Origin of the sequence: Candidatus Poriferisodalis sp. (assembly GCF_965203655.1) — a bacterium.
In the GTDB taxonomy this organism is placed as follows: Bacteria; Actinomycetota; Acidimicrobiia; order Acidimicrobiales; family Poriferisodalaceae; genus Poriferisodalis.
Map to the genome: position 1 here is coordinate 974,966 of NZ_CBDBDD010000009.1, position 57,437 is coordinate 1,032,402.

Here is a 57,437-nt window from a genome sequence, read left to right on the forward strand (position 1 = left end):
CGGAGCGGTTGAGGGTGTTCGGCGACGACTACGAGACGCGTGACGGCACGGCCATCCGCGATTTTGTTCACGTCACTGATCTCGCCGAGGGTCATGTGGCGGCGATCGACGCCGATCTCGGCGAGCAAGCCAGCCGCATCTTCAACTTGGGCACCGGGGTGGGCACGACCGTATTCGAGCTCATCGACGCAGCAGTCAAGGCGACGGGGCGCCAGATTCCCTATGAGATCTCCGGTCGCCGGCCGGGCGACATTGCGGCATCGTGGGCCGACTGCAGTCGGGCACATGTCGAGCTGGGATGGCGACCAGGACGCGACCTCGCTCAGATGCTGACCGACCACTGGAACTTCGCCCAGCGTTGGCACCACATGGGTGCCTGACGCTAGGCGAGTGCATCACTCGAGCTGCATCACTCGAATAGGGCGGCCGCGGTGATCAGGGTGTAGTCCTCTCCCGCGGCTAGCGGCTCGGCCATCGCCGATGGGGGAACGAACTTGGGAACCCGGTCATTGCGCACCAAGATCACATCGGTCGGGATCACGTCATCGAGCGTGGTCTTGTCGAGCATCCAGGCGGGTCGATCGAGGTAGTACGCGATCCAGCGGGGAGTCCAGATGCCGGAGGTGAACCACACCAGCTCGGTCTCGGCGACCTCCGGTGCTGCCCGTGCCCGCTCGAGCACTGCCCCGGCATCGGCGGGCCGATCCAAGTAGAAGTCGCGAGTGGAACCGGTGGCGACGAGCGCCAACGTCACCAAGGCAACTGTCGCAGCAGCCAGACCCAGTGGCACTCGCAGCCGCGCTGCCCAGCCGCGCAGGCCACGCCGCACGGCATCAGCAAGGGCCGCGACACCGATCGCCGTGGGTGCCACCCAAGGGAAGTTCCACAGCCGGTGAATCCACGCGCCCTGCTGCAAGGCGAACGTGAGCGACGCCGCGACAGCGAGCGTGACGAGTGCCGGTCCTCGGGTGCGGCGGTCGACGAACGCGGCGATGAGCGCTGGGAAGAACAGCAGGCGAAGCCACCACGACGTCAGCAGCTCGTGGCTGGCAAACGTCCATTGGCGCCGGAGGAATTCGCCGAAGGTGAATTGGGCCTGCTCGGCTGCCGTCGACACGTCGTTGCCGGTGCGGAACGCCACGCGCTCGCTCAGCTCGGAGATGTCGGTTGCGTTCAGCAGCCATCCAGCCGTCAGCAAACCGCCGGCGACTGCGCCGAATGCGACAGCGGTCAAGCCGGGTGACCACCCGAGGCGAATCCAGTCGGGGATGCTTCGCGGCGAGGTGCTTGCAGCGGGGCAGCCGTGAGCTTCGTTGCGCCGCTGCTGCATCGTGCCGATGAACAGCCACGGCAGCAGCAATGCCAGCGAGGCAACGGCGATCCATGAGTGCATCGCCGTCAGCGCCGCGAGCACGCCTGCGCCCACCAGCGCCCAACGCGGCGGGTGTGTCGCCTGTCGCAGCCAGGCGATCGCCGCGGTCAGTGCCAAGATCATCGAGAAGCTGATGCCCATGCGGGCATACACAAAGAAGAAGCCGGTGCTCACCATCGCCAGCACTGCGAGCAGCGTGGGCCCCCACGACATGTTGACCGCACGCAGAACAGCAGCCAGGAAGGCCACCGTCGCGACGCCAAACAGGAAGTCGGTGATCCGCACCGCTGCGGGGCTGTCGCCGAACGCTCCGACCGACGCGATGGTGAGGAACTGCTTCAGCGGCGGGTGGTGCGCGTAGGTGACGGCTTCGAGGGGAGGCTCGGCCCGTGGGGGCACCTCGTACTCGGCTCGGATGAAGGGATCGGTCCGAGCGCCGAAGCGAGACTCCACCGGGCCGAGATCCCAGAAGTTGCGGGCCTGGATGCCCGCCCGGCCGAAGATGCGACCGTCGTCGCTGTTGCCGAGCGGCAGGTCGAGGTCTGGGGCCCACAGGGCGAACACGCCGATGCAGATGAGCGCTACGACGGTCCAGCCCGAGCACAGGCGGGTGAGAGATCCTCGGCGTGTCATGAGGGATCTTTCGGTTCGCGGTGGTCGCTACCACCGTACGAAGAGGCGCAGCGTAGTATCGGCCCGATTGCAGTCGACGGACGGCACCGGCTGCCGGATGCCGCACACCGAGCGCCATGTCCCTACTTGCCATGAACCTCCCGTGACGTCAGCTGCGCCGCAGAGCTGGAACGGCAACGCACCGGCCCGACCGGGCTTCCGGCATCTGTACCTCATCGACGCGGTGACGCTGTTCACCTTGATGGCAGCGATCACGGTGGTCCGGTTCGGCGTCGACTGGCCCACCTACCCGCGCAGCCACTACTTCATCGGATTCGCAGTCGCCACCGTGCTGCACATGACGGTCTATTACTTCGGAGGCTTCTACGAATACGAGCAGCGCCTCGGCCATCGGCCATGGCTGCCGAGGGCAACGCTGCTGACGTTCATGGCGGTGGGTGTCGATGCCACGGTGACGTTGCTCGCCGGCCGCTATCTCATGCCACGAGGCAACTTGGTGGTGCTGGCCGTCGCAGCCAGCATGCTCATCACGTTCAACCGCTGGGCGGCCCGGCGTGTACGGCTGCGGCGCTTCGGACAGCCGCGGATGCTGCTCGTCGGCACGAACGACGACATCGACTCCGCAAAGCAGCACCTCGGAGACAACGAACGCGACGCGGTGATCGCCGGCAGTCTGACGGTCGGCGGGGACCTCAGCTCGAGCATGTGCGCCGAGGTGGACCGAGTCGGGGCTACGGATCTGTTGCTGCTCTCGGGGCAGCCGCTCGACACGATCTATCCCGAACCGCTCGGCGAACTCGAACTGCGGCAGGTCGGCGTCTATCGACGGGTCACCGCGGCTGACACGCTCCTTGGTCTGCAGCGGAGTCGCCAGATCGGCGGCATGCCCTTCGTCGCGCTGCGGGAGCATGCGTTGCCACAGTGCCGCTTGCGATTCAAGCGGCTGCTCGACTTGGCGTACTTGGCGGGGTCAGCGCCGATCGTTGTGCCCCTGTCTGCGGCGGTCGCCGCGTACGTGCGCGCCCGGGCAGGCCGCGGCGTGCTGTATCGCCAGGAGCGTGTGGGCCGCGGGGGAGTCCCGTTCGTGCTCCTGAAGTTCCGCACGATGACTCGCGACGCGGAACGCAACGGGCCCGTGCTGGCGCGAGTGAACGATCCGCGGGTGATTCCCGGCATGAGATGGCTCCGGCGGACCCGGCTCGACGAGTTGCCGCAGCTGTGGAACGTGCTCAGGGGGTCGATGTCCATTGTGGGGCCCCGTCCCGAACGGCCGCAGATCGTGGCACGGCTGGAGCGGGAGATTCCCGGCTACGGCCGGCGCCATGATGTTCCGCCCGGCATCACCGGTCTGGCGCAGACGCAGGGTCACTACCAGACCGATCCCGGCTACAAGCTGGGACACGACCTGCAATACGTCGTGAATTGGTCACCGGTGCTCGACTGGGAGATCATGGCCAAGAGCCTCGTCGTCATGGCTCGCCGCAACGCCCGGTGAACACTGCCAGTACGGCAGAAGGGCCGCATGTGACAGTGGTGATTCCGGCCCGCAACTGCGCGCAGGAATTGCCGGGATGTCTTGATGCCATCGGCGCGCAGGTGTACTCGGGACCGCTTGAGGTGGCGATCGCAGTCGCACCCAGCACCGACGGAACCGAGCAAGCGGCTGCCGAGGCGATCTGCTCGTGGCCTACCCGGGTTGTCGCCAACCCGGCAGGCACGACCTCGGCAGGTCTCAACGCCGCGATCCAGGCTGCTCGGGGTGAGGTCATCGTGCGTGTCGATGCGCAGTCCCGGCTTCCGGACGGCTACGTCGAGCAGGCGGTGGCCACGCTGACCCGCACCGGGGCAGCCAACGTGGGGGGCGTGCAACGGCCGGCGGGACAATCCGGCCTGAGCCGCGTGATTGCTGCGGCGATGTCGTCAGGGTTCGGGGGCGGCCCGGCACACTTCCGGCGCGGTCGCCAGGAGGGTCCGGTCGACACCGTCTATCTCGGGGTCTTCGACGCAGCGGCACTCGCGGCTGCCGGAGGCTTCGACGAGTCGCTCGAGCGCAACCAGGACTACGAGTTGAATTGGCGCCTGCGAGAACAGGGCCGCGTGGTCTGGCTGGATCCCAGCCTCGTGGTCGACTACCTGCCGCGATCGAGTTGGGACGGTCTGGCCCGCCAGTACTTCGACTACGGGGCCTGGAAGCGCGTGGTGATCGGTCGCCATCCGCGTTCGGTGCAACCCCGTCAGCTCGCCGCGCCTGCGTTGGTGTGCGGACTCGTGCTGTCTGCGATCGAGTTGCTTCGCGGTCGCCTGCGAGGAGGGCTGATACCGGCCGCATACCTCGGCTCCTGTGCCGTGGCGGCGCTGCGGCTCCGGCGCAGCCTGCCCGCGTTCGGGGATCGACTCCAGGCAGCGGCGGCCTTCACGGTCATGCATCTGTCGTGGGGGATGGGCTTCCTCGTCGGCAGGCGCCGCGGCCGCTGAACCCGGCCGACGTGCTCGGAGACCGCAAGCGGCCCGGGACCTGTCCCGCGGCACTCAGTACGCTCACTCCTATGGCCGAGGTCGTGATCCGCAACGGAACTGTCGTGGACGGAAGCGGTGACCCGCTCCGCACAGCCGACATCGCCATTGACGGCGGCGTAGTCACTGAAGTCGGCGAAGTGAGCGGCCGAGGTCGGCGCGAGATCGACGCTGAGGGCCATCTCGTGCTGCCGGGCTGGGTGGACATTCACACCCACTACGACGGGCAGGCCACCTGGGATCCCGAGATGACACCGTCATCGTGGCACGGCGTCACCACGGCGATCTTCGGCAATTGCGGCGTCGGCTTCGCTCCCGTGCATCCGGGCACCGAGGACTACCTCATCAACCTGATGGAAGGCGTCGAGGACATTCCGGGCACCGTCCTCGCTGATGGCATCGACTTCTGCTGGACCAGCTATCCCGAGTACCTCGACGCGCTCGATGCGACGCCCAGGGTCATGGACGTCGGCAGCCAGCTGCCCCACGGCGCGCTGCGGTTCTTCGTTATGGGCGAGCGCGGCGCCGATCACGCCGAGGTGCCCACTGCGCCTGAGCTCGACCGCATCACCGATCTCGTCACCGAGGCGCTGGAGGCCGGCGCACTCGGATTCACCACGAGTCGAACCACCAAGCACAAGGCAGCGGACGGCCGCCTCACCCCGTCGCTGTCGGCGGGCGATCCTGAGCTCGCCGCAGTCGCCAGTGCGATGAAGCGCGCCGCTGCCGGGGTGCTGCAGGTGAACTCCGATTTCGGGCCGGGCGAGTTCGAAACGCTGCGGGCCGCAGCCGAGCTGTCGGGCCGGCCGCTGTCGGTGCTGCTGCTGCAGGTGGACAACGCGCCGGAGCTGTGGCGGGAAACCCTGGCCGAGATCCACGCAGCGAACGCCGACGGGGTCTTGGCGAACGGGCAGGTGGGCTGCCGCCCGATCAGCGTGCTGCTCGGGCTCGACGTGTCGGTCAACCCCTTCGGCAACCACCCGGCCTACCGCGACATCGCGCACCTGCCAACGCCGCAGCGGGCGGCCCGCATGCGCAGCGATGAGACGCTGCGGCGGGCGCTGGTGGAGGACCGGCCGGTGGACGGCTTCAGCAAGTGGATGGATTATGCGCTCACCCGCGCCTTCGAGCTCGGCGACGTGCCCGACTACGAGCCCGACCCCCGCGCCTCGGTGGCCGCGCGGGCAGCGGAACTGGGTGTCAGCCCGTGGGAGCTGGCGCTGGACCTGCTGTCGGACGGCGACGGCGACAACCTGCTGCTCTACCCCTTCGAGAACTACACCGGCGGCAGCCTGGACGTGATTCGCGAGATGCTGGCCGATCCGTACACGATCTGCGGCATCGGCGATGCGGGGGCGCACGTCGGCACCATCTGCGACGCGTCGTATCCGACGTACCTGCTGACCCACTGGGCCCGGGACCGCAGCCGGGGCGAGGGCCTGCCGCTGGAGTTCCTTGTGCACAAGCAGACCCGTGGCAACGCGCTCGCGTACGGGCTGGCCGACCGCGGCCTGCTCGCTCCGGGCTATCGAGCTGACATCAACATCGTCGACTTCGACGCGCTGGGCGTGGGCCGGCCCGAACTGGTGTACGACCTGCCGAGCGGCGGCAAGCGCCTGATCCAGCGCTCGACGGGGTACCGGCACACGTTTGTGGCCGGAGCCGAGGTGTCGGCCGATGGCGAGTTCACCGGTGCCCGTCCCGGGCGGCTCGTGCGTGGCACCCAGGCGGACCCCGCGCATCGCTGAGCCAGTGAGCGCCCCGACCGATACCGGTGACGATCCGGCGAGCGAGACGCCTCCCCTCGCCGGCATCACGGTGCTGGATCTGACCATCGCGCGTGCGGGGCCCACTGCTGTGCGCCAGCTCGCTGACTGGGGTGCCGACGTCATCCGGGTGGATGCCCCCATCGATGGTTTCGAGGAAGGCCGGGAGGCCTCGCCGGATCACCTCAACATCCATCGCAACAAGCGATCGCTGGTCATCGATCTGAAGCACCCGTCGGGCCGCGAGCTGCTGCACCGCCTGGTGCAGTCAGCCGATGTGCTGATCGAGAACCTGCGACCGACCGTCAAGTACCGGCTGGGCTTCGACTGGGACACGCTGCACGCCGTGAATCCGGCGCTAGTGATGGGCTCGATCTCGGGCTTCGGCCAGGACGGCCCGTACGCGACACGCGGCGGTGTCGACCAGATCGCCCAGGGCCTCGGCGGGATGATGGCGGTCACCGGGCTGCCCGGTCACGGTCCGGTGCGGGCCGGCGTGGCGATCAGCGATGTGACCGCCGGGCTGCAGCTCGCGATCGGCGTGCTGGTGGCCCTCATCGAGCGAGGCCGCACCGGCGAGGGTCGCTGGGTGCACACCTCGCTGCTCGAATCGATGATCGGCATGCTCGACTTCCAGGCGGCCCGCTGGACCGTGGCAGGGGAGGACCCGCCGCAGGCCGGCAACGACCATCCCACGATGATCCCCATGGGCACCTACGAGGCGGCGGACGGCTACATCAACATCGCGGCGCCCGGCGGGCGGCTGTGGCGGGCGTTCTGTGCCGAGATCGGCCGCGCCGACCTGGTCGACGACGAGCGGTTCTCGTCGACCAAGCTGCGCTCAGCCAACCGCACCGAGCTGAACAAGCTCATCAGCGAGCAGCTCGCCACCGCGGGCTGCGACGAATGGGTGGAGCGGCTCAACGACGTCGGCATCCCGTGCGGGCGCGTCAACACCGTGGCCGAGGCATTTGCCGATCCGCAGGTTCAGCACCTGGGCATGGCCGCGCCGGTGCATCACCCGGTGATGGGTGACATCCGCATCGTGCGCAACGCCACCCAGATCGACGGGGTGCCCGGTGACATCCGGCGGCCCAGCCCCGCCCAGGGCGAGCACACCGACGAGATCCTGGCCCAGTTCGGGCTGCAGCCCGACGAGATCGCCGCCCTGCGCGACGCCGGCGCCGTCCGCTGAGATCAAATCGCCGAGGCATTGGCGACGGTAACCGACCTGTCACGGAACACTTGCTCTGGTCGGACGACGGAGTCCACCTGATCGAGCTCGGGCCTGCGCAGCCGGCCTGAGCATCGCTGACTGGGTGGGCCGCAGAGCGTGGCGACGAGTGCGAAATCTGGCAGGAATAGATCTACGTAAACACACATGAATTAGCCTGCGAAAAACTGCATAAATGGCCCATTGCCAGCTATGCTCGCTGTATCGCCGAGTACATTCCCCGTATCGCGGATCGGCTGCTTGCCGATGATCTGATGCACTGGCCCGCGCTGCTCGTCACCGGGCCGCGGGCTGTCGGCAAGACGACGACGGGGCTTCGCCATGCCGCTGCGGCGTTGCGGTTCGATCGGCCCGGGCAGCGAGGCCTTGCGCTTGAGGATCCTGACGCAGCGATCTCCATCGGGCCGTTCCCGTTGCTGCTTGATGAATGGCAGCACGCCCCTGAGGTGCTGGGTGCAGTCAAGAGAGCAGTAGACGAGGACCGAAGCGGACCCCGTCGCTACATCATCACGGGCTCGGCCCGTAACGACCTCACCGTCGGATCGTGGCCCGGCACGGGCCGCTTCCTCAACATTGAGCTGTGGCCGCTCACGGGCCGCGAGCGATTCGGCGACGCCGCGGAACGAACGCTGTTCGACCGCTGGGACAGCGACCGCCGCTTCGCCTTGCCTCCCGAGCCGCCGGGCATTCTCGACTACCTGCAGATAGCGCTGGCAGGCGGCTTTCCCGACGCCATCGAGGCAACCGATGAGCGTCGGCGTGACCGATGGATGCGGGCTTATGTGGAATCGACGGCCTCACGCGATCTGGGGGAGTTGGAGGCCGGCCCCGGACGGCGGCGCACGCCGGAACGGCTGACCCGCTATCTGCGGGCGCTAGCAGTGCATACGGCCGGCGTCGTGCCGGACGCCGCACTTGCGAGCGCAGCGAAGCTCGACGTGCGCACCGCCGCTGGTTACCACGACGTACTGCGGACGCTGCGTTTGGTGGATGACCTGCCTGCATGGCGGACGAACCGGCTCAAGCGTCTGGTCGCGATGCCGAAGCGTTACCTGACTGACTCAGGTGTCGCCGCCTGGCTGGCACGCATCGACCACAAGACCCTTCAGCACAATGCCGACGCCCGCGGGCGTGTGCTCGATACCTATGTGGCAGCCCAGCTGCGGGCGGAAGCCGAGGCCTCGCAGACCATGGTGCATCTGCATCACCTGCGCACGCAGCGAGGCGATCACGAGGTCGATCTCGTCGCGGAATTCGATGGCCGCGTGGCGGCTTTCGAGGTGAAATCCAGCAGCGCTCCCACTCGGCGCGACGCTCGGCACCTCGAATGGCTGCGCGAGCAGCTCGCTCCTGACGAGTTCGCCGGCGGAGTGGTGTTTCACACGGGACCGCAGCGGTACGGACTCGGCGAGAACATCGAAGCCGTGCCGATATGTGGTCTCTGGGGATGAGCTACCGGCCGCCTTGCCTCGCTGCGCGCAGCTGCGGCGACGCAGGCGCCGCCCGCTAGCGCAACCTGCGAAAAGCAGCAGGATCTATCCCGCGGGAACCAGCAGGAGTTACCCCGCGCTATCCCGCATGAATTGCATCAGACGGCGGGCTGGCAGCCTTGAGCCGCCAGCCCGCCGGCCGTTGATGTCAAGCGTTAGATGCTGGCTGCGGCCTCAAAACCGATGTCGAGATCGGCGATGATGTCGTCGATGGTCTCGATGCCGACGGAGAGCCGAACCAGGTTCGGCTCGACGCCGGTGTCGGACTGCTCTTGCGGCGTGAGCTGGCTGTGCGTCGTGCTGGCCGGGTGGATCGCCAGGCTGCGCACATCGCCGATGTTGGCGACGTGGCTGTGCAGCCGCAGGCTCTCCACGAACTTCTGGCCGGCCTTGGTTCCGCCGTCGATGCCGAAGGCCAGCACCGAGCCGGCCCCCTTGGGCAGGTACTTGCGTGCCCGCTCGTTGTACGGGCTCGACTCCAGCCCTGCGTACAGCACCCAGTCGACCTGCGGATGGCCTTCGAGGTAGTCGGCCACCGCCACGGCGTTGGCCACGTGCCGCTCCATGCGCAGCGACAGCGTCTCGATTCCCTGCAGGAACAAGAAGGCGTTCATGGGCGACACAGCAGCGCCGATGTCACGCAGCAGTTGCACCCTGGCTTTGAGGATGAACGATCCGGCACCCAGAGCAGGCCAGTAGGCCAGCCCGTGATAGCTGGGATCGGGCTCGGTGAACATCGGGTGCCGTCCAGACGCCCCGAAGTCGAACGTGCCGCCGTCGACGATGAGACCGCCGATCGACGTGCCATGCCCGCCGATGAACTTCGTCGCCGAGTGGACCACGATGTCGGCCCCGTGCGCCAGCGGCTGGCACAGGTACGGCGACGGCACCGTGTTGTCCACGACCAGCGGGACGTTCACGCTGTGCGCCGCATCGGCGACCGCCTCGAAGTCGAGGATGTCGTTCTTCGGGTTGCCGATGGTCTCGCCGTAGAAGGCCTTGGTGTTGTCACGCACCGCATCGCGCCACGAATCGATGTCGTCGGGATCGTCCACGAAGGTGACCTCGATGCCCATCTTCGGCAGCGTGTAGTGGAACAGGTTGTAGGTGCCCCCGTAGAGCGACGGGCTGGCCACGATGTGGTCGCCTGCCTCCGCCAGGTTGAGCACCGCCAAGGTCTCGGCCGCTTGGCCCGAGGCCACTGCCAACGCTCCCGGAAGCCCGACCGCTGTGCGCACGCCGCCCTCGAGCGCACTGATGCGCTCTTCGAGCACGTGCTGGGTCGGGTTCATGATCCGGGTGTAGATGTTGCCGATCTCCGCCAGCCCGAACAGGTTCTGAGCATGCTCGGAGCTGTCGAAGGTAAACGACGTGGTCTGGTAAATGGGCACCGCGCGGGCGTTGGTGGCGCTGTCAGGCGCTTGGCCCGCGTGGATCATTCGTGTTTCGAATCCCAGCTCGGCGAGTGGGTCTGTGGGTGTTTCGCTCATGACGAGCTCCATTTCTTACGCCCCATAAGGCGGGCTATGCCTGACCCGGCGGGATTGCCGAGCGCGCAGCACTGTACCGGTAAAACCCGACCTGTCCAGTCGGATTTTCTGTGACAGATCAGTGTCGGATTTTGCGGCTCAGCCGCCGTCTCAGAAACCGGTCTGCTTGTCCACGACACCCTCGAGCGGGCGGCCCTCTCGCAGGGCGACGAGGTTGCGGCAGAAGCGCTCTAGGTTGCGTCGTGCGCGGTGCTGGCTCGCCCCAGCGGTGTGCGGCGTCATGACGCAGTTGTCGAACCCCCACAGCGGGCTGTCGGCAGGCAGCGGCTCGACCGGAGCGACATCGAGGGCGGCCCCGCCGATCCGGCCTTCGGCCAGCGCCCGTTCCAGCGACGGGCCGTCGATGATCTCGCCGCGGGTCACATTCAGCAGGATCGCGCCGTCGGGCATCAGGGCGAACATCTCGTCGTCGAACATCGACCGGGTGTCGGCAGTGAGCGGCAGCCCCACAGCCAACACGTCGCTCGTGGCCACGATGTCCCGCAGCGACTCGGGCCCGCCGACCGTCTCGACGCCTTCGCCGGGCGGCACCGGGTACAGGTCCATGGCTTGCACCTGCATGCCGAACGCGGCTGCGCGGCGGGCAATGTGCCGGCCCGTGCCGCCGAATCCCAGGATGCCCATCGTGAGGCCTTCCAGCTCCAGCTCGCTGTAGCGCATCTGCTCGCGGAGATCGTTGTCCCACCCTTCGGGGCCCAGCTTCACCGCAGTTGCGATGCGCCTGACAAGCGCCAGCAGCAGGCCGAACGCGTGGTCGGCCAGGTGGCTGCCGACCAGTCCCTTCTCGCCGGTGAGCACCACATCGCTGGCGAGGAACTTCGGGTACATGAACATGTCGACACCCGAGGCCGTCGCATGGATCCAGCGCAGGTTCGGGGCTGCGTCGAACAGCCACTCGGGCACGATGCCGAGAATCACCTGTGCGTCGGCGGCCAGCGGAACGCCGTCTCGCACACGGTCCACGATGTTCACCACGGCACCAGGCCCTGCTGCGTCGCGAATGGCAGCTTCGTCGGCGGGGCTGACATCGGGCAGCGTGAGCGTTTTGGTGACCAGCACGTTGAGCGGCCCGTCGGGCACATCGAGGACGGTCGGGCCGGGTGGTGCAGTACTCATGAGATGGTCGCCTCCACGTCTCCAATGCCGCTGTAGCTGGTCACCCAGTGCTGGCCGGGTTCGGCCCGGAAGCGGGCATATGCGCCGGTGATCACGCTCTGGCCCGGTTCCAGGGCCATGCCGTGCCGGTGCAGCGTGGCTGCGAGCCGGGCAATCGACAGGTAGGGATTGTCGACCTCGTCGGCGGCGGTGCAGCTGAACTGTTCCTCGCCGTCGCATGACACCGTCACCACGCAGCGGTCGAGCTCGGGCGCAGGAGGTGCGTCAACACCCGAGCCCCGCACGATGGCCCAGTTCGTCAGGTTGTCGGCGACGAGCATGGCGAGATTGCCCGCAACGGCCACCCGCGCCTCGTTCACCTCGTAGCCGGCGCAGACCTGCGCGATCCGGGCGGGCACCGAGGCCGGATCGACATCGTCGCCGGCGATGCGCTCGCCGATCACGAAGCACATCTCGGGTTCGATGCTCACTTTTCGGATCTCTGCCGATGGCAGATCAGCTGGCGATGTGAGCACCCGGTTGACGTGCCCGAACGGCCGGTCGTCGATGCCTACGGTCGTGCGAGCCCGGTCCGAGGTGAGCCCCACCTTCCAGCCGGCGTGCACTGCGCCGGCTGCGACAGCGCGTCGCTGCATCTCGCACTGGATGGCAAGCCCATCCTCGAAGCCCAGGTCGGCGAAGGCGTCGACCGGTGCCTCGCCTCCATCGACGAAGTAGGCGGTGAGGGCATCGGCAGCCGTGAGTTGGTCGGGGTTGAGCGGTCGTGGCGGAGTCACAGCGGCGCACCTTAGGACATGCGCCGAAGGGAGAACCTTCCCGATGCGCGCCATTGGCCGGGGAGTCGGCCTGATCGCTTGTCAGCCGTTCCGCTGATGAAATTCATCAGCGGAAATACACATATGGAAGTTACCTATGTGCCATGTTCACATGCGCACTGCACGTGTCGCCGTTGACAGGTGCCGTAGGCATCGGCTGAATGCGTGAGTTCGGCCGCGACGTTGCCATCGAACGACAAGCGAGGCCTTGCGAACATGGGAATCACACAACGACCGCGCCGGCACCTTGCAGGCAACCGGGTCGAGACCTTCGCGGGTGGCGACATGGCAGGCACACGCAAGCTTGTGTGTGCGGTGGCCGCTGTGGTGATGCTGGCTGCGAGTGTTGCGGTCTCGTCGCCTGCGACGGCACAGGCGCCGTCGTTGAGCTTCGGAGACGCGGCGGTATCGCCGAGGGTCTATACCGTCGGCGTCCGCGCCACTCAACAGCTCGGCGGGTTTGCTGGCGGTGGGCTGGCGAGGCTGCCAGAGGCCACGGGCGGTACGTGGCCGTATGCCTACAGCGCTGTGGGGCTCCCAGAGGGCCTGCACATGACCCCTGACCGGGTGATCCGCGGCATCCCGACGGTGGCCACCGATGTGCCGGTAGCGGTCACCTACACGGTCACCGACGGGCTCGGTGCTGCTGGTTCGCTGACGTTCGTCGTGGCGGTCAACCCGCCGGTCAGCTTCGATGCGGGCAGCGTCGGCGCGGTGGAGGTGTCGGGTTCCCACAAGTCGGTGCGGCAGTTGCGGTGGGGCATTCATGAGTGCCCGGTGGGAGTTCCGGTCAGGGTGGTGCTGCCGCCTGCGTATGGGGGCACCGGGGCGCTGAGCTATCACCTGTGGGACAACGACACCGCTCGGCCGCTGGCTGAGGTCGTTGGGGGGCTCAGCTTCGATTCTGCGAGCCGTGTGCTGAGCGGCACGCCGACGAGAGCAGGCCGCTACGCGGTCACCTATTGGGCCCAGGACCGCAACGGCGCCACCGTGTCGGCGTATTCGAGCATCAGCTTCGGCAGCGGTACTCAGGGCACGGGCATCTGCGAGCCCGGCGACGGCCCCGTCACGCCGCGGGCTCCACGGGCACCGCTGTTCGACGCGTTCACTGCGCCGACCCGCTCGGGCATCGACCTCGAGCGCCTAGCGAGCGCTGTGGAGTCGATCGACACTGCCGCTGACTGCACGGCGGTGCCCGCGTTGTCTGTAGAAGGAATCACCGTGGTGCCGCCGCCCGCGGGTCTCAACGACCCGGATGCGCCGCTGACGGTCGCGGAGGTGACGCGCATCGCTGGCGGGTGCGTGGTGGTGGAGTACGTGCTGCTGGCTGGCCGCACCGTGGCGCAGGTGCGTGAGCTGCTCGCCGCCGAGGCGACAGTGCATGCCGTGGGCGAGCCGCCGCGCGGTGTGTACCCGGCACACAGTGACGCGGACGGCGTCCCACACGGCTCTCATGCCGACCCGCACCACAATGACGGCGGCGGGGAGCAGTGGCACCTGCCCCAGCCGACCATGAGCCGGCTGTGGACGGGCTGGATCGGCGACGGCGACCCCGATGACGGCGACAGCGACGACGGCCGCCAGATCGTCGTGGCGGTGCTCGACACCGGCGTCGATGTCACCCATCCCGATCTCGACGACAGGATTGTGTCCAGTCTGGGCGGCTGTCACGACACCGACCAGCACGGCCACGGCACCCATGTGGCAGGCATCATCGCCGCAGAGCACGACACCTCGGTCGGTGCCACGAACCAGCACGTGGCTGGCGTAGCCCCCAAAGCGTCGATCCTGCCCATCCGGGTGCTCGAGACCGAGCACTGCCCCACAGGCACCTTGGGTCTAAGCATCACGGCCGGAGTCGCGGCGGCGATCAACGCAGGTGCAGACGTGATCAACATGTCGCTGTCCAAGACCACCACCAGCAGCGAAACCGTCAACATCGGCGGGGCCGAACTGCCTGGCAAAGGTGTCAGCGGCGACACGCTGGAACTCGCACTGCGCGCGGCCTCGATGCAAGGCATCGTCACCGTCGCAGCAGTTGGCAACTGCGGTCGACAGCATCGTGGCCCGGATAGGGACACCTCGACTTGTGGCGGGGTGCAGCACCGTGAGTTGTTTCCGTCGCTGTATGAGCACGACGTGATCTCGGTCGCGGCGGTCGGGCGCAATGGTGCTCGCAGCGACTTCAGCAGCGAGAACCGACTGGTGGACATCGCTGCTCCGGGTGCCGGGATCCTGTCCACGTTTCCGACGGCTAATCGCCACACGATCGCGGGCGCCTATACGTGTACTGCCTTGAAGCAGACTCGGCCGTGCACTCTGGGCGACAACAGTGGCACGTCGATGGCGGCACCGTTCGTGTCCGGTGTGGTGGCGCATCTGCTGAATCGTCACCCGCAGGCGACGCCGGGGCTGATGCGTGAGGCGTTGCAGTCGACTGCGCGGCAGCCTGCTGGTGTGACCGGTCGCACTGATGCACTCGGCTGGGGTGTGGTCGATCCTGCTGCTGCGCTGGCCAAGCTGGCCAGGCTGCTCGATGCGCAGCTTGTGGATGCGTCGGATCATGCGGGCGGTTTCGTGTCGGTGGTGGCGAGTGGGGAGAACACATGCGCTCTGCGTCACAGCGGTGCGGTGGTGTGCTGGGGCGACGACGCTGACGGGCGGTCGATGCCGCCGCAGCTCAAGTACCGCAGCATCGAGGCCAGCCAGGACTTCAGCACCCCGGGAACCGGCGGTCACGCGTGCGGGATTCTCGACGACGGCATCAGCGGCTCTGACGGGCGGGGCTTGGCGCGCTGCTGGGGTTTGGGCACCACCCGCAGCGCATTGGACTATTCGGCTCGGGGGGCGTTCAGCGAGGTCAGTGTGGGGAACCTGTTTACCTGCGGGCTGCGGCCCGACACGGCCGTCCCGGCCGCGGGCCAAGCCCGAAGCGGCGGCAGGGCGGTGTGTTGGATGCATCCTCCGGACCGTTCGCCGTTCAGGGACGGCCGTCATCTGGTGCCTGCTGATGCGCGTTTCGTGCAGTTGTCGGCGGGCTGGTTGCACGGCTGCGGTGTCAAGCCCGATGGGCACATCGAGTGCTGGGGCTACAACGACGACGGCCAGGCCGATCACCGCCTCGTGGCCGCGACCTTGGCGGGCGGCTTCACCCAGGTCGCGTCGGGCCGCTATCACAGCTGCGCTCTGTACCGAAGCGGCACCCCGGTGTGCTGGGGCGAATCGCGGCGCAACGCGGCCGAATCCACCGGTGCTACCCAGCCCCCAGCAGGGGTCAAGTTCACCTCGCTGAGTGCGCATCGCGATATCACCTGCGGTCTGCGCACCGACACCGGCGTGGCCTGCTGGGGCGATGACACCTACGGCCAAGTATCGGGCGTGCCCGCGGGAACCGGCTTCATCAGCATCGACGCCGGCGACGACCACGTGTGCGCCGTGCGCCGTACCGCAGCATCCACCCAAGCCGACAGCGGTAGCGGTTATGTGACGTGCTGGGGGCGCGACGACCTCGGTCAGGTCACGCCGCCGTCGGCGGGCAAGCTCACCCGTTTGCACGTGGACTGTCCCACGAGTGCCTGCGCGCGTGCCGGGAGCATTGTCGCCGATTTCGATCCCGACACCAGCGCCTATGTTGCGTCGTCGCGTCCTGTTGCGGGCTACCTGACGGTCACTGCGGAGTCGATGCCGTTCACCGCGCCGCCGGGCACGGTGAAGATCACCCCGGCTGACAGCCGCCCCACCCTCGCAGGCCACCAAGTTGACCTCAGCGGCGGGCAGCCGGTCACCATCACCGCCACCGTCTCACACCCCTACAACGACACCGAGCGCACCTACACCGTCACTGTGCCTCGGCCCGACGCCGCACTCGACACGCTCAGCGTCCGCCCGGTGACGTGCGACACTGATTGCACCGTCGGCACTGCGGTCGGTCTCAGCCCCGCCTTCGACACCGCCACCGGTGCCTACACGGCCACCGTCGACGCTGCGACCGATCTCGTCGAGATTGCCTACACGGCCGTCGCAGCTGACACACATGTCCAGATCACGCCCGCGGACAGCTCTTCCGCGGTGGACGGGCATCAGGTCAGGCTGGCGGCGGGTCAGACCACCCGCGTCCGGCTGGTCGTCACTGTTGTCAAGCGCGAACTGCCCAGCGCGCCGGTCAGCCAGATCATCTACACCATCGACCTGACACGCCCGTGAACGCCACAGCCCGGCCCACTATCGGGCGCGTCGTGCTGGCGTGCTGCGCTGCTGTGCTCGCGGCGGCAGCGTGCAGCGCCGACGAGCTGACCGGGGTGTGGGACACGCCGATTGTGACCGCGGTCGCCGACCCTGCCGATCTGTCGCCGCCGCTGAGCGACTACGCGAACGTGCTGCCGGATGATCCCTTCATGCACGAATTCAGGCAGATTTCCGCGTGGCGTTGGATCACCTGCGGTGTGCTCATCGGCGGCGCCATCACCTGCATCGGTGACGACTCGCCGCGCATTGTCGGGCTGTATCCGCGGCCCCCGACTGAGGTGCAGACCGCGGAATTCCTGCAGATTGCCAACGGGAGCGGATTCGCGTGCGGCCTGCTTGCTGACGGCACGCTGCGCTGCGGCGGTTTCAACGGCTACCGGCAGTCCGAGCCGCCATCGGGCACCTACACCCGCGTCGTCGCTAGCAGCGGATATGCGTGTGCACTGACTCCGGCCAGCAATGTGGTGTGCTGGGGCGATAACGAGTGGGGCCAGTCCGAAGCGCCCCCCGGCACCTACACCCATATCAGCGCCGGTGTGTCGCATGCGTGTGCGCTGACTCCGGCCAGCAATGTGGTGTGCTGGGGCGATAACGAGTGGGGCCAGTCCGAAGCGCCCCCCGGCACCTACACCCATATCAGCGCTGGCGCCGGATTCACGTGCGCGCTCACTACCAGGGATGCTGCGCTGTGCTGGGGCGATAACGAGTGGGGCCAGTCCGAAGCGCCCCCCGGCACCTACACCCATATCAGCGCCGGTGTGTCGCATGCGTGTGCGCTGACTCCGGCCAGCAATGTGGTGTGCTGGGGCGATAACGAGTGGGGCCAGTCCGAAGCGCCCCCCGGCACCTACATCGACATAGCCGCTGGCTATCGGCACACTTGCGCGCTCACCGTTAACCGCAAGCTCGACTGCTGGGGAACCATGCACGACGACGAGGACATGCCGTTCAACTACGAGCCCGCAGGCTTCGAGCGTCTCTATCGATGAGATACATGCGAGATGCACGATCATCGGCGGGCGGCCAGTCACTATCACCGCCACTGTCACGCACACCTACGACGGCACCGAGAGAACCTGCTCGGCTGTCGGGGCTGACTCTCATGTCCAGATCACGCCGACGGACAGCTCTTCCGCGGTGGACGGGCATCAGGTCAGGCTGGCGGCGGGTCAGACCACCCGCGTCCGGCTGGTCGTCACTGTTGTCAAGCGCGAACTGCCCAGCGCGCCGGTCAACCAGATCATCTACACCATCGACCTGACACGCCCGTGAACGCCACAACCCGCCCCACCATCGGGCGCGTCGTGCTGGCGTGCTGCGCCGCCGCGCTCGCGGCGGCAGCGTGTGGGACAGATGATGAACCGGTCGGGGCTTGGGGCGAACCCATCGTGACCGCTGTCGCCGACCAAGCGGAACTCTCGCCGCCGCTCGGTGCCTATGCGCACTTCGTCAGCCGCGATGAACTCGCACGCCACCGTTTCATCAGGATCTCCACAGGCTTGGCGTCGGTATGCGGATTGAGCGTCAACGGCGCGGTGATGTGCGCTGGCCAAATCAGCTGGTATGACCAGCGACCGATCTTCGACAGCGACACGGCATGGATTGGCGGACAATTTGTGGATGTCGACATCGGAGACCGCACGGTGTGCGGGTTACTGGTGGACCGGACGTTGCGCTGCGGCGGTAACAATGACGACCGCCAAGCAGAGCCGCCCAGTGGCACCTACGCCCAGATCTCCGTTGCCGCTGATCATGCGTGTGCACTGACCTTGAGCAGTGCCATCGAGTGCTGGGGAGAGAACCACAACGGGCAGTCCGAACCGCCCGAGGGCGTGTACACCGACATCGCGATCAATGAAGCGTTCGGCTGCGCGCTCGGTGCCGAGGGCGCCATCGTCTGCTGGGGCTACAACGACGACGGGCAAGCAAATGCGCCAGCCGGTACTTACTCTGATGTCGGTGTCGGGACTTTTCACTCCTGCGCGGTGACGACCAGCGGCACCGTTTCCTGTTGGGGGAACGACGAGTTCGGCCAACTCAGTGCACCCTCGGGCAAATACGTTCAGCTCGCCACTTCGAGCTTCCACAGCTGTGCTCTGAATGCGGATGCCTCGATCGCCTGCTGGGGTTTCAATGAGTCTGGCGAAAGCGAGGCGCCAGCAGGCGCGTACACGCAGATCTCGCTGGGCGGCGACAATTGTGCGCTCTGTGTCGACGGGCGCATTGCGTGCTGGGGCAATCGGCCGCCCGAATCGCTCGACGACATGCCCGCATACCGCGAGCCTGAGTGGCCGCAGCCGGATTACCGATGAGCCGAGTCGTCGTCTCACCGATGTGACACGTCCGTGAACGCCGCAGCGTCCGCGCAGGCCGGTGTCGGCAGCGGTCATGTGACGTGCTGGGGGCGCGACGACCTCGGTCAGATCACCCCGCCAGACAGCCGCCCTGCGCTCGCCGGCCACCAGGTTGACCTCACCGGCGGGCGACCGGTCACCGTCACCTCCACCCACCCCTACAACGACACTGAGCGCACCTACCCCGTGATCGTGCCGCGGCCTGACGCCGCTCTGAGCGAACTCAGCGTTCGCGCTGGCCGGAGGCCGTGAGTTCAGATGTCCGACATCGTCCTTTGCGGCAGAGGGTGCTCGCCGTAGTGTGAGCCCATGAGGTTGCAGCTGGCACTCAACGTGGACGACATCGACGATGCGGTCGACTTCTACTCGCGGCTCTTCGGCGCCGAGCCTGCCAAGCGGCGCGAGGGCTATGCCAATTTCGCTATCGACGAGCCGCCTCTCAAGCTGGTGCTGTTCGAGTCGTCCGGCGACGGGGGCACCATCAACCATCTCGGGGTCGAGACCGAGTCCGCCAGCGAGGTGGAGCAGGCTCATGCCCGCATGGTCGAGGCCGGCCTCACCGCCTCCACCATCGACGAGACGATGTGCTGCTACGCCGAGAAGGTGGAGACCTGGGCCACCGATCCGCACGGCATCGACTGGGAGTGGTACGTGAAGCAGGGTGACGTCGAAGTGATGAACAACGTGGTGCTGTCACGACGCGGTGACGGCGTCGAACGGCCCAGCGACACTGAAGACGCCTGCTGCGCGTAGCGGCGCCCGCAGTCGCTATTTCTGAGGTCGGCGCTCGCGCAGCAGCACTTCCTGGGCGATCGTTGCGACGTGGCTGCCGTCGGGAGCGAACAGGTTGCCCACGGTCATGCCGCGAGCGCTCGTGAGACCGTGGCAGTCGAACTGGTACAGGTGCCACTCATCGGCGCGCATAGGGCGGTGAAACCACATTGCGTGATCCAGTGACGCGCCCATGAACGACTCCTGGTACTGCTCGCGCGGCACTTGCAGCGGGTGCAGCGAGCGGGCGGCGTTGAACTGGATGGCATCGGAGGTGAACGCCAGCCCGCAGATATGCAGCCGGGGGTCATCGTCGATGGGACCGATGATGCGCACCCAGCCCATCGACTGGCCCGCCCCCGGATGGCTCGGCAGCGGGCGGCGCTCCATGATCCACGGCCAACGCTCCTCGTCGATGTTGCGACAGTCCTGCGGGTCGGGGGCGAGGGGGATGCGTGCCGTCTGCACCTCGGCGTCCTGCTCGGCCACATGGAACGAGCACGACAGGTTCAAGATGGCGCCGCCGCTCTGGCGGGCCACGACGGCCCGGGTGCAGAACGAGCGGCCGTTGCGCAGGCGGTCCACCTCGTAGCGGACCGGCTCGTCGAGGGTGCCGCCGCGGATGAAGTAGGCGTGCACCGAGTGCGGCACGAACGCCTCGTCGACGGTCTGGAACGCCGCCCACAGGCCCTGGGCAATGACCTGCCCGCCGTAGATCCGGCCCCACATGTACTCGGGGCTGACGCCGACGTAGGTATCGGGGCCGTGCTGCTCGAGGAACATGACCTCGCCGTACGTGGTCGGCGCCGAGATGCCGCTGGTCACAGCAATCCCTTGCGGGAATCGCGCTGGCTCACAGCATTCCCTTTCGGGAATCGCGCCAAGGCACATCGCGGTCGAGGCGGGGTTCGCCGGGGAGGCCCAGCACTCGCTCGCCCAGGATGTTGCGCTGGATCTCGTCGGTGCCGCCCCGTATCGACATCGACGGTGCCGTCACCGTCTCGATGTGGCCGTGACCGTTTTCGAGCATGCCTGCGGCTCCCGCGGCGCGATTCGCCAGGTAGGCGCGCCGCTTGTACGACGACACCGTCCTCAGCTTTGCACCGCTGCCTGCCGGTCCTGGACTGCCGCCCGACCGCGCCTCGTCCGCCGCCCGCTGGGCGGTCCAGCGCGATGCCATGTCTGCGGCGTAGATCGACATGGCCTCGTCGCGTCTCACCTTGTCGTCGAGTGCCCCGAGCGCGGCCAGATCGGTGATCCATGTGGGAACGCGGGCGCCACGCTTCGCACCGTCGCCCCCGCCACGGCTGCCGGCCCCGGCCCGCTCATGGGAGAGGATCGTCATGGCAACCCGCCAGCCCTCGCCCACATCGCCAACCCGCCAGGCGTCGGGAACGACAGCGCCGTCCACGAACACCTCGCTGAAGTGGGCATCGTTGTTCATCTGCCGCAATGGCCGCACGTCGACGCCGGGTGCGCCCATGGCGATCACGAACATCGTGAGTCCCTTGTGCTTGGGCTGGTCCGGATCGGTGCGAGCCAGGCAGATGGCCCACTCAGACCACATCGCCCGACTGGTCCAGGTCTTCTGGCCGCCGAGCCGCCACACCTCGCCGTCCTGCACTGCGCTCAAGGCCACGTTGGCGAGGTCCGAGCCGGCCTCGGGCTCGGAGAACATCTGGCACCAGATCTCGGCGCCCGATGCGATCGGCCGCAGCCAGCGGTCCTGCTGCTCGGCGGTTCCGTGCGCCAGCAGGGCCGGGCCCACCATGCCGAGCCCGATGGCGAACGGGTAGAGGTCGGGCACCACGTACTCGCGCAGCACCGAGCCGATGAGCTGGTTCTCGGCCACTGAGGCATCGCGGCCGCCATGGGTGGCGGGCCAGGTCGGCACATGCCAGCCGCCGTCTACGGTCGCCGCAAGGTAGGCCCGGCCGTCGTCGAGGTCGTCGCTTCCCGCTCCCATCGACGTCAGGCGCGTCTGGTCAGTGCGACGTTCGAGCAGCCCGTCCAGCGCCGCCCGGATGTTGTTTGCGGTGAGCTTCGTTGCGGCGCCGTCGGTGCCGACCGTCGCTGCTGGCGTCTCCGATGAAGTTGGCATCACGTGTCTGCGCTGGAAGCCGTCCGTGCCGAGAGTGCCGCGTCCAGCGTGCGTGCGGCGGCAGCGAGGTTTGGCATCAGCTTCGGGTGAAGTTGGGCGTCCGGCGCTCGTTCATGGCATTGACACCCTCGCGCCAGTCGTTGGTGGTGCGCAGGCGATCCTGCTCGGCCTTCTCGTTGTCGGTGGCCACCTTGATGGCATCGGCCAGGTGGCCGCGCATGGTGTAGCGGATCGACTCGACAGCCAGCGGCGCCGAGCCGGCGATCTCGCAGGCGAAGTCGTAGGCGACCTGGCGCAGGTCGTCGAGCGGCACCAGCTTGTCGGCCAGCCCGATGTCGACGGCTTCGTCGCCCTTGACGCGCCGGCCGGTGTAGAGCAAGTCCAAAGCCTGCTGGTTGCCGACCAGCCGGGGGAGCGTCACGGTCAGCCCGAAGCCGTGGTGGAAGCCGAGCCGGGCGAAGTTGGCCGTGAAGCGGGCCTCGGGGGCCGCGATGCGGAAGTCCGGGAAGCAGGCCACGCCCAAGCCGCCGCCGACCGCCGCTCCCTGGATGGCCCCGACCACCGGCTTGCGCTTGGAGAACAGGTCGAAGGCTGCGTCGTAGAGGTGGCGTGGGCTGCCGTCGGAGTTGGTGGCGGTGATCTCGCCGCCTCGCCGCCCGTCGGAGCCGAACTGGGCGCCGGCGCAGAAGTTCTTGCCCTCCGAGCACAGCACGCTGGCCCGGCAGCCGTCCTCTTCGTCGAGGTCGCCGAACGCGGCGACGAGCCCGTCGATGAGCTCCAGATCGAAGAAGTTGTTCGGTGGCCGGTGAATCTCCACGACCGCCACGTGGTCATCGCTCAGCTTGACCGAGACATCCCCGTACTCGCCGAATTCGTCAAAGGTGCTCTCATCCATGCGCATGCGGCGAGCGTAGATGCGCCGCCCCCGCAGCGCTCCACTCAGGCCAAGGCGGCGGTGCCGCTGGTGATGAGGGGGTAGAGGCCGTCGGCGCCGATGCCGGTGGCCATGTCGCCGAGCACGGCCGACCAGTGGGCATCAGAGCCGTATTCCTTGCGCCAGCTCCACAGCCGGCGGCTGAAGTGGTGCAGCGGGTATTCCTGGGTCATGCCCATGGCGCCGTGTGCCTGGTGGCAGGCCTTGGTGGCCCGGGCCGCCGCCTGGTTGGCGATGAGTTTGGCGGCGGCGATCTCGAACGGCGCATCGCCCCGTGTGGCTTCGCGGGCCGCGACCTCGGCGGCCATGCGTACCAGCGCCGCATCCTGCGCGGCCCAGACCAGGTGCTGCTGGACCGCCTGGAAGCGCGCCACCGGACGGCCGAACTGGACCCGCTCGTTGGTGTAGCTGACGGTGAGCTGGCACATCTTCTCGATCGCGCCGGCCATCAGCGCGACGCGCGACAGCGCGCCGCGCTGCGCCAGGGTTCCGGCGTCGACGCCGTCGGGCGTCGGTGCCGCTCGTCCGGTCGCGCCATCGAAGCTGACAGTGTCGCGGGGTTCACCGGCCATGTTCGGCAGCGGTGTGATCTTGCACTGCGAGGTCGGTACGGACACCACGGTCGTGCGCCCGCCGCATTCGCAGACGCACACGATCGCCGTGGCGCTGCGCGCCCACGGCACTCGGTGGGCTTCGCCGCTCAGCACGGCGGTGCCGTCGCCGTTGAGGCTCACCGAGCACGCACCGTCACCCGACCAGCCGCCGCCGGCTGCGCGGGGCGGGATGACCGTGACCAGACCATCGGGGCGCTCGAGGCCGGCTTCGGCGAGCAGCCAGCCGCCGAGGATGCCGTTCTCGGCAGCCGGGATCGGTGCTGAGTGGTAGCCGACCAGGCGCAGCACCTCGATGGCCTCAGCCAGCGTGCCGCCCGATCCGCCAGCGTTCTCGGGGACTGCGATCAAGTCGAAGCCGGTCTCGCAGAACGCGTCCCAGATGTCGGGTGCCCCGCCACTGTCCTCGGCGGCCTGCACCGCTTCGTGGGTGCACAGCTCGCCAAACAGCCGGTCGGCCGTCTCGGTGATCAGCTCGTCGACCACGACCGGCTCGGGAGCGGTAGTGACGGTCATGCCGGCAACCCCTCTAGACCCTTCGAGGCGACCGAGCGCAGGATCTCGATGGTTCCGCCCCGGATCGTGTTGCCCGGGAACGTCACCACGCACTGCGCCAGCAGCCGCTCGAACAGCGATTCGGACTCCGGCGAGTATTCCTCGTCGATGAGCTGCACCAGCTTCTCGACGACCTCTTGCTCGTAGCGGGTCCCCATCTCCTTCACCAGCGCCGACTCCACCGACGGCGCCTCGCCCTCGTCGATCAGCCGCGCCACCGACAGCGACAGGTTCCTGATGCCCCACCAGCGAGCCGCCAGCTCGCCGAACAGGCCAGACACAGCATCTTCCATCGGCGTGCCGGCTGCCTCGCGCAGCAATTGTTCCACCGTCGAGAAGGGCGACAGCCAGCGGTCGGGGCCGCCGCGTTCATACGCCATCTCGGTGGTGTTCTGGTGCCAGCCCATCCCCGGCTGGCCCACCACGTTGACGTCGGGCACGAACACGTCGTGGAACGTCACCTCGTTGAAGTGATGGCTGCCGTCCAGGAACGGGATCGGGCTGATCTCGAGGCCCGGCGAGCGCAGATCGATCAGGAACTGCGACAGGCCCGCATGCTTGTTGCCATCCTCCATCGGCGCGGTGCGCAGCAGGCAGATGAACCAGTCATTCATATGCGCGTTCGACGTCCAGATCTTGGTGCCGTTCACGACCCAACCGTCGTCGGAGCGCTCGGCCCGGGTCGACACCGAGGCCAGGTCTGAGCCGCTGTCGGGCTCGCTCATGCCGATCGAGAAGCCCAGCTCGCCCCGGCAGATCGGCGGCAAGAACCGCTCCCGCTGCTCGTCGGTGCCGAACTTCAGGATCACGTTGCCGGTCTGGCGGTCGGCCACCCAGTGGTGCCCCACCGGTGCGCCCCAGCGCAGCATCTCCTCCACCACGATGAAGCGCTGCACGGCGGTGCGGTCCGAGCCGCCCCAACGCGACGGCAGCGCCATGCCCACCCAGCCCCGGTCCGCCATCTTGGCCGAGAATTCCCGGTCGTGATCGGCAGCCATGCCCAGGCATGGCTCGTGGGTGCCGGGCGGCAGCTCGGCCGCTAGGAACTCGCGAACCTCGGCTTGGAGGTCAAGCTCCGGACCGGTCAATTCGGTGGGCGTGAATCTCATCGGCAGGCCTCCGCGGGAAGAAGTGTGACTAAGCCAGGGCGAAGCCGCGGTAGTTGTCGGACGCCACGTCTTCGCACACCTCGACATAGGGCGGGAAGCCCGGCAGCGGCATGAACACGCGCGTCTTGCCGGGGATGTTCGCCCCCAGGTACCACGAGTTGCACGTGGGATACAGCGTCAGGTCGGCCACGGCATTGACGTAGTCGACCCAGTAAGCCTCGGCATCGGGCTCGGGCTCGATGGTGGCGGTGCCGCGCTCGCGCAGTTCGACAAGGCAGCGCGAGATCCAGTCGACGTGCTGCTCGATGGACGGGATCATGTTGGTCAGCACCGATGGGCTGCCGGGCCCCGACACCGTGAACATGTTCGGGAAGCCCGCCACACCCAAGCCGAGATAGGTGCGCGGACCAGCGTCCCAGTGATCTGCCAGCCGCATACCGCCACGCCCGGTGATGTTCATGCGCAGCAGCGTTCCGGTCATCGCATCGAAACCGGTGGCGTACACGATGGCGTCGACCGGATACTCCCGGCCGTCGACGACCACGCCGGCCTGCGAGATGCGCTCGATGGGCGTGTCGGACACGTCCACCAGCTGCACGTGCGGCAGGTTGAACGTCTCGTAGTAGTTCGTGTCGAGGCAGGGACGCTTGCAGGCAATCGTGTTGTGCGGGGTGAGCTTGGCCGCGACATCGGGGTCATCGACGACCTCGCCGATCTTGTCGCGGACGAATTGGGCCACCCGGTCGTTCGACTCGGCGTCCAAGGCGATGTCGCTGTACGCCCGGTAGAAGGTGAAGCCGCCCACGTCCCACCGCTGCTGCATGCGGTCGTAGAACTCCGCCGCGTCTGCTTCCTTTGCGAGTTCTTCACCGTCGGGCAGCCGCTGCACCATCGCGGCGTTCTGCTCGAGCATCTTGGCCCGCATTTCGCGATAGTTGGACTTCCAGCGAGCCTGCTCGCCAGGGTCGAGCGGCTCGTTGCGCGCCGGGACCGAGTAGTTCGGCGTGCGCTGGAACACCGTCAGCTCCTGGCATTCCGCGGCAATGACCGGGATGGCCTGCACCGCCGACGAGCCGGTGCCGATGACGCCCACCGACAGGCCGCTGAAGTCGACGCCTTCGTGCGGCCAATTGCCGGTGTGGTACGTGGGCCCGGCAAAGGTCTCTGCGCCCTCGAAGTTGGGCATGTTCGTGGTCGACAGGCAGCCGGTGGCCATCACCACGAAGCGCGCCCGGTAGAGGCCCCGATCGGTCTGCAGATGCCAGTGGCGGGCATCGTCGTCCCAGTCGACGCGCTCGACCGTGGTCTCGAAGTGGATGTCGCGCCGCAGGTCGTACCGGTCGGCTACGTGGTTGGCATACCGGAGGATCTCGGGTTGGCCGGAGTACCGCTCCGACCATTCCCACTCCTGTTCGAGCTCGGGGTCGAACGAGTAGGAGTACTGCATCGACTCGACATCGCACCGGGCGCCTGGGTAGCGGTTCCAGTACCAGGTGCCGCCCACGCCGTCGGCTCGTTCAACGACGGCCACGTCGAAGCCGAGCCCGCGCAGCTTGTGCAGCGAGTACATCCCGGCGAAGCCGGCACCCACGACGACGACGTCATGGACCATTGGCGCGTTGCCGTTCGAACTGACCCCGTCGGTGCCGCTCATCGCCGCAGAGACTACCGACGACGCGAACGCCGAGCCGGGTCCGGAGCGGCCCGCGAGCAAGGCGGGCGAGCGGGTGTCGCAGGGCGAAGCCGCGGCGCGCGCAGCCGGTGAGCACTGCGGACGACAGCGGACAGCAATGACCGGCGCGACGGGGGATCACCCACACCGCCTCCGCGCGAGCGCGGCCGGTGGCGGTCTGCTGTGGCACGCTCCACAGCATGAGCGAGCTCTGCGACCTCGATGCCACGCATGCGCGAGCGCTGCTGAGCGCGGGCGAGATCTCTGCGCGCGAATTGCTGGAGTCGTGCCTGCAACGGGCCGATGCCACCGACGGGGCGGTCAACGCCCTCGTCGTTCGCGGCGATGACGCAGCTCGTCGCCAGGCCCTGGCGATCGACGATGCCTGCGCACGGGGGGAGCCTCTCGGCCCGCTGGCGGGTCTGCCGGTGGCGATCAAGGACATCCAGGCCACGGCCGGGCTCACCACCACCTACGGCGCCGTGCCGTTCGCCGGCAACGTTCCCGAAGCCGACGACGGCATTGTGGCGCGCGTCAGGGCGGCCGGGGCGGTCATCACCGGCAAGACCAACACGCCCGAGCTGAGCATCGGCGCCAACACCGTCAACCGGCTCTTCGGTGCCACCGGCAACCCCTTCGATCCGTCGCTGACCTGCGGCGGCAGCTCCGGCGGCTCAGCCGTCGCGCTGGCATGCGGGATGGCGCCGTTGGCCACGGGGTCGGACCACGGCGGCAGCCTGCGCATCCCGGCCTCGTACTGCGGTGTGGTCGCCCACCGCTCCACACCTGGCACCGTGGCTCACGACGAGCGCACGATCGGCCGCACCAACTACAGCGTGTCGGGACCGATGGCCCGCACCGTCGCCGACGCGGCGCTGCTGCTGTCAGTGATCGCGGGCCGCGATCGCGACGCCCGGCGCGACCCCATGGCGTTCCCGCTCGATGCCGCGGCATTTGCCGATCTTCCGGCGGTCGATACGGCATCGCTGCGGGTCGGCGTAAGTGCCGACCTCGGCGGGCTGCTGGTCTCCGGAGCCGTACGGACTGTGTTTGCTGACCGCGTCGAACGGCTCGCCGGGATCGTGGGCTCAATCGACGAGGCCGACATCGATCTCAGCGATGCGCTCGACGTCGACTGGCAGCTCCGGTCGGACATCTTCGCCACCAACTACCACCGCAGCATCCACAAGTTCGACCCCGAGGCCGCCGGGCCCGATGGCGGCTTCAACCCGAACATCCGCGCCACCTACGACGAAGCGCTGAGCACCACGGTGCTCGACATCGCCAAGGCGCGGCGGCGCCAGGTGGAGCTGTTCCGCGCCACCGACGCGCTGTTCGATACATACGACGTGCTGATCTGCCCGGGAGTGAGCGTGCCGCCGTTCGACTGGCACCAGCTGTATCCCGCCGAGATCGACGGCCAGCCCGTTCGCAACTACATGGCGTGGCTGGGGCTGTCGGCTGCCCTCACGGTGGTGGGCCACCCCACCACGGCGCTGCCGTGCGGCCTCGACGGCCAGGGCACACCGTTCGGCCTGCAGATCGTCGGCCCGAGCTACAGCGACCGGCGATTGCTGGGCATTGCTGCAGCGCTGGAAGCGGCATTCGCCGACGATCCGGTGACTGCACGACCGGTGCCCGACGTGGACTGGTTGGGGTCTGTGGAGACTGCCTGCCGGACCGAAGGCCGGCTGGTGCACGCCGCTGCTCCGCCCCGGTGAACGGCAGAGCTGGACAGCGACATCGCAGCCGGGGCGGACCGTGTGCGCCGACCGGGCTTGGGGCAGCCGGTGCTGCGACGGGCAGCTTCGCCGCTCAGCGCGCGCTGTCGGGTCTGCCGGTGGCGGTGACGCGCAGCGTCGCTTCCACGAAGAGTTCGCGGCCGTTGCTCGGCGCTGTGCGCGTCGTCCAGTCGACCGTGATGGCGGCGTCGCCGGCACCTGCAGCGGCAGCCTCCGCTCGGGCGGCCGCTGCCGCTTGGGCGGTTGCCCACTCGCGGGCTTCGTCGAGGCTGTGCCAGACCGGAGGGTCGTCGCCCCAGTGGGCCCGGTAGCTGCCGCGGCGTGGCGCGGTCACCGTGACCTGCTTGGTGATCCTCACGCGGGCGACCGCAGCGCCGACCGCGTTCGCCACTTCGGCATGGGCCGGAACGATTGCCTCGGTGCCGAGCAGTGCGCCGACGAGCGGGGCGTAGGTGGGAGCCGGAGCGCCGATGGCAACGATGGGAACCCCGACACCGGCATCGACCCGGGCGAGCGGAGCGCGATCGGGCGGAGTCGCGGCGGCATCCTCCGCGATCGGCACGCTTGCTGACCCGCTGGATTCGAGCAAACCCCACAGCGGGTTGGCTCGGCGTTCGCCGTGGGTGTCGCCGGGCTCATCGGCGACGGCTCGTTCCAGTTCCCGATGCCGACGGTCGAGGGCGGTCTGTGCGAGCTGCCGCCTGGTTTCGCCCGGGGCTATTCCGTCTGCACCGAGCGCGACGCTGAGCAGTGCTTCGGTGGCGCTGCGCAGCGCGATGTTCATGACCTGGCGGCTGAGATCGGCGGCATCGCTGCCGACGTCGACGCCGTAGCGATCGCGCTGGCGGCTGAACAGTTCGGCACCGGCCCGGGCAGCCGCTGCATCCCACGGTGCTTTCTGCTCTTGCTCCCCGTCTCGATTCGATACGGGTTCACGGGCCGCTCGGGCCCCGGCTTCGGCGTCGATCAAGCCGAGCACCACGCAGGCGTCGGTCGGTGTCAGTGCAGCTCGTCGCACGTGGCCACCGCGTTCGAGTCGCTCAAGGGCGCCGCGCCAGCGGGCCGACCGCTTGAGGTGCTCCAGCGGAAGCGCACCGCCGGCGCCGTCGACCAGTCGCATGATCTCGCTGTCGAGGTTGTTCTGGCCCGTGGGGCCGCTGAGGTGCCCGGCCGATGCACCGGATGCAGTTTGCAGCAGCACCTGGCCGAACTCGGCGAGCGGCCGCTCGGTTTCGAGCTGGCGTCGCAGCATCGGCAGGACGACGTCGGGATGCCGCTGGGCAGCGACGCACAGCGGCACCACCCTGCGCGGTCCGACAGCCAGCTCGCCGCGACTCCCGTTGACCGGGATCCGGATCTCGCTGTCGCCGCCGAGGCCCACCGTCACGGTGGGCAGTGCGGTGACCATCGTGGCGTGATCGCCCACGGTGGCGGTGTCAGCTTCATCGCTGCCGTCGGCTGCTATGGCGGCGCCGTCGCGAATCGCTGCGATGTCGGTGGTGGTGCCGCCGATGTCAACCACGAGAGCGCCGGTGTCGAGCGTGTCGTGCCCCGTCGTTGAGGATCTCGCGAGGTGGCGGGCACCGATGACGCTGGCTGCGGGACCCGACAGCACGGTCTCGATCGGTCGTTGCGTCACGAAGTCTGCCGAGACGAGGGAGCCGTCTCCCCTCACCACCATGAGGCGGGCGTCGAGCTGGAGCGATTCCATTGCCGCCCGGATCGCCCCGGTGAAGCGGGCGGTGATCGAGATGAGCTGTGCGTTGAGCAGCGTCGTCACTGCCCGCCGGGGGCCGCCGAGCCGTGGTGACAGCTCGTGGCTGCAGGTCACCGGCTTGCCGGTGCGGTCGCGGATGGCATCGCGGGCCTGCAGCTCGTGGGCGGCATTGCGGACGCTGAACTGCGCCGCAACGGCGTACGCCTCGACCGACGCGTCGATGCGGTCGAGCTCACGGGCGAGCTCGCCGAGATCGAGCGGGTCGCGTTCGTCGCCGTGAGCGCCGTGACCACCGCCGACCACCACGACCGGCGCCGACGCGAGGCTGCCGGTCAGCCGATCACGGTCGTCCTCGCTGGCTCGCGTGCCCGGCCTATCGCCGGTGCCAGCACGCAGCCCGACGCGGACCAGCGTCTCCGATTCGAAACCGATGGCAATGAGCGCAGCAGGTCTCCCTGCGCCCTCGACGAGCGCGTTGGTGGCCAGCGTCGTGGAGACCGCCACGAGCCCGATGTCGGCAGCGCTGACGGTGCTGTCCGAAGCGCTGCGACCGCCAGCCAGCACGCTCGTCATCGCCTCGACCACGCAGCCGTAGAGATCTTCGTGCCGTGTCGGCGTCTTGGCCGCCGACATGACCTGGTCGGTGGCGTGGTCGTACACGACGGCATCGGTGAACGTGCCGCCGGTGTCAATGCCTAGACAGAAGCGGCCTGGCGGCGTCCGGAGCGGCGCTGTCACCGCTGCAAGTGTGCCAGCGTTCGTCCTCTCCAAGTGCAGAGCAGGGCATCGAGTGGACTCAGGCGCTCGCGTCGGTGAGACTGCACGATGGCGTCCCGCTGCGTTCGTTGCGAAGCGGCGGCGGCTGCCCAACGAGCACAGTCGCAGCGCCACGAGGAGGAACCGATGGGCGTCAAGTCAGTCAACGAGATGGTCGCCGAGGCCAAGACCCGTATCGACAACATCTCGCCGGCGGAGGCGCACCGTCGTGTCACCGAAGAGGGAGCGCTGATCGTGGACATTCGTGACGTGCGCGAGCTCCAGCGAGACGGCGCCATCCCCGGCTCGATGCACACGCCCCGGGGCATGCTCGAGTTCTGGGTCTCACCCGACTCGCCCTACAGCAAGCAGGAGTTCTTGGAGGACCGGGAGTTCATCCTGTGCTGTGCGGGCGGCGCACGCTCGGCGCTGTCTGCCGACACCATGCAGGACATGGGCGTCGGGAAGGTCAGCCATGTCGAGACCGGCTTCGGCGGTTGGCGGGCCGACGGCATGCCGGTGACCGACTACGACACGTTCAGGTCTCAGCGCTGAGCTCTGCACGCAGCCGAGCCTGCTGAGCAACTTCGAAACAACCTCATGACACAGTCACCCGCGCCTGACATGCACGCGCCCGACACTTCCGATACCGATCCTCCCAAGCAGATCACCGGGTATTGCGAGCCGTGGACGCTGCGTGCGGGCGAGTCGATCCGGCTGATGGCCTCATCGCACCAGCCCGGACCGGCCGACGTCGACGTCACAAGGATCGTCTGCGGCGACCCGACCCGCTACGGACCCGGTTTCGACGAGCGACCGACCCCCGCGGCCGGTGGATGGTCGGTGACCCTCGACGAGCAGCCGCTCACACCGGGCTCGTATGGCGTCGCTGCGGTTGACGGCATGCCCAGCGCGCGCCGACTCGGCCTCCGGGTCTGGCTGATGCCCACCCTGCCGGATCGGCCGGCGCGCATTGCGACGCTGTGCGCGCACGCGGCGGGCACGCCGCCGGACTCAGCGGCAATCGAGGCACTGCGTGTGGACCTCTCCGGCGGACGCGCCGTCGTGTCGGCGCGGGTGTTCGGCGATCAAGTCGAAGTGGTGGCCGACGAGCTGCCGCTGACCCGCAACCGGTGGTACCTGATCGACGCCGAACTGGACCTCGATGCCGGAACCCTGAGCACAGCAGTCACCACGGCGGTGTCCGACTCGCCGGGGCGCGATGCGGTGGAGGGAAGCCGGCTGAGCGACCTGACGGTCTCGAAGCTGGCGGCGGAACTGGCCGGGGCGGCACATGGCGACATCTCGCGGAGCGGCGTCGGTGCCATGGCGAGCGTGGCGACGCCGGTCGACGCGGTTGCCCTCACTCTGACCGATCTGTGGCTCGCGGCGGGACCCGGAGGCGAGCGTTTCGACGGACGGCTGGCGCGACCGACGCTCCGCACCGGCGACGCCACCGTGTCGTGGGATCTGGCCGCCGACATGACCGGACGGACGGTGCCCGCCGACGATCCAGCCTGCGGGCCGATCGTTTTGCATCAATTGCCCACACGAGCGGTCACCGGACCCACATGGGACGGCACGGCACACCGGTGGACCGACAATCCGTCGCACTTCGACGCCGTCCATTTCCATCACGACGATCTGTACGACGCCGGGTGGGAGACCACGGTTGAGGCGACGTTGCCGGAGGACCTGCCGAGCGGGATCTACGCCTTCCGGGTGCGTGGCGATGCGGGCAAGGACCGCGTGCCGTTCTTCGTGCGTCCGGCGCGCGGCGCACGCACGGCCGATGTCGCATTGCTGATGCCGACCGCCACGTATATGGCCTACGCCAATCACCGGATGCTGTTCGAAGGCGCCGATTTCATCCCGACCAAGGCTCGCCTGCGTCCCGAGCATGCGTACATCCGGGACCACCCTGAGATCGGCCTCAGCCACTACGAGAAGCACCCGGACCGCAGCGGCGTCATGTTCAGCTCGCGCCGCCGGCCCGTGCTGAATCTGCGCCCCGGCGCCGACGGCTGGAACTTCACGCCCGACACCGATATCAACGCTTTCCTGGCGCATCTCGAAATCGGCCACGACATCGTCACCGACGAGGACCTGCATGTCGAGGGTGTCGACGCCATCGCGCCGTACCGCGTGCTGGTGACCGGCAGCCACCCCGAGTACTGGTCGACCGCCATGCTGGACGCACTGGCCGACTGGCAGCGCAACGGCGGGCGGCTCATGTACCTGGGCGGCAACGGCTTCTACTGGAGGGTGGCCTTCAGCGATGACTGGCCAGGTGCCATGGAACTGCGCCGGGCCGAGGACGGCGTGCGCAACTGGCAGACCGGGCCGGGGGAGAGCTATCACGCCTGGGGCGGCGAGTACGGCGGGATGTGGCGGCGCCAGGGGCGGGCGCCCAACGAGATCTGCGGCATCGGCTTCGCCGCGCAGGGATTCGACAAGGCCACGTACTTCGTCCGCGATCCCGCGGTGGACGGCTCGAGGGCAGCGTGGATCCTCGAAGGTGTGCCCGGCGAGCGCATCGGCACCTCGGGGCTCGGCGGCGGTGCCGCCGGCCAGGAGCTGGATCGCTACGACGTGCGACTGGGATCGCCCGAACACGCCGTGATGCTGGCCTCGGCGACCACGTTCGGGCCCGGCATGCTGCGCACCAAGGAAGAGTTCGAAGGCTCGGTGGACTTCCCGACGCCCGATCCCATGGTGCGCGCCGACATGGTGTTCTACGAAACACCCAACGGCGGGGCGGTGTTCTCGGTGGGTTCGATCTCGTGGTTCGGTGCGCTGGCCCGCGACGGCTACGACAACGACGTCGCACGCATCACGGCCAACGTGGTGCGACGCTTCGCCGATCCTGAGCCCTTCCCGCCGCCAGCTGCGTAGGCGGCTGCACGAGGCGGGCGGTCAGCCGTCTTTGCGTGCCTCGGAGATGAGCTCGCTCACCCGATTCGCCGCCGGGGCGTAGTCGGGATCGACCTCGGGGCCCGGCACGAACTCCGGTATCTCGACGCGCTCGGGACCAGACGGCGGCGCTGAACGCTCCGGCGCGGCTGCGGGTGCCGGTGGGGGTGCAGCGGGCTCGGCCGCGGGTGCCGGCGTCGGCTCGGCAGCTGAGCTCTCTGCCGCGTCTGTCGAACTCTCCGCCGCTGGGGCCGGACTGCTCTCGGGGGCCGGGACACCGGTTGCCTCGCGTGCGGACTTGGAACGGGCGAGTATCGCTGCAAGTCGGGGATCCGCTCCGCCGTCATCGGCGGCCGGTGCCTCGGGCGCGGGTGCATCGGCTGCCGCGGCCTCGGCGGGTTCCGCCGCCGGTTCGTCGGTGCTCGCTGCCGGCAGCCCGCGCGACTCTGCAGCCGCAGCGCGGGCTTCGGCGATGCGCGCTCGTTCCTGCGCGGCCTCGATCTCTTCTCGCGCTCTGCGGGCCAGAAACTGCGGCCACTCGTCCTCGGGCACCAGCTTGCTGTGGGCCACCGAGATGACTTCGATGTCGTTGTCGAAGCGCACGCGGTAACGCTTGATGGCGAAGCCGAGGCCCCGGCCGCATTTGCCTGGCGTGCCTTCGGGGACGCCGGGGAGGTCCTCGTTGACTACTACCCGGGTGCCGCGCTTGTACTCGCTCATGACCCGGTTCCGCTGACGCTCGCGCTCATCGTTGCGGGAGCGTACCGGCGAATGAGGCCAGCTTCACCGGCACCCGTCGTAGATTCAGAGGGCGTGAGCGAGCAGACAGCCTTGGTGGTGGGCGGCACCGGTCCGACTGGGCCCCACGTGGTGAAGGGCTTGCTGGAGCGCGGCTACCGGGTGACGATCCTGCACACGGGACGCCATGAGGTCGACGAGATCACCGATCTGGTCGAGCACATCCACACGGACCCGTTCGATGCCGACCGGTTCACCGCTGCCATCGGATCGGCCACGTATGACCTGTCAGTGGTCATGTACGGCCGGCTGCGCGAGATCGCGCGAGTAATGGCCGGCCGCGTGTCCAAGTTCGTGAGCATCGGTGGCTTTCCCGTCTACAGCGGCTGGGGCGACGCCGATGCACTGTGGCCCGCTGGCATGCGGGTGCCGACGCGCGAGCACGATCGTCTGGTTTCCGATGAGCCGCCTGAGTTCCGCGTCAACAACAAGGTTCGCCAGATCGCCAACACGGAGCTCGTCGTGTTCCGCGAGCACCCCACGGCATCGCACCTGCGCTACCCGTGGATCTACGGCCCCGGGCAGATCAGCCCGCGCGAGTGGAAGATCGTGCGCCGCGTGCTCGATGGCCGTACTCGCATCGTGCTGCCCGACGGTGGCGTGACATTGCAGGCGTCTGCGGACGCCCGCAATGCCGCAGCGATGGTGCTGGCCGCGGTCGATGCCGGCGCACGGTCGTCCGGTGAGGCATACAACGTGTCTGACGAGTGGACTCCCACGCTGCTGCAGTGGGTGGAGATCATTGCTGCGGCGCTCGACCACAGCTTCGAGATCGTGTCGATCCCGTGGGAGCACGCAGCCGTGTCGCACCATCTCACGCAGCGCAGCACGCCCCACCACCGCGTCATCAACTGCGACAAGGCGATCTACCAGCTCGGGTATCGCGATGTCGTGGATCCGGTGGAGGGGTTGACGGACACCGCACGTTGGCTCGCTCGTGAAGAGAACCACCCAGAGCCCGGGGGTGCCATGGAGCGTTCGATCGTGGATCGCTTCGACTACGAGGCCGAGGATCGGCTGATGGACGCTTGGCAGGCCGCCATCGCCCGCGACGACATCGCCGCTGCTGCGGCTGCGGCCGACCCGGGTTTCTTCGATCGCTACGCCGCCGAATTCGACGACCGGCCCGGCGCCGGCAAGGGGTGGACTTCCGTCAGCCGCTCCGGCTGAGCGATGGGCACAGTCAGCCGCTCCGGCTGAGCGATGGGCACAGTCAGCCGTTCCGGCTGATCAGTCGCGGCTGTCGGGGGCGAGATCGACCTCGGTGGCTTTGACGGAGACCCACAAGGTGGTGCCGGGCCGGATCAGAAGCTCGTGAGCAGCACCCGGCGTGATGTCGGCCGTGAGCGGCAGGGGAGAGCCGAGCAGCACACGGGTGATGTCGCCCAGCGGCTCGACGGCTTCGGCGGTGGTGCGCCAGACGTTGCGGGGGCTGCCGCTGGGTCGCTCCCGGTGCAGGGCGATCGCCCGCGGGTGGATCGTGGCCAAGACCGCCCCGAACATCGATGTGTCCGCAGCGTGCAGCACCACAGCCGGGCGACGGCCGGTCGGCGACGGCGTCGGGTCGTCGTCCGCCACGGTGATCTCACCGTCGCGGGCGGTGCCGCGCACCAGGTTGATGCCCGACAGATCGGCGGCGTACGCGGTAGCCGGCGCGCGTCGCAGCTCGTCCGGCGTTCCCGATTGGGTGAGGCGACCGTTCTCGAGGATGTGCACGTGATCGGCCAGCACGAAGGCGTCGGTGGGATCGTGGGTGATCAGCAGGCGCGGCACACCGCCCGCGCCGTGGCGCGGCGCCGCGGGCGACGCACTGCCGCCGTTGCGCCCGCTGCTGAGATGGGCGGCCAGGTTGCGCCGCAGACGGTTGCGAGCGGTGACGTCCAACGAGCCCAGCGGCTCATCGGCAACCAGCAGGTCCGGCTCGCAGGCGAGAGCGCGGGCGAGCGCCACCCGTTGGCGCTGGCCGCCTGACAGCGCACGAGGCCGTCGATGGCCCAGATCGCCGAGATCCATGGCATCCAGCCAGTCCTGTGCCCGCTCGCGAGCGAGGGCTCGACGCATGCCGCGAGATGTCAGCCCGAACGCCACGTTGTCGAGCGCGTTGAGATGCCGGAACAGCACTTGGTCTTGGAACACGACGCCGATGCGGCGCCCTTCAGGCGGAACGAAGACACCGGCGGCGGGATCGTCGAGGACGCTGCCTGCCAGTCGGACGCTGCCGCCGTCCAGCGGCAACAACCCGGCAATCGCAGCCACGATCGTGGACTTGCCGGCGCCGTTGGGTCCGAGCAGGGCAGCGGTCTCGCCCGCTTCGACGCTCAGCGACACGTCCAGCTCGAACTCGCCGCGCCGCAGCCGGATGTCGGCCTGCAATCCGCTGACTGCCGCGCCGGTGTCGTCGAAGCTCATCGGCTCGGCCACCAGCGGTCCCGCAGGGCGATCAACAAACCCAGCGACAGTGCGACAAGCACCAGGCTGATAGCCACCGCCGCATCCCGGTTCGACTCCAGCGCCACAAACACCGCCAGCGGCAGCGTCTGGGTCCGCCCGCCGAGACTGCCTGCAAACGTGACGGTCGCGCCGAACTCGCCGAGCGCTCGCGCCCACGCCACCACCACCGCGACGCCCAGCGCGGGCCCGATCATCGGCAGCGTCACCCGCCACAGCACCCGCAGCCGCGAGGCACCCAGCGTGGCGGCTGCGTGCTCGTAGCGACGGTCGAGATTCCTCAGGGCACCCTCGACCGTCAGGATCACAAGCGGGGTGGCCACAAAGGCGTTCGCCAGGATGACGCCCCCGATCGAGTACGGCAGCAGCAGGCCGGTGGCGTCATGCAGCGGCCCGCCGACCACGCCCCGACGCCCGAGCGCGAACAGCAGCGCGGCGCCGCCCACGACAGGCGGCAGCACCATCGGCAGCGTCACCAGCGCCCGTATCGCCGAGCGGCCCGGGAATGACACCCGCGCCAGCACCCATGCCAGCGGCACGCCGACCAGCGCGGCCACCGCAGCAGCCGCGATCGAGGACACCACAGAGAGCACGGCAGCATCCACCACGAACCGGCTCGACAGGTGCGTCCACAGCCCTGTCCAGGGCGCACGCGCAACAAGGCCCACGAGTGGCAGTGCGAACAGCACGACGCCGATACAGGCGAGCAGCGCGACCGGCCAAGGCGGCAGGTCACGCGCCGTCCGCCGCGCGCCGCTGTCGTCGCTCCTAGGAGTTGCGGTCGATGCGTCGGTCATGGCGTTGCGAATCCGAAATCGGCGAATGCGCCGCGTGCTGTGTCCGTCTGCAGGTAAGCGATAAACGCACCGGCTGCCGCGCCGTTGGGGGCATCTGCCAGAACAGCCGCTTCATATGTCACCTCCGGCTGTTGCCCGCTGGGCCAGCCCAGGCTCGTGATGCGATCGGATTCGGCGATCACATCGCTGGCGTACACAACTGCAGCGTCGAGTTCTCCTGCACCCAGCTTGGTGGCCAGCGCGCGGACATTGGGCTCTTCGGTGTCTGGGGCAGGCTCAATCTGCATGCCCGACAACCCGGCTCGAGCATGTGCACCACACGGCACCTCTGACGCGCACAGCCCGATCAACAGATCGGGCCGGGACAGGTCGGCGAGCGAATCGACGCCGGCATTGTTGCCGACGGGCACGGCGAGCACGAGCGAGTTGCGTGCCACAACGACGGGTTGGCCGTCGATGCCGACTCCGTTGCGGATCGTGCGTACATGACTCGGGTCCGCCGGGATGAAGACATCTGCTGGCGCACCGGCGAGTACCTGCTCGCGCAGTGCCGAACTGCCGGCGCCCGAGATCTGCACCTCGACTGCGGGATGCTGCCGCTCGAAGCTCGCGGCGATTGCTTCGGTGACCGGCAACAAGGATGCGGCGACCAGGACATGCAGGCTGCCTTCGAGCGTCGCGCCGCTGACGGATGCGCTGGAGCGGTCGGCCGCATCGGCGTCTCCTTCAGACGCCGCGCAGCCTGCTGCAAGCGGCGCCATTGCCAGCAGCGTCAGTGCCGCACAGCGGCGTGTCCACGCCGCACGGTGCGCGACTTCCGTGTCGTGCGTCGCCGCGCGGATGCCGCCCATAGCTTCGCCAGTGTGCCCGACGCTCGTGGTTGTCGAAAATCCGGCGCGATGTCCAGCAGCAAGCGTTCTATGGTGAAGTCATGATCGCTGGCGTCCTCGCCGCCACTCCGATCGTGGTTGACGCGTGGGTGCTGCTGGTGGCAGCTGCAAGCATCGTCGTCACCGTGCTTGTCACGGTCTTGGGTACGGGCTTGACGATCACGTTCCATCTCGCCGGTCGCATCGACCATCAGTCCGAGGAGATCGTGCTGGTGCGCGAACGCGTCGCGCGCTTGGAGGCCCTCTTCGCCCGTCTCGGTGACTCATCGGGGCCAGCAACGGAGTCGCCACCAGCGGACGAATAGGGTCCCCGGCATGGCTACGACGCTCGACTGGTACGGGTGCGCAACGTTCCGGCTGCGCACGGCCGGCCTCACGGTCTTTCTCGACGCCTACATCGACCGGGCTGACAACGCGGTGGGTCCGGGCCTGACCGCTGACGATGTCACCGAAGCGGACTGGGTGCTGGTGGGCCATTCGCACTTCGACCACCTCTACGGGGCCGAGCGCATCGTGGCCAACACCGACGCCACCCTGATCGCGTCGTACGAGTCGGTGCGGGTGATGGCCGAGGCCGGAGTGCCCGAAGAGCGGATGATCTGCGTGGCCGGCGGCGAGACGGTGGATCTCGCTCGGGGAGACCGCGGAGCTGGCGTGCGGGTGTCGGTGTATCCGAGCCAGCACTCCTGCGTCTGGTCGCACACCCAGATGGACCAGCCCGACCACGTCTGCCTGGGCGACCTCGGCGTGACCTGGCAGGAGCAGCAGCAGAAGTTCGCCGAGCTGATGAAGTACTTGGCGACGGAAGTCGATGCCGACACCAGCGCGCACATCGCTGCGTCGGCCGCCGGCCACAGCGACCGGGGCGACGGGGGAGCGCTGCTGTTCCTGATCGAGGCGCCGGACGGCTCGGTGCTGTTCCAGGACACCTCGGGTCACTGGTCGGGCGTGATGCGCGACCTGCGCCCCGACGTGGCGATCCTCGCGGCGGCGGGTCGCGGCAACATCGACGGCGAGCCCATCCAAGGCTCGCTGGCACAGTTCATCGGCCGCCAGGCCGACCTGCTGCGGCCCCGCAAGGTCATCCTCGGACACCACGACAACTGGCTGCCGGGCTTCTCGGTGCCGACCGACACGACGTCCATAGCGGCCGAGCTGGCACGGGTCACGCCGAACGTCGAGTTCCTCGAACCCGGCTACATGGAAGCCACGCCCATCCTCCCGTAGAGCGGCCTGCTCACGCAGGAAGCGGCATCTTCAAGAGTTCCGCGACGGCGTGCTCGATCTTGGGGCCGAGATCGCTCGACGCGAGGCTCTCTCTGACCCGGGAGCGCATTCTGCCGTGGGCCTTCATCTCCGGAATCTCGAGTTCTGCCACGAATCGCTCTGCTTCGGCGCCGAGAGATGCCAGATTGCGATGCAGGCGGTCGAGACTGTCGTAGAGCGGTATCGGCAGCTTCCAGAGGTGCGACCCGATGTGGCGGCCGCCTCCTTTTCCCGAAACCATGTACGGCTCAACGGCCTTGGTGACAGCCGCGCAGTTCAGGACAGCGCACAGATACTGGGCTTCTTCGACTGAACGCATCGGTGCCCAGTCGAGTTGATGCTCGACCAGCGCATATGGGGCAGTCACCCTGCACGCTGTGACGTGCATGCCCGAGACAGCGCATACGACTCGTGTTCCCGAGAGGGGGTATTGCGACGAGAGCTTGCCGTAATGGTCCAACGACTCTTGCAAGCTCAGTGATGAGACGGCGTGCTCATCCCAGAGAGATGTCGCTGCCTGCCACCATCGTGCGAGGCCTTCATGAGCGTCGATATCCGCGTCGTCCAGCATCTTTCTTCCGTCGAATGGGAGCAGCGCTTCCATCGGCTGCCGTTGCATGAATGGAAGGACCGACTCGCCCATCAGGAGAGGAAACACAAACTCCTGCTCCACTACTCCGCGTAGATCAGGCAGCTTCTTCCATGCATACTTGGCATATATCCCACGGTCCGAACGCACGGCCCGTCGGCCGGACCCGACGCCGAGCGGCGGTGCCACGTCTGGTTTGACGGTCGTCAAGAGACGTGGGTAAATGTTGGCCCCGTTTCGAAATATCGGCTTGTAGGGCGACGACGGCTGGGTTGCTTCGACAGGTTCGTCAACCTGAACAGTGCGCGAGAGCGCGGCGCGAACGGAATCCCAATCGGCGTTCGGGTTGTGCAGCTTGCCTGTCCACCGCTCGAACTGGGGAGTGAGCGTCTGGGCTTCGCGAGATCTGGTGCCGAACACGACACACGCTGTGCGAGGAAAAAAGGTATGACTGATGTCCGACAGCTCCCAAGGCATCCGCCAGTTGATGCACACGTTGTCACTCTTCCCGACCGCGTACCGACCTGCGCGAAGCCCGTCGGACTGTGCCCTCGTTCGCACTCCGGCCGGCATGACAAACGCCAGGTGCCCGTCGACTCGCAGGTATTGCTCCACAGCCCTGACGACGAACAAGTCGGCGAGGTCCTGATGCGTCGCGACATGCCTGCCCGACCACAGACCACGTGTGGTCGACATTTCGCGAAAAATCATCTTCATGGACTCTGTCATGTGCCGGTACGCCAGCCACGGCGGATTGCCAATCAAGACATCGCAACGATTGTCCGGCAGCGCCAGCCAAGCGGGGCGGGCCAGATTGCGGACGTAGTAGCCCCAGATGTGGTCGCGGCGCTCATCGTGAAGGCGGCACATGGCCTCGAAGGTGGCGCGCACGGTGACGGCATCGGCTTCAGAGAGGCCATGTCGATTCGCAATCGAAGCAAAGACCGTCGGACGAGAGCTGGGTTCGCGTGTCGTGGCCGTCTCCGCAAGGTCAGAAACGAGCGCGTCGAACCGATCGGCATCGGCCAGGAGGGCCTGAGGGAATCGAAGCTGGTCGGCAAACAGGTGTGCACCGTCACTCGTGGTCACGTTGAGCGTCTCTGACGCAAAGATGTCGCCGCGTTGGCCCCATTGGAGCGCGTCGCCGAGAAACACGGGAATTCTCAACGGCCCTCTGTCGGACGCTGACAGCCGCTCGGCGCCGATTGCGAGCAGATAGGTGACGCGGGCCAGAGTCACCGCCACCGGATGCACGTCAACGCCGAAGACCCGCCGAGCAACTCCTGCCACAGCATCACCGTTCGCGATGCCCGCGCGCTCGGCAGCGGCCAGGTAGCCGCGCACTGCGTGAAAGAGGAACGTGCCAGACCCGCAGCTGGGATCCAAGACCGTCATCTGGATGGGGTCGGTGACGACTTCTTGGATCATCGCTTCGGCCAGAAAGTCAGGCGTGTAGTACTCACCGAGCCGCTTTCGGGTGTCAACGCCGATGACCGACTCGTAGATCGTCTTCATGACGTCATGCGTTACGTTCGACCAATCGAACTGTTGCAGGCGTCTCGCGAGAGCTGCGACCCACACGGTTCCAGGCTCGCCACAGTTGAGGGGCCAGTCGAAGAAATCGTGATCCACGACTCCGTGTATCTGTGACTGCTGTCCGAACAGCTCGCCCCGCAGCAGGCTGGCCGGCGTGAGCTGGGTGATCGGATAGCCGAGCACTGCGTGTGCCACGCACTCGGCGGTGGCAACGAGCAGGGTGTGCTCGACGAAGAGATCGTCTTCGTTGTCGCCGAATTGCGTACCGAGCGCCGTCGTCAGGAGCTTTGCCCAAAGTTCTCGCTTGATCTGGATTTCTGGATTGTCTCGGTTCGCTTCGTACATCCCGCGCAGTGCAGCGCGTTCGAGTTCATGCCCGGGGCTGTCGGCACCGAGCCGACTTGAGAGCGCCTCACGGGTCGGAATGACCTCGTGCTGCGTGGCCAGTACGGCGGCGAGCCACGTGATCAGTGGCTCGGGTTCCGGGGATGTGGGATCCACCTCGTGCACGGCCACCGGCCCGAGGCCGTCTTCGACGCGGTGGAAGAGGTGCCAGTCGCGGCCGTCCGTCACGATTCCGACGTAGCGCTGACTGAGTTGGCGCTCGCGTTCGGCGACGTAGCCGCTCAACTGCGCAGTCGCATCTTCGAGCGACGCACCGCTGGCGAGCGATCTCTTGACCTCGATAACGGTTCGACCGATCTCGATGTCAATCCTGCGGCGGTCGCCGAGGGGGGCTTCCAAGGTCACATCGATGATGTCGTCGTCGGAAATGTTGAGTCCCGAGGCGATCAGCAGGAGGCGGATGTCCGACTGGACGGTGGCCTCGGTCCGGCCTGGAGCGCTGCGGTCGCAGAGCCGGCCGACGACGGCCCCCAAGTCGACCGCGGCCTCTGGATTCACTCGTTCGACTGTAACGGCGCACTGCGGCGACCCTCTTGCAATTCGGCCGACTAACGGGTCCCCGTCAGTAGCTCAGCGGTTCGCTAGCGAGCATGTATTGGCTGCCAGCGGCGGTAGGTGGCGCAGCGCCACAGCCATTCGACGGGACCGAAGGCGAATCGGTCCAGCCAGGCCTTCGACCACCACAGCTGCACCGCCCACACGGCCACCACGAACATGGCGATCCCGCTGCGGCTCAGATCCAGATCGTCGAGCAGAACGCCCAGCACCAGCAGGCCGAATGCTGTCTGGGTGAGGTAGTTGGTGAGCGCCATGCGTCCCGCGGCGCGGATGCGCTGTCGCAGGCCCCCTCCCTCGCCGAGTTCCACAGGGCGATCAGGCTGAGGTAGCCCAGGCACAGCGGCACAGTCGCCAGCGTGTTGGGGATGGTGCCCGCCACGGCCCAGTCGATATCGAAGCCCGTGGCGGCCATCAGTGCGAACCCGGCAGTCGACAGCGGCAAGCCGACGCCGAGGCCCCATGCGGCCATGCGGCAGTAGAACGACGGCGTCTGGTTGCCGCTGATGACACCTGTCCGGTAGAGCGCCGCCCCGATGAGCATGGCGCCCAAGGCTCGACCGAAGTAGTCGGCCAGGAACCACGTCTCGATGACGCCGTAGTAGTCGCCGTAGTGCCAGAAGTCGATCAGCACGCTGGAGAAGCTGCGCAGCGACGACTGCACGACCCACGAGATAACTGCCACTGCGACGTAGCACGTGCCGCCCAGCGCAAGGAGCACCTTGGCGGGCAGGCGTCGCAGTGCGAGCACGACCGGCGCGCACAAGGCGTAGGCGAACAGCACGTCGCCGTCCCAGAACGACAGGTGCACGATGCCGATGCCCAGCAGCAGCGCGTTGCGCCACAGGCTCAGCAGCACGCTGCGCCTGCCCTTCGCCGCGGCCCGCTCGGCGAACAGCACTACGCCTGCGCCGAACAGCATCGAGAACAGGCCCATGAACTTCTGGTCGGCGAAGATCTCTCCGGCGCCGCCGACAACCCAGTCCAGCGCCGTCCGCGAGCCGCCGGCATCGAGGTTGGCGTAGGCGGCGGCGGGCAGGCCGAATGCCACGGCATTCATCGTCAAGATGCCGAGCACGGCCACGCCGCGCACGGCGTCGAGCGTCGTGATGCGTTCAGCGGCCCGCGTTGCCAGCGGACCCGACGTCATGGCAGTCGGGCGAGGACTGCAGGCTCGCGGGCCGGCAGCGACCTCAGTCGAAGGTGATGACGGTGCGGTTGGATTCGCCGGCCTTCATCCAGCCGTAGCCCTCGTTGATCTGCTCGAGGTCGATGCGTGCCGAGATCATCTCATCGAGCATGAGGCGGCCATCGAGGTAGAGGTCGATCATCATCGGGATGTCGCTGCGGAACTGGTTCGAGCCCATCATCGAGCCCTGCAGCTTCTTCTCCGACAGGAAGTCGATGCCGCGCAGCTCGACCTTGGTCTTCGACGGCACCATGCCGATCACGGTGGCGGTGCCGCCGATGTCGAGCATGTTGAACGCCTGCTGCACCGTCTCGGCCAGCCCGATCGCTTCGAAGCTGTATTCCACCCCGCCTTTGGTCATGTCCTTCACGGCGGTCACCACATCGTCCACCTCTGCGGCATTGACCGTGTCGGTGGCGCCCATCTGACGGGCAGTCTCGAGCTTCGTCTCGGTCATGTCCACTGCAATGATCCGACCGGCGCCGGCCACGCGGGCGCCTTGCACGGCCGACAGGCCGATGCCCCCGCAGCCGATCACGCACACCACGCTGCCCACGCCGACGCCTGCGGTATTCACCGCCGCACCGAAGCCCGTCGTGACGCCGCAACCGATCAGGCATGCCCGGTCGAGCGGCATGTCGGGCCGCACCTTCACGACGGCGTTCTGATGCACCAGCATCTGCTCGGCGAAGCCACCGAGCCGAGCCATCTGGCCCACCTCAGTGCTGTCGTCACGCTCCAGTCGGGCTGCGGCGCCCTTGGCCCGCGAGGTGGCCCGGATGTTGGTGCAGCGGTGCGGGTTGCCCGACAGGCAGCGGTGGCATTGGCCGCAGAAAATCGACAGGCACGCCACCACATGGTCACCGGGCTTCACGTAGCTCACGTCGCTGCCCACGGCCTCCACCACGCCGGCCGACTCGTGGCCCATCACCATGGGCAGAGGCGTGCGGAACAGGCCTTCCATGAAGTGCAAGTCGCTGTGGCACAGACCAGCGCCCACCGTCTGGATGAGCACTTCCTGCGGTCCGGGCGCGTCGATGCGCAGGTCCTCGATCTCCAGATCGCCCGGCTGTTCGCAGAGCACAGCTGCCTTCATGTGACGCCCCCTCGCGTTGTACGGCCACGACAGTGGCTTCGCTTGACATTGCCGAGATTAGGCGCGCAGCGGAAAGTGCGTGCCCGCCGACGCCCTTCGCGTCCGGGCTGCCATCGGCCGCCCAGGTGGAGGGTGCGGTAGCGTCGTTCCCAGCGAGCCACGGCCGTCGAGGGGGAGTCATGGCGAATGAGCACGGCTACTTGCCGAAGGTGACCGAGCTGGACGACAAGCAGCAACGCCGCTTGGACACTTGGTATGCGAAGGCCTACACCGACGACAACCTCTTCCGGACGCTGGCTGCCGACGAGACCACCATCGACCTGTTCCTCGGTTGGGTCGGTGCTGTGTACGGCGGCCATCCCGACGAGGATCCCGGTGCACTCGACCGGCACATGATCGAGCTGTGCCGCATCCGTATGGCCAACCGGAACGAGTGCTTCCACTGAAGCCTCGTGCGCAGCGCATCGTTGGTGCGCACCGGACTGACCGACGAAGTCGTGGCCCAGCTCGTCGACTACGAGGCTTCGGACCTGCCCGAGTCGTGGAAGGCAGCCCTCGCGCTGTGCGATCGGCTCTCGGGATACGAGCACAAGGGCGTGATCCCACCTGAGCTGTACGAACGGCTGGGGGATCACTTCAACGAGCAGCAGATACTGCGCTTGGGCGCATTGCTCGCGTCTGCGAGCGGATGGCATCGGATGATCGAGGCATTCGGCATCCGGCCCGACCACTACCAGGCCCAACAATCTGCCCCTTGGGCCGCAGCAGCGGGTTGAGCGCGGGCCCGCTGGGGCGCGTCGCGAGATCAGGCTTGACAGCACTCGTCTAGCTTCGGCGCGGTGACCCCAGAGGCACCCGACACCGAACCGCTGTCGCCGGGCAGCCGGCTCGCAGAGGTCGTCGAGTTCTTCGGCGTGCAGGCCACCGACGACGAGTTGCGCTGGCTTCTGCCCATCTCGCCGAACGTTGCCAACTATCTCGGTGTGATGCACGGCGGCTGCGCGCTCGCGTCGGTCACTGCCGCTGCCGAGACATGGAGCGAACGGCCGGTTGCATCGGCTTCGGCGCAGTTCATGTCCCGTGTCCCTCTCGGTGGCAGCGCAGAGATCACGTTTGACATCGGGTCGGCCGGCAAGCGGATGACCCAGGTGCTCGCGCAGGTCGTCGATGCAGCCGACGGCAGCGTGCTGATGCGAGCGCTGCTGTCGCTGGGCGGTCGGCGGCTCGGCATCGACCAGGACTGGGTGCAGCCGCCGGATGTTCCGGCGCCGGAGGAGTTGACGCGCCGTTCTGTGCCGGACAACGCCGTTCCATCGTTCAGCACAGAGGCCGACATCCGGTTTGCGCCCTACAGCGCCGGCGATCGCAGGATCCTCTGCTGGGCGCGACTCGCTGGCACGCTGGCGTCCACCCGCCAGGGTCTGATTGCGTTGGCGGACACGCTCGCAACGGGGATGCACCTGAGCCTCGGCCGCAAGTGGCGTGGCGCGAGCCTCGACAACACTGTGCGCATCGCAGGCGACGCCGACTGCGAATGGGTGCTACTCGACATCGAGACCGACGGCTTCCACAACGCTGTCGGTCACGGCGTCGTGCGGATCTTCGCCCCCCCATGGCGCTTTGCTGGCGACAGGGAATCAGTCATTCGCCGTGGCGCGGGTGGCCGGCCCCCTCGAGGGCTTCCGGCTGTAGTCAGCACTAGCTTTCGGCTCCGTGAGCGCCGAAGCTGCCACAAGCGACGCTGCGCCGCAGGACCCGCACGTCGGCGAGGTGATCGAGTGGTTCGGCCTCCAGTCGACGGCCGAAGAGCTGCGTTGGCTGCTGCCGGTGACCTACGACGTGGCTGGTGCCACCGGCACGCTGCATGGCGGGTGTGCGCTCGCGGCCGCCGTGGCGGCTCTCGAGAGCGTCACCGGCCGGCCCATGGCCGCTGCATCGGCGCAATACCTGGCGCGGCTGCCGGTGGGCGGCTGTGCGGCCGTCGCTCTCGACATCGGCGCCAGCGGCAACCGGATGACCCAAGCCTCCGCTGAGATCACCGATGCCGCCGACGGCCGGGTCATTCTGCGTGCGCTCGTGTCCCTCGGCGGTCGGCAGCTAGGCATCGACCAGACGTGGACGACCGCCCCCGACGTGCCGCCGCCGGACTCGTGCGAGCCCCGCGGCCCGACGTCGATCGAGGGCCGCTCGTTCACCGACCACGCAGACATCAGGCTCGCCGGGCAGCAGCCGGGCGAGCGCCACGTCCGGTACTGGGCGCGCCTCGACGACACGCTGGCATCGACCGGGCCGGGCCTGACGGCGCTGGCCGACCTGCTGCCGAGCGGCATGCGCGTCAGCCTCGATGCCGGATTCAGGGGATCCAGCCTCGACAACACGGTGCGGATCTCCGGCGAAGCCGAGAGCGAATGGGTGCTCCTCGACATCGAATCCGACGCCGTCCACAACGCCATCGGCAACGGCATCGTTCGCATCTATGCCTCCGACGGGGGGCTGCTGGCGACCGGCACCCAGTCGTTCGCGATCACCCGCATCACTGGTCCCCTGGGCTCGCCGCAGCAATGACGGGCGCACGCACGTGGCTGGCCGGAGCACGGCCACGTACCTGGCCGGCGTCGCTGGTGCCGCCGTTCGTGGGCACTGCAGCGTCCGACGCCGTGGCAGACGGCGGCATCGTGTGGTGGCGAGCCGCCTTCGCGCTCTTCGTGTCGCTGTGCATCCAGATTGCTGTCAACTACGCCAACGACTACAGCGATGGGGTGAGAGGCACCGACGTGGCCCGGGTAGGTCCGCAGCGTTTGGTGGCCTCGGGAGCGGCGTCGCCGGCCGCGGTGCGGAATGCGGCGTTCGCAGCCTTCGGCGTGGCTGCCATGTTCGGCATCGTGGTGGCCGCCGCGGTGTCGTGGTGGCTCGTCGTGGCCGGCGGAGCGTCGATGCTCGCAGCGTGGTACTACACCGGCGGCCGGCGTCCATACGGCTACCGGGGCCTCGGCGAGCTGTTCGTGTTCATCTTCTTCGGGCTGGTGGCGACGGCGGGATCGGCGTTCGTCCAGGACGCCCGCCTCACGATGCTGGGCATTGCTGCCTCGGTCCCGGTGGGCTTGGGCTCGGTGGCCCTGCTCATATCGAACAATCTGCGCGACCTGCCGACCGACGCACAGGCCGGCAAGCGCACGCTGGCGGTGCGGATGGGCGACGGGCCGACCCGTGCCATGTACGCAGTGGTCGTGGTGTTGATGGTGTTCTCGCCGATGTACCTGTCGCTGCTGCGACCGTGGACGATGCTGGGGCTCGCCGCCATCGCGTTCGCTGTTGCGCCCGTTCGCGCGGTGGTCCGCGGCGCCAGCGGTGCTGCGCTGGTGACGGTGCTCGCAGCAACCGGCCGCCTGCAGATCGTCGTGGGCGCCCTGCTGACCGTCGGCCTCGCCCTCGGACCATGACATCGGCAACACCCTGCTGCCACCCGTGGCTGTGCCCATGCGATCCGCAATGATGTCCCGATGAGCACAGAAGCAAGTTCGGGGGCAGTGCTGGAGCATCTCGCCGCGCTGGGCGTGGCCTACGAGGTGGTGGAGTGCGACCCCGACTTCGCCGACACGGCGCAATTCTGCGAGCGCTACGGCTATTCGATGGATGCGTCGGCGAACGCCATCTGCGTGGTGGGCAAGTCGGCTGAGCGACCGATGGCGTGCTGCTTGGTGCTGGCGTCAACGCGGCTCGATGTGAACGGCGTGGTGCGGCGGCGGTTGGGCACCCGCAAGGCGTCCTTTGCCGATGCCGACGAGACCATCGCACGCACCGGGATGATGATCGGCGGCGTGACGCCGTTCGGGCTTCCCCCGGACATCCCGGTCTGGATCGACAGCCGGGTGATGGACTGCGATGCGGTCATCGTGGGCGGCGGCTCACGAGACTGCAAGATCCTGTGCCCGCCCTCCTCGCTCGCCCAGATCGCCTCGGCGGAGGTCGTGACCGATCTGGCGAAGGCGCCGCCTCAGGCTTGAAGCGTCTCGCCGCTCAGGTCCTGGCGGCGACATCGCGAGTCGCCGTGATGAGCTGGGCGATGCCGCCGCTCAGTGCCTCGCGCTTGACGTCGCGGAATCCGGCCCCAGCAATCAGGCATGCCAGTTCTGGTGTCGGGGGCAGGTACGCCACCGATTGGGGCAGGTAGCGGTACGCCGACCGGCTTGAGAGCAAGCTCCCGATGGCCGGCACCACCCTGCCGAAATAGAACCGGTGGCCTGCCCGCAGCAGCGGGTTTGCGGGCTCGGCGACTTCGAGCATCGCGATGCGGGCTCCCGGTCGCAGCACCCGGGCCAGCTCGGCGAAGAACGATCCCAGGTCGGCGAAGTTCCTCAGCGCGAATCCGCAGGTTGCGCCCGCCAAGGAGTGCGAGCGCACACCCAGGCTCAGCGCATCGGAGCGCACGAGCGGCGCGTGGGTGGTTGCTCTGGCGAGCATGCCGGCGGAGAAATCGACTCCAATGGCCCATAGTCCCGCCGCTTCGAGTTCATTGCACAGGTCGCCGGTGCCGCACGCCACGTCGATCACGGTCTCGCCCGGGGCCAGACCGAGCGCCGCCACGGCACGCCGCCGCCAGCGGGTGTCAAGGCGAAACGTCAGCAACCGGTTCAGCAGGTCGTAGCGCGGCGCGATCTCGTCGAACATCGCCTCAACGGCCGCAGCCTTGTCCTGCGGCTGCGGCAGCTCCGATGCAGGCCGCCGGCGGGATCTCACGTGAACCAGACGCGTCGATGACTGCGGCTGATCGGGTGGAAGAGCAGCACCAGCAGCAGTGCGTCGAACATCAGCCGCATGAACACGCCCAGTGCCAAGCCGAATCGCGCGCCCCACCACAGCGTCGCGATCGTCGAGTACACCGCCGCAGACGAGCACAGCCAATGGCCCCACCGGCGCTCGCTGGATGTGCCGATGCCGCCTACCACGAAGGCGCCGCCGAGCAGCAGCGTCACGGCCGCCGGCACGACGGCGTCCGCAAGGTTCTGGGCGGTGCGATCGCTCGCTGCCAGCGACACGATCGCCTCGAGAATGTCCACCGCCACCTGCCACTCGACTCGCGCCCCGAGCAGCAGGAACACCGCAGAGAAGTAGCTCAGCAGCACAGCGCTGTAGAGCGTCTGAGGCTGGCTGCGGTTGACCCACTTGATCCGGTTCACCGCGCAAGTGTGGCACCCGCCGCCGGTCGTCGGCTGCCAGCTGCGCCGTCGCGGTGCGGCCTTGGCGGAACACCGGCGCGCCGCCCGGACACCACACATGAGCGGCGTTAGCCTCGCCCCGGTGAGTGCTCCAGCGGGTGCCGATCCCGTCATCTCGATCGGCGCCGATCAGCACGGCGCCGTCGTCGAGGCCGATGCCTCGCAATGGCAGCCGGCAGCGATGGCCGCTGCGCTGCGGCGCCAGATCGACGACATCGCTGGTCCGGTCTCGGTTTGGATCGACCATCCGGACCACGCAGAGACACCACGCAGCGACGCAGCGCCCGCCCAGACCGCGCTCGGGCGCGAGCTGGCACAGCTGGGCCTGACATTCGAACGCGATCTGTATCGCATGGAACGGTCGCTGCCGATGGACCAGCCCAGCGGCATCGAGACGCGGTCATTCGTCGTGGGCCAAGACGAGGCCGCCTGGGTGGAGGTCAACAACCGGGCGTTCTCATGGCACCGCGAGCAGGGCGGGTGGACGCTCGAGCAGGTTGCCGAACGTCAGGCAGAGCCGTGGTTCGATGCCGACGGCTTCAGGGTGTACGACATCGACGGCGAGATCGCCGCGTACTGCTGGACGAAGGTGCACGATGACGAGGACCCGCCGGTGGGCGAGGTGTACGTGATCGCCGTCGATCCCGCCTACCACGGCCGGGGGCTCGGGCGGGCACTCACGCTGGCGGGTTACGAGCATCTCGCTGACAGTGGCCTGAGCCGGGCCATGCTCTATGTCGACGCTGACAACACCCCGGCCGTCACGCTGTACCTCGACCTCGGCCTGGAAGTTGCTGTCGTTCGGCGCCTGTTCACCGGCGTCGGTGCCGCGCGACCGTGACGGTCGCCGACCCCTCGCTGGCAGACCTCAGCCGGGCTGAGCTCGCAGAGCTGCTCGACGGCGAACCCGCCTACCGGTTGGATCAGGTGTGGGACGGCCTGTACCGGCAGCGCCGTCCGCTGGCTGAGCTCAGCAATGTTCCCAAGGCGCTACGTCACGCCATCGGCGAACTGCTGCCCGAAGCGCTTACCTTGGTGCGCACCCAATCGGCCGACCGCGGCGCGACCGCCAAGCACTTGTGGTCGCTGCGCGACGGTCACCTGGTCGAGTCGGTGCTCATGCGCTATCGCAACCGGACCACGCTGTGCATCAGCAGCCAAGCCGGCTGCGCCATGGCATGCAGCTTCTGCGCCACGGGCCAGGTGGGTTTCGACCGCAACCTGAGCGTTGGCGAGATGGTCGCCCAAGTGCTGGGCACGCTCCAGCACGCAAGCTCACAAGACAGCGCCGTGAACATCGTGTTCATGGGCATGGGCGAGCCGCTGGCCAACTACGACGCCGTCTGGGACGCCGTCGAGCGCTTCCATGGCGACATGGGTGTCGGCGCGCGACACATCACCATCTCCACGGTCGGCGTGATTCCCGGCATCGTGCGACTCGCCGCTGCCAGCCTGCCGGTCAACTTGGCGGTCTCGTTGCACGCCGCCAACGATCGGCTGCGCAATCGCATCGCGCCAATCAATCGCACGTACCCGTTGCGTGACCTCGCTCGCGCACTGGCCGACTACCGGCGTGCGAAGCGGCGACGCATCAGCTTCGAATGGGCAATGATCTCCGGTGTCAATGACCGCGACAGCGACGCTGCGGAGCTGGCCGCGTATGCACGACCGCTGGCGGCCCACGTGAATCTCATCCCCTTGAATCCGACCCCCGGCTACGACCACACTCCGTCGTCCTCCGAGCGGATCGAGCACTTTGCGGAACGACTGGCATCGCACGGGGTGAACGCCACCGTGCGCGTCAATCGGGGCACCTCGATCGATGCAGCCTGCGGGCAGCTGCGTGCCGACAAGCAGGTCTCGATCGGTCGCCGCGGCCGCTCCGCCCGGAGCGGCGCACGCACCCGGATCAAGCGTTAGGGACGGTCATGGCGAAGCCACGATCGCCCAAGGGCCGGGCACAGCGGACCCACGAACTACTCAAGGGCGAGTACGAAGCCGTGTGCGAGCTCGAGCACCGCAACCCGTTCGAGCTGCTGGTGGCCACCATCCTGTCGGCGCAGTGCACCGATGCACGCGTCAACGCCACCGTGCCATCCCTGTTCGCACGCTTTCCCGACGCCGAGTCGTTGGCCTCTGCAGACCTTGCCGAGCTGGAAGAGATCGTGCATCCGACCGGGTTCTTCCGCAGCAAGGCTCGCAGCCTGCAGGGCATGGCCCGCTTGCTGCTGTCCGACTTCGGGGGCGAAGTGCCCACCGCCCTCAAGGACTTGGTCAAGCTGCCCGGCGTGGGCCGCAAAACGGCAAACGTGATCCGTTCGGTGGCGTTTGATCTGCCGGGTCTGCCGGTCGACACGCACGTCGGCAGGCTGGTGCGACGTCTCGGCATCACCGATGAGGAAGATCCCGTCAAGGTGGAGCTGGCGCTGAATCCGATGATCCCGCAGTACGAGCGGGGCGATTTCAGCCTGCGGCTGATCCTGCACGGCCGCCGGGTCTGCTCGTCTCGCAAGCCCGCGTGCGATGACTGTGTCCTCAACGATTTCTGTCCCAGTGCCTTCGCGGCCTGAACCGGCACCGACGCTGGTTGCGGTGCGAATGCGAGACCCAGGAGGATGGATCGAATGGCTGAGCCCCTGAGTTCCGGCAATGGGACCGTGCGCAGGTCGTCGCATTTTGTGCCTGGTGCGAACGAACGCATGCTGGAGAAGTCGATCGCAACTGATGCCGACAGCCTCGTGCTCGACCTCGAGGACGCTGTCACACCCGACAACAAGGACAGCGCCCGCGCCACGGTTGCGGGCTGGCTGGCCGACATCGATTTCGGTGCCAAGGAACGGGTCGTGCGCATCAACCCGCTCGATACACCGTGGTGCACCGCCGACGTTGCCGAGACGATGGCCTCGCCGCCCGACGCCTACCTGGTGCCGAAGGTGAACAATGCAGCAGAGGTCGCCGAGCTCGACAGCATGATCACGCGCTGGGAGCTGGAGCACGGCCACCCACCCGGCGGCGTGGTGCTGCTGGTGCTGGGAACCGAGACGCCCCAGGGGCTGCTGAACATCGGCGAACTGGCCCGCCACGACCGGGTGGACGCGCTGAGCTGGGGCGCAGAGGATCTCTCTGCGGCCATGGGATCCAAGGCCAATCGGGACGCCTCAGGTGCCTACCTGCCGGTGTTCGAGTACGCCCGGGTGATGTGCCTGGTAGGAGCCACTGCGTGGGACAAGCAACCGCTTGACACAGTGTTCGTGGACTTCCGTGACGACGAGGGGCTGGCCGCCGAGTGCGCCACCTCAGCCGCTATGGGCTTCACCGGCAAGATCACCATTCATCCCGCCCAGATCGACATCGTCAACGCCGCGTTCACGCCGAACGATGCCGAGTTGGCCGACGCCCGCGAGCTGCTCGAAGCGTTCGCCGAGGCCGAGGCTGCCGGCCTCATGGCATTCGCCCACAAGGGCCAGATGGTGGACGTGCCGCACTTGACGCGGGCGCGCAAGATCGTCGCGACCGCAGATGCCATCGCCGAGCGGCGCTGACAGTCTCCGCGCCGTAGTTGCTTCTGGAGGTGCTCGCAAGCCTCAACGCAGCGCTTCGGTGGCCTGGGCCAAGCGACGGCGAGCCATCCGCAACGAGCGTTCCACCTCGTAGAGCTCCACACCGACGTCCTCATGCGGCGTGCCCATTAGCTCGTCGGCAGCCTGCGCCACGCGGGTGCCCAGCTCACCCACAGCCGTCTCGATCGATGACAGCTCCGCTGCGCTGATCACACGCGGCACGCTACTCATCGACCAAGCCGCCCAAAATCACAGCAACGGCGTAGAGGGGCGAAGGTACCCTCGGCGCCGTGCTGGAGCGGCTGGACCTACGGGGTCGAGGCGACGAATTGGGCGATGAGCTCGCCGGTCTGTTGCCGCGCCCGCAGGTGGGAGACGCGGTGCCGGCAGAAACCGTCCGTGAGCTGATTGCCGAGGTCCGCAACAGCGGGGACGCGGCTGTTCGGGCCCTGACGGCTCGCTTCGATGGCGTCGATGTCGAAGACACGCTGGTGCCGGCTTCGGAGCTGTCTGCAGCGTGGGAGAGCCTGTCGCCGCCCTTGCGTTCGGCGATGGAGACCGCCCACCGGCGCATCCTGGAGTTTCACCGCGCCGAAGCCGCCGCGGGTCACACCTACGAGCGCGATGGCGTCACCGTGCGTTCGGTCAGCCAGCCGGTGGATCGGGCTGGCATCTACGTGCCGGGCGGCCTGGCTGCCTACCCGTCCACCGTGCTGATGACCGTGCTGGTTGCCCGCGCCGCAGGCGTGGACGACATCGTGTTGTGCTCGCCGCCTGGCCCCGACGGCAACCTCGCCGCACCTGTGCTGGCCGCTGCGCAATTGTGCGGAGTTACTGAGGTGCACCGGGTGGGAGGCGTGCAGGCTGTCGCCGCGCTCGCATACGGCACCGAGACGATCCGACCCGCCGATGTCGTGGCGGGTCCCGGAAATGCCTGGGTGGCCACCGCCAAGCAGCTCGTGGCCGGTGACGTGGGTGTGGCCTCGGCGTTCGCCGGACCCTCGGAGATCGTTGTGATCGCCGATTCGACCTGCCCGCCGGCCGCAGCCGCAACCGATGTAGTACTGCAGGCCGAGCATGGTCCCGGCGGGCGCGCCTGGCTGGTCACGTGGGACGACGAATGCGCCGATGCCGTCTGCGATGCCATCGGCCGGATCGTCGACCTGTCGCCCCGCCGTGAGGAGACGCTGGCCACGCTGGAGGCCGACGGGTTCGTGTGTCTCGTGGACGGGCCGGCGCAGGCTGCCGACGTTGCCAACTCGGTTGCACCCGAACACCTCCAGCTCATGTGCGAGGGTGCCGAAGAGCTCGTCAGCAGCATCCGCCATGCTGGCGCCGTCTTCGTCGGGCCGTGGGCACCCGCGTCAGTCGGCGACTACGTGGCGGGACCGTCTCACGTGCTGCCCACGGCCGGCACGGCACGCTTCGCCGGAGCGCTCACCACCGACGATTTCACCAAGCGGATGCACGTTGTGGATGTGTCCGAAGCCGGCTTCGATCAGCTTGCGCCAGCGGTGGCCGAGCTTGCCGAGGCCGAGGGCCTCTGGGCGCACGCCGCCTCGGTGGCGCGCCGCAAGGAGTGGTCGACCTCGGGAGTGCGGCCGTGAAGCCGCCGGTGCGCGACGACCTGCGCCTGCTCGACGGCTACCACTCGCCCCAGATCGACGTGGAGGTGCGGCTCAACACCAATGAGGCGCCGGTGGGGCCGCCGCCGGAATTCGCCGAAGCTCTCGCTGCCGAGTTGCGCAGTGTCGAATGGCACCGCTACCCGAACCGCACGGCCGCGGCATTGCGGGCCGACCTCGCCAGGCTGGCCGGCACCGACCCCGAGCGGATATTCGTGGCCAACGGCTCAAACGAGGTGCTGCAGACGCTGTGCCTCACCTATGGAGGCGCAGGCCGCAGCGTCGCCACCTTCGAGCCCACCTATGCGATGTACGGCCAGATAGCGCGCAGCACGCAATGCACGGTTGTCGAAGGCGAGCGCCACGCCGACGGCAGCGTCAGCGTGTACGAGCTGGAGCGGATCGTGGAGCGGCACCAGCCGTCGATCCTGTTCCTGTGCTCGCCGAACAACCCCACCGGCACGCCCGAGCGCATCGAGGTGCTCAGGCGAGCGCTGGAGATCGCACCGGGACTTGTGGTGGTTGACGAGGCCTACGGGCAGTTCGCCGACTGGAGCGCGATCGATCTGTGTGACGACGCAGGCGGACCCGACAACCTCGTCGTCACGCGCACCTACTCGAAGACGTGGGCGATGGCCGGGGCGCGGCTGGGCTACGCCGTCATTCCGGCGGGCATGGCCGCAGAGTTCGAGAAGGTGGTGCTGCCGTACCACGTCGACACCTTCAAGCAGATCGCCGGGCGGGTGGCGCTGCGCTTCACCGATGACATGGAGCAGCGGGTCGCAACGATCGTGTCCGAACGCGAGCGGATCGAGGCCGCGCTGAGCGAGATGGGTCTCGACGTGTGGCCCTCGCAGTCCAACTTCATCCTGTTTCGCGCGACGCCCAGCGGGCACAGCGGTGACGACATCTGGCGGGCGCTCGTGGACCGATCAGTGCTCGTGCGTAACTGCTCAGGATGGCCTCGCCTCGCAGACTGCCTGCGGGTGACGGTGGGAACGCCGCCAGAGAACGGCCGCTTCCTCGATGCCCTATCGGAAGTTGTCTCGTGATAATGAGAGTGCCATGACTGCTCGGACTGCCACTGTGCAGCGCAACACTAAAGAAACCCAGATCGACCTGACGCTGGACCTCGACGGCAGCGGCCAGAGCGACATCTCGACGGGCCTGCCGTTCTTCGACCACATGGTCGCCCAGCTCGCCAAGCACGCCCGCTTCGACCTGCAGCTGCGCACTGTGGGCGATCTCGAGATCGACGCACACCACACGGTCGAAGACACCGGCATCGCGCTCGGCGAGGCGATGCGGCAGGCCTGGGGAGACAAGGCCGGTGTTCGCCGCTTTGCCTCCTACGTGGTGCCGCTCGATGAGGCGGCAGTCGAGGTCGTGCTGGACCTGTCAGGCCGGCCGTTCCTGCATTACGACATCGAGCCGCCCGGCGAGAAGATCCTGGGCGACCCGCCCTTCGACCCTCAGCTCTGCGAGGAGTTCTGGCGG

Annotated in this window: 52 protein-coding genes and 1 pseudogene (2 of these 53 running past the window's edge); 31 read left to right on the top strand and 22 right to left on the bottom strand. The window is 67.9% G+C overall.

The annotated features are described in order from the left end of the window. Nucleotides 1–380, top strand: partial view of a UDP-glucose 4-epimerase GalE gene (galE, locus tag ACOGW9_RS15775; RefSeq protein WP_419912931.1) — the end only. The gene continues 628 nt to the left of window position 1, outside the view; only the last 380 of its 1,008 coding nucleotides appear in the window; the start codon falls outside the window, past its left edge; it ends in the stop codon at nt 378–380. A 29-nt stretch (nt 381–409) separates the two neighbouring features. Here the strand turns inward: galE and ACOGW9_RS15780 are convergent, their stop codons facing one another. Next, entirely contained in the window at nt 410–2,005 is a 1,596-nt protein-coding gene (locus tag ACOGW9_RS15780; RefSeq protein ID WP_419912933.1) for a hypothetical protein, read from the bottom strand. Nucleotides 2,006–2,147: 142 nt separating this feature from the next. Between ACOGW9_RS15780 and ACOGW9_RS15785 the strand changes: the two genes are divergently transcribed. From ACOGW9_RS15785 to ACOGW9_RS15805, 5 genes are all read left to right on the top strand, one after another. After that, complete coding sequence (locus tag ACOGW9_RS15785) at nt 2,148–3,500, top strand: sugar transferase (RefSeq protein WP_419912935.1); 1,353 nt, start codon at nt 2,148–2,150, stop codon at nt 3,498–3,500. Nucleotides 3,501–3,529: 29 nt separating this feature from the next. Then, the gene (locus tag ACOGW9_RS15790) at nt 3,530–4,480 is read left to right on the top strand and encodes a glycosyltransferase family 2 protein (RefSeq protein ID WP_419912937.1); all 951 of its coding nucleotides are present in this window, start codon (nt 3,530–3,532) and stop codon (nt 4,478–4,480) included. 71 nt (nt 4,481–4,551) lie between these two features. Further along, a complete protein-coding gene (locus tag ACOGW9_RS15795; RefSeq protein ID WP_419912939.1) occupies nt 4,552–6,267 on the top strand; it encodes an N-acyl-D-amino-acid deacylase family protein in 1,716 nt (571 codons plus the stop codon). A 4-nt stretch (nt 6,268–6,271) separates the two neighbouring features. Continuing rightward, on the top strand, nt 6,272–7,480 hold the full coding sequence (locus tag ACOGW9_RS15800; RefSeq protein WP_419912941.1) for a CaiB/BaiF CoA transferase family protein: 1,209 nt from the start codon (nt 6,272–6,274) through the stop codon (nt 7,478–7,480). Nucleotides 7,481–7,773: 293 nt separating this feature from the next. After that, nucleotides 7,774–8,970, top strand: a complete 1,197-nt coding sequence (locus ACOGW9_RS15805) for an ATP-binding protein (protein ID WP_419912943.1) — start codon at nt 7,774–7,776, stop codon at nt 8,968–8,970. 194 nt (nt 8,971–9,164) lie between these two features. On the opposite strand, the gene ACOGW9_RS15810 is transcribed toward ACOGW9_RS15805, so the two are convergent. The 3 genes from ACOGW9_RS15810 to ACOGW9_RS15820 all read right to left on the bottom strand — a co-directional run bounded on the left by ACOGW9_RS15810 (nt 9,165) and on the right by ACOGW9_RS15820 (nt 12,451). Next, the gene (locus ACOGW9_RS15810; RefSeq protein ID WP_419912945.1) at nt 9,165–10,499 is read right to left on the bottom strand and encodes a bifunctional o-acetylhomoserine/o-acetylserine sulfhydrylase; all 1,335 of its coding nucleotides are present in this window, start codon (nt 10,497–10,499) and stop codon (nt 9,165–9,167) included. 150 nt (nt 10,500–10,649) lie between these two features. Then, nucleotides 10,650–11,675, bottom strand: coding sequence for a D-2-hydroxyacid dehydrogenase (locus ACOGW9_RS15815; protein ID WP_419912947.1), 1,026 nt, complete (start codon nt 11,673–11,675; stop codon nt 10,650–10,652). Then, complete coding sequence (locus ACOGW9_RS15820; RefSeq protein ID WP_419912949.1) at nt 11,672–12,451, bottom strand: 2-keto-4-pentenoate hydratase; 780 nt, start codon at nt 12,449–12,451, stop codon at nt 11,672–11,674. The genes ACOGW9_RS15815 and ACOGW9_RS15820 overlap by 4 nt, the downstream gene beginning before the upstream one ends. Nucleotides 12,452–12,775: 324 nt before the next feature. On the opposite strand from ACOGW9_RS15820, the gene ACOGW9_RS15825 reads away from it, so the two are divergent. The 6 genes from ACOGW9_RS15825 to ACOGW9_RS15850 all read left to right on the top strand — a co-directional run bounded on the left by ACOGW9_RS15825 (nt 12,776) and on the right by ACOGW9_RS15850 (nt 19,842). Further along, nucleotides 12,776–16,693, top strand: coding sequence for a S8 family serine peptidase (locus ACOGW9_RS15825; RefSeq protein ID WP_419912951.1), 3,918 nt, complete (start codon nt 12,776–12,778; stop codon nt 16,691–16,693). Then, entirely contained in the window at nt 16,690–17,724 is a 1,035-nt protein-coding gene (locus ACOGW9_RS15830) for an RCC1 domain-containing protein (RefSeq protein ID WP_419912953.1), read from the top strand. Before ACOGW9_RS15825 ends, ACOGW9_RS15830 begins: the two co-directional genes overlap by 4 nt. A 148-nt stretch (nt 17,725–17,872) precedes the next feature. Next, nucleotides 17,873–18,007 (top strand): hypothetical protein, encoded by a 135-nt coding sequence (locus ACOGW9_RS15835; protein WP_419912955.1) that lies wholly within the window; start codon nt 17,873–17,875, stop codon nt 18,005–18,007. After that, the gene (locus tag ACOGW9_RS15840; RefSeq protein WP_419912957.1) at nt 18,004–19,047 is read left to right on the top strand and encodes an RCC1 domain-containing protein; all 1,044 of its coding nucleotides are present in this window, start codon (nt 18,004–18,006) and stop codon (nt 19,045–19,047) included. The genes ACOGW9_RS15835 and ACOGW9_RS15840 overlap by 4 nt, the downstream gene beginning before the upstream one ends. A 33-nt stretch (nt 19,048–19,080) precedes the next feature. Beyond that, complete coding sequence (locus tag ACOGW9_RS15845) at nt 19,081–19,341, top strand: hypothetical protein (RefSeq protein ID WP_419912959.1); 261 nt, start codon at nt 19,081–19,083, stop codon at nt 19,339–19,341. 57 nt (nt 19,342–19,398) lie between these two features. Then, nucleotides 19,399–19,842: an ArsI/CadI family heavy metal resistance metalloenzyme gene (locus ACOGW9_RS15850; protein WP_419856011.1), complete on the top strand. Its 444-nt coding sequence runs from the start codon at nt 19,399–19,401 to the stop codon at nt 19,840–19,842. A gap of 15 nt (nt 19,843–19,857) precedes the next feature. On the opposite strand, the gene ACOGW9_RS15855 is transcribed toward ACOGW9_RS15850, so the two are convergent. The 6 genes from ACOGW9_RS15855 to ACOGW9_RS15880 all read right to left on the bottom strand — a co-directional run bounded on the left by ACOGW9_RS15855 (nt 19,858) and on the right by ACOGW9_RS15880 (nt 26,824). Further along, nucleotides 19,858–20,685, bottom strand: coding sequence for an acyl-CoA thioesterase (locus tag ACOGW9_RS15855; protein ID WP_419912961.1), 828 nt, complete (start codon nt 20,683–20,685; stop codon nt 19,858–19,860). 28 nt (nt 20,686–20,713) lie between these two features. Then, nucleotides 20,714–21,961 carry an acyl-CoA dehydrogenase family protein gene (locus ACOGW9_RS15860; RefSeq protein ID WP_419912963.1) on the bottom strand — a complete coding sequence of 416 codons (1,248 nt, stop codon included), beginning with the start codon at nt 21,959–21,961 and terminating at the stop codon, nt 20,714–20,716. A 76-nt stretch (nt 21,962–22,037) separates the two neighbouring features. After that, nucleotides 22,038–22,862: an enoyl-CoA hydratase/isomerase family protein gene (locus ACOGW9_RS15865; RefSeq protein WP_419912965.1), complete on the bottom strand. Its 825-nt coding sequence runs from the start codon at nt 22,860–22,862 to the stop codon at nt 22,038–22,040. A 38-nt stretch (nt 22,863–22,900) separates the two neighbouring features. Then, entirely contained in the window at nt 22,901–24,022 is a 1,122-nt protein-coding gene (locus tag ACOGW9_RS15870; protein WP_419912967.1) for an acyl-CoA dehydrogenase family protein, read from the bottom strand. Further along, on the bottom strand, nt 24,019–25,170 hold the full coding sequence (locus ACOGW9_RS15875) for an acyl-CoA dehydrogenase family protein (RefSeq protein ID WP_419912969.1): 1,152 nt from the start codon (nt 25,168–25,170) through the stop codon (nt 24,019–24,021). Before ACOGW9_RS15875 ends, ACOGW9_RS15870 begins: the two co-directional genes overlap by 4 nt. 28 nt (nt 25,171–25,198) lie before the next feature. Beyond that, nucleotides 25,199–26,824, bottom strand: a complete 1,626-nt coding sequence (locus ACOGW9_RS15880) for a flavin-containing monooxygenase (protein ID WP_419912971.1) — start codon at nt 26,822–26,824, stop codon at nt 25,199–25,201. 218 nt (nt 26,825–27,042) lie between these two features. On the opposite strand from ACOGW9_RS15880, the gene ACOGW9_RS15885 reads away from it, so the two are divergent. Continuing rightward, the gene (locus ACOGW9_RS15885; protein ID WP_419912973.1) at nt 27,043–28,563 is read left to right on the top strand and encodes an amidase; all 1,521 of its coding nucleotides are present in this window, start codon (nt 27,043–27,045) and stop codon (nt 28,561–28,563) included. Between the two features lie 94 nt (nt 28,564–28,657). Here ACOGW9_RS15885 and ACOGW9_RS15890 read toward each other — a convergent pair whose 3' ends face one another. Next, the gene (locus tag ACOGW9_RS15890; protein WP_419912975.1) at nt 28,658–31,039 is read right to left on the bottom strand and encodes a hydantoinase/oxoprolinase N-terminal domain-containing protein; all 2,382 of its coding nucleotides are present in this window, start codon (nt 31,037–31,039) and stop codon (nt 28,658–28,660) included. Between the two features lie 165 nt (nt 31,040–31,204). On the opposite strand from ACOGW9_RS15890, the gene ACOGW9_RS15895 reads away from it, so the two are divergent. Both ACOGW9_RS15895 and ACOGW9_RS15900 read left to right on the top strand, forming a co-directional pair. Beyond that, complete coding sequence (locus ACOGW9_RS15895; protein ID WP_419912977.1) at nt 31,205–31,612, top strand: rhodanese-like domain-containing protein; 408 nt, start codon at nt 31,205–31,207, stop codon at nt 31,610–31,612. A gap of 45 nt (nt 31,613–31,657) precedes the next feature. Then, nucleotides 31,658–33,952 (top strand): N,N-dimethylformamidase beta subunit family domain-containing protein, encoded by a 2,295-nt coding sequence (locus tag ACOGW9_RS15900; RefSeq protein ID WP_419912979.1) that lies wholly within the window; start codon nt 31,658–31,660, stop codon nt 33,950–33,952. 21 nt (nt 33,953–33,973) lie between these two features. Here ACOGW9_RS15900 and ACOGW9_RS15905 read toward each other — a convergent pair whose 3' ends face one another. Next, nucleotides 33,974–34,690: a hypothetical protein gene (locus tag ACOGW9_RS15905; RefSeq protein ID WP_419856025.1), complete on the bottom strand. Its 717-nt coding sequence runs from the start codon at nt 34,688–34,690 to the stop codon at nt 33,974–33,976. Nucleotides 34,691–34,783: 93 nt separating this feature from the next. On the opposite strand from ACOGW9_RS15905, the gene ACOGW9_RS15910 reads away from it, so the two are divergent. Beyond that, nucleotides 34,784–35,938 (top strand): epimerase, encoded by a 1,155-nt coding sequence (locus ACOGW9_RS15910; protein WP_419856026.1) that lies wholly within the window; start codon nt 34,784–34,786, stop codon nt 35,936–35,938. A gap of 60 nt (nt 35,939–35,998) precedes the next feature. On the opposite strand, the gene ACOGW9_RS15915 is transcribed toward ACOGW9_RS15910, so the two are convergent. The 3 genes from ACOGW9_RS15915 to modA are packed head-to-tail and all read right to left on the bottom strand — an operon-like array spanning nt 35,999 to nt 38,864. Continuing rightward, nucleotides 35,999–37,189 (bottom strand): sulfate/molybdate ABC transporter ATP-binding protein, encoded by a 1,191-nt coding sequence (locus ACOGW9_RS15915; RefSeq protein ID WP_419856027.1) that lies wholly within the window; start codon nt 37,187–37,189, stop codon nt 35,999–36,001. After that, the gene (gene modB / locus ACOGW9_RS15920; protein ID WP_419856028.1) at nt 37,174–38,013 is read right to left on the bottom strand and encodes a molybdate ABC transporter permease subunit; all 840 of its coding nucleotides are present in this window, start codon (nt 38,011–38,013) and stop codon (nt 37,174–37,176) included. The genes ACOGW9_RS15915 and modB overlap by 16 nt, the downstream gene beginning before the upstream one ends. Next, nucleotides 38,010–38,864, bottom strand: coding sequence for a molybdate ABC transporter substrate-binding protein (gene modA, locus ACOGW9_RS15925; RefSeq protein WP_419856029.1), 855 nt, complete (start codon nt 38,862–38,864; stop codon nt 38,010–38,012). The genes modB and modA overlap by 4 nt, the downstream gene beginning before the upstream one ends. A gap of 80 nt (nt 38,865–38,944) precedes the next feature. Between modA and ACOGW9_RS15930 the strand changes: the two genes are divergently transcribed. Together ACOGW9_RS15930 and ACOGW9_RS15935 are read left to right on the top strand one after the other, a co-directional pair. Continuing rightward, nucleotides 38,945–39,208, top strand: a complete 264-nt coding sequence (locus tag ACOGW9_RS15930; protein ID WP_419856030.1) for a hypothetical protein — start codon at nt 38,945–38,947, stop codon at nt 39,206–39,208. Between the two features lie 10 nt (nt 39,209–39,218). Continuing rightward, a complete protein-coding gene (locus tag ACOGW9_RS15935) occupies nt 39,219–40,130 on the top strand; it encodes an MBL fold metallo-hydrolase (protein ID WP_419856031.1) in 912 nt (303 codons plus the stop codon). A gap of 10 nt (nt 40,131–40,140) precedes the next feature. Here ACOGW9_RS15935 and ACOGW9_RS15940 read toward each other — a convergent pair whose 3' ends face one another. The 4 genes from ACOGW9_RS15940 to ACOGW9_RS15955 form a co-directional block, all read right to left on the bottom strand. Then, nucleotides 40,141–43,197: an N-6 DNA methylase gene (locus ACOGW9_RS15940; protein WP_419856032.1), complete on the bottom strand. Its 3,057-nt coding sequence runs from the start codon at nt 43,195–43,197 to the stop codon at nt 40,141–40,143. A gap of 83 nt (nt 43,198–43,280) precedes the next feature. Continuing rightward, the gene (locus ACOGW9_RS15945) at nt 43,281–43,511 is read right to left on the bottom strand and encodes a DUF418 domain-containing protein (protein WP_419912983.1); all 231 of its coding nucleotides are present in this window, start codon (nt 43,509–43,511) and stop codon (nt 43,281–43,283) included. Continuing rightward, nucleotides 43,433–44,404, bottom strand: coding sequence for a DUF418 domain-containing protein (locus ACOGW9_RS15950; protein WP_419912985.1), 972 nt, complete (start codon nt 44,402–44,404; stop codon nt 43,433–43,435). The genes ACOGW9_RS15945 and ACOGW9_RS15950 overlap by 79 nt, the downstream gene beginning before the upstream one ends. Nucleotides 44,405–44,447: 43 nt before the next feature. Beyond that, nucleotides 44,448–45,539: a Zn-dependent alcohol dehydrogenase gene (locus tag ACOGW9_RS15955; protein WP_419856034.1), complete on the bottom strand. Its 1,092-nt coding sequence runs from the start codon at nt 45,537–45,539 to the stop codon at nt 44,448–44,450. Between the two features lie 179 nt (nt 45,540–45,718). On the opposite strand from ACOGW9_RS15955, the gene ACOGW9_RS15960 reads away from it, so the two are divergent. The 6 genes and pseudogenes from ACOGW9_RS15960 (at nt 45,719) to ACOGW9_RS15985 (ending at nt 49,543) form a co-directional block, all read left to right on the top strand. Next, nucleotides 45,719–45,985 (top strand): hypothetical protein, encoded by a 267-nt coding sequence (locus ACOGW9_RS15960; RefSeq protein WP_323673011.1) that lies wholly within the window; start codon nt 45,719–45,721, stop codon nt 45,983–45,985. A gap of 6 nt (nt 45,986–45,991) precedes the next feature. Further along, nucleotides 45,992–46,315: a carboxymuconolactone decarboxylase family protein gene (locus ACOGW9_RS15965; RefSeq protein ID WP_419856035.1), complete on the top strand. Its 324-nt coding sequence runs from the start codon at nt 45,992–45,994 to the stop codon at nt 46,313–46,315. A 210-nt stretch (nt 46,316–46,525) separates the two neighbouring features. Beyond that, a pseudogene (locus tag ACOGW9_RS15970) lies at nt 46,526–47,131 on the top strand (acyl-CoA thioesterase domain-containing protein); the annotation flags it as partial. A 121-nt stretch (nt 47,132–47,252) separates the two neighbouring features. Further along, nucleotides 47,253–48,104 carry an acyl-CoA thioesterase gene (locus ACOGW9_RS15975; RefSeq protein WP_419912987.1) on the top strand — a complete coding sequence of 284 codons (852 nt, stop codon included), beginning with the start codon at nt 47,253–47,255 and terminating at the stop codon, nt 48,102–48,104. After that, nucleotides 48,101–48,979 carry a 1,4-dihydroxy-2-naphthoate polyprenyltransferase gene (locus tag ACOGW9_RS15980; protein ID WP_419912989.1) on the top strand — a complete coding sequence of 293 codons (879 nt, stop codon included), beginning with the start codon at nt 48,101–48,103 and terminating at the stop codon, nt 48,977–48,979. The genes ACOGW9_RS15975 and ACOGW9_RS15980 overlap by 4 nt, the downstream gene beginning before the upstream one ends. Nucleotides 48,980–49,039: 60 nt before the next feature. Next, nucleotides 49,040–49,543: a YbaK/EbsC family protein gene (locus ACOGW9_RS15985; RefSeq protein ID WP_419912991.1), complete on the top strand. Its 504-nt coding sequence runs from the start codon at nt 49,040–49,042 to the stop codon at nt 49,541–49,543. A gap of 13 nt (nt 49,544–49,556) precedes the next feature. Here ACOGW9_RS15985 and ACOGW9_RS15990 read toward each other — a convergent pair whose 3' ends face one another. Then, nucleotides 49,557–50,276 (bottom strand): ubiquinone/menaquinone biosynthesis methyltransferase, encoded by a 720-nt coding sequence (locus tag ACOGW9_RS15990; RefSeq protein WP_419912993.1) that lies wholly within the window; start codon nt 50,274–50,276, stop codon nt 49,557–49,559. Then, nucleotides 50,273–50,716 carry a hypothetical protein gene (locus ACOGW9_RS15995; protein ID WP_419912995.1) on the bottom strand — a complete coding sequence of 148 codons (444 nt, stop codon included), beginning with the start codon at nt 50,714–50,716 and terminating at the stop codon, nt 50,273–50,275. The genes ACOGW9_RS15990 and ACOGW9_RS15995 overlap by 4 nt, the downstream gene beginning before the upstream one ends. Before the next feature lie 121 nt (nt 50,717–50,837). Here ACOGW9_RS15995 and mshD point away from each other — a divergent pair, with 121 nt between their 5' ends. The 4 genes from mshD to ACOGW9_RS16015 are packed head-to-tail and all read left to right on the top strand — an operon-like array spanning nt 50,838 to nt 54,297. Further along, entirely contained in the window at nt 50,838–51,596 is a 759-nt protein-coding gene (gene mshD / locus ACOGW9_RS16000) for a mycothiol synthase (RefSeq protein WP_419912997.1), read from the top strand. Next, entirely contained in the window at nt 51,593–52,675 is a 1,083-nt protein-coding gene (gene rlmN, locus ACOGW9_RS16005) for a 23S rRNA (adenine(2503)-C(2))-methyltransferase RlmN (RefSeq protein ID WP_419912999.1), read from the top strand. Before mshD ends, rlmN begins: the two co-directional genes overlap by 4 nt. A gap of 8 nt (nt 52,676–52,683) precedes the next feature. After that, nucleotides 52,684–53,325: an endonuclease III gene (gene nth, locus ACOGW9_RS16010; protein ID WP_419913001.1), complete on the top strand. Its 642-nt coding sequence runs from the start codon at nt 52,684–52,686 to the stop codon at nt 53,323–53,325. Nucleotides 53,326–53,379: 54 nt separating this feature from the next. Then, nucleotides 53,380–54,297, top strand: a complete 918-nt coding sequence (locus tag ACOGW9_RS16015; RefSeq protein ID WP_419913003.1) for an HpcH/HpaI aldolase/citrate lyase family protein — start codon at nt 53,380–53,382, stop codon at nt 54,295–54,297. 42 nt (nt 54,298–54,339) lie between these two features. On the opposite strand, the gene ACOGW9_RS16020 is transcribed toward ACOGW9_RS16015, so the two are convergent. Continuing rightward, nucleotides 54,340–54,528, bottom strand: a complete 189-nt coding sequence (locus ACOGW9_RS16020) for a hypothetical protein (RefSeq protein WP_419913005.1) — start codon at nt 54,526–54,528, stop codon at nt 54,340–54,342. A 77-nt stretch (nt 54,529–54,605) separates the two neighbouring features. On the opposite strand from ACOGW9_RS16020, the gene hisD reads away from it, so the two are divergent. The 3 genes in view from hisD to hisB are tightly spaced (at most 13 nt apart) and all read left to right on the top strand, a layout consistent with a single transcriptional unit that may run on beyond the window. Further along, nucleotides 54,606–55,922: a histidinol dehydrogenase gene (hisD, locus tag ACOGW9_RS16025; RefSeq protein WP_419913007.1), complete on the top strand. Its 1,317-nt coding sequence runs from the start codon at nt 54,606–54,608 to the stop codon at nt 55,920–55,922. Further along, nucleotides 55,919–56,992 carry a histidinol-phosphate transaminase gene (gene hisC / locus ACOGW9_RS16030; protein ID WP_419913009.1) on the top strand — a complete coding sequence of 358 codons (1,074 nt, stop codon included), beginning with the start codon at nt 55,919–55,921 and terminating at the stop codon, nt 56,990–56,992. Before hisD ends, hisC begins: the two co-directional genes overlap by 4 nt. Before the next feature lie 13 nt (nt 56,993–57,005). Further along, a protein-coding gene (gene hisB, locus ACOGW9_RS16035) for an imidazoleglycerol-phosphate dehydratase HisB (protein ID WP_419913011.1) crosses the window boundary here: on the top strand, nt 57,006–57,437 show its 5' portion. 162 nt of this gene lie beyond the right edge of the window; the window shows 432 of its 594 coding nt (coding positions 1–432); it begins with the start codon at nt 57,006–57,008; its stop codon lies beyond the right edge, outside the window.

Coding starts and splice junctions, on each gene's coding strand:
- ACOGW9_RS15780 (WP_419912933.1), bottom strand. CDS start 2,005: ATGACACGCCGAGGATCTCTCACCCGCCTGTGCTCGGGCTGGACCGTC.
- ACOGW9_RS15795 (WP_419912939.1), top strand. CDS start 4,552: ATGGCCGAGGTCGTGATCCGCAACGGAACTGTCGTGGACGGAAGCGGT.
- ACOGW9_RS15805 (WP_419912943.1), top strand. CDS start 7,774: ATGCACTGGCCCGCGCTGCTCGTCACCGGGCCGCGGGCTGTCGGCAAG.
- ACOGW9_RS15810 (WP_419912945.1), bottom strand. CDS start 10,499: ATGAGCGAAACACCCACAGACCCACTCGCCGAGCTGGGATTCGAAACA.
- ACOGW9_RS15815 (WP_419912947.1), bottom strand. CDS start 11,675: ATGAGTACTGCACCACCCGGCCCGACCGTCCTCGATGTGCCCGACGGG.
- ACOGW9_RS15825 (WP_419912951.1), top strand. CDS start 12,776: ATGGCAGGCACACGCAAGCTTGTGTGTGCGGTGGCCGCTGTGGTGATG.
- ACOGW9_RS15850 (WP_419856011.1), top strand. CDS start 19,399: ATGAGGTTGCAGCTGGCACTCAACGTGGACGACATCGACGATGCGGTC.
- ACOGW9_RS15860 (WP_419912963.1), bottom strand. CDS start 21,961: ATGCCAACTTCATCGGAGACGCCAGCAGCGACGGTCGGCACCGACGGC.
- ACOGW9_RS15865 (WP_419912965.1), bottom strand. CDS start 22,862: ATGCGCATGGATGAGAGCACCTTTGACGAATTCGGCGAGTACGGGGAT.
- ACOGW9_RS15870 (WP_419912967.1), bottom strand. CDS start 24,022: ATGACCGTCACTACCGCTCCCGAGCCGGTCGTGGTCGACGAGCTGATC.
- ACOGW9_RS15875 (WP_419912969.1), bottom strand. CDS start 25,170: ATGAGATTCACGCCCACCGAATTGACCGGTCCGGAGCTTGACCTCCAA.
- ACOGW9_RS15880 (WP_419912971.1), bottom strand. CDS start 26,824: ATGAGCGGCACCGACGGGGTCAGTTCGAACGGCAACGCGCCAATGGTC.
- ACOGW9_RS15885 (WP_419912973.1), top strand. CDS start 27,043: ATGAGCGAGCTCTGCGACCTCGATGCCACGCATGCGCGAGCGCTGCTG.
- ACOGW9_RS15895 (WP_419912977.1), top strand. CDS start 31,205: ATGGGCGTCAAGTCAGTCAACGAGATGGTCGCCGAGGCCAAGACCCGT.
- ACOGW9_RS15900 (WP_419912979.1), top strand. CDS start 31,658: ATGACACAGTCACCCGCGCCTGACATGCACGCGCCCGACACTTCCGAT.
- ACOGW9_RS15905 (WP_419856025.1), bottom strand. CDS start 34,690: ATGAGCGAGTACAAGCGCGGCACCCGGGTAGTAGTCAACGAGGACCTC.
- modB (WP_419856028.1), bottom strand. CDS start 38,013: ATGACCGACGCATCGACCGCAACTCCTAGGAGCGACGACAGCGGCGCG.
- modA (WP_419856029.1), bottom strand. CDS start 38,864: ATGGGCGGCATCCGCGCGGCGACGCACGACACGGAAGTCGCGCACCGT.
- ACOGW9_RS15930 (WP_419856030.1), top strand. CDS start 38,945: ATGATCGCTGGCGTCCTCGCCGCCACTCCGATCGTGGTTGACGCGTGG.
- ACOGW9_RS15935 (WP_419856031.1), top strand. CDS start 39,219: ATGGCTACGACGCTCGACTGGTACGGGTGCGCAACGTTCCGGCTGCGC.
- ACOGW9_RS15945 (WP_419912983.1), bottom strand. CDS start 43,511: ATGGCGCTCACCAACTACCTCACCCAGACAGCATTCGGCCTGCTGGTG.
- ACOGW9_RS15950 (WP_419912985.1), bottom strand. CDS start 44,404: ATGACGTCGGGTCCGCTGGCAACGCGGGCCGCTGAACGCATCACGACG.
- ACOGW9_RS15955 (WP_419856034.1), bottom strand. CDS start 45,539: ATGAAGGCAGCTGTGCTCTGCGAACAGCCGGGCGATCTGGAGATCGAG.
- ACOGW9_RS15960 (WP_323673011.1), top strand. CDS start 45,719: ATGGCGAATGAGCACGGCTACTTGCCGAAGGTGACCGAGCTGGACGAC.
- ACOGW9_RS15980 (WP_419912989.1), top strand. CDS start 48,101: ATGACGGGCGCACGCACGTGGCTGGCCGGAGCACGGCCACGTACCTGG.
- ACOGW9_RS15985 (WP_419912991.1), top strand. CDS start 49,040: ATGAGCACAGAAGCAAGTTCGGGGGCAGTGCTGGAGCATCTCGCCGCG.
- nth (WP_419913001.1), top strand. CDS start 52,684: ATGGCGAAGCCACGATCGCCCAAGGGCCGGGCACAGCGGACCCACGAA.
- ACOGW9_RS16015 (WP_419913003.1), top strand. CDS start 53,380: ATGGCTGAGCCCCTGAGTTCCGGCAATGGGACCGTGCGCAGGTCGTCG.